We start from the raw sequence: 57,197 nt of genomic DNA, 5'->3' as shown, positions 1-57,197 counted from the left end.
TTGGCGCCGGCCTGCTGCTTGATCTTCGCCAGCTCGGCCTGCGTGACCGTGCTGTCCACGGTCAGCAGCACGCGGTTGGTCTTGCTGTCGACGGCCCAGGCGGTGCCCGGGATGTCGGCCTTCAGCAGCGAGCCGCTGGCGCTCTTGAGCTCGGCGGCGCTGAAGGTGGTGGGGGTGTCGGAGGCGTTCGCGCTGGGGATCGCGATCGCTGCGGCGGCAACGAGGCCGGTGGAAACGGCGATCAGCCGGGTCCGTCTCGAAATGCCACTGCGGGGGGTGGTGCGCTTGATCCTCACTTTTCGTTCCTCCACAAAGGAAGTCGGGGGCCCTCGTGGGGTTTCGGGCCCGTGAGGCGCAGCCTGGGACCAGCCGTCCGGATTCCGAACACGCCGTGCCCCTGACAAGCGCTGAGGGGGAGTATTCGGCCGAACGGCCGGTCGGCGCAAGAGTGCCTTTCGGACTTCAACCTTTGATGGATCTTTACGAAGTCGCCCCACGGGCGCTTTTCGGCCCCAGGCGGCGCGAAGGGACCACGGAACGCCCGGCGCATGGTGGACGCCGGGGCGGAGGCCCGCACGCCCCACGCCCCTTCACGCACCAGCACGACCAGCCACGCTCGCGCGACCCGGGTCGGCCATGTCCGGAAGTCGACCGTCCGGATGAGTCGGGCCGGTCCTCACGCGAGCGGGTCAGCCGTCGCAGGGGCAGCAGCAGTCGCACCCGTCGCAGTCGCAGTCCCGGCAGACGCCCTCGCGCTTCTTGCGGGACCACGGCCCCTCGTACTCCTTGGCGCAGCACAACTGGCAGGTGCAGCACAGGAGCCAGAACATCCCGCAGCCGGCCCAGAACCCACGCCTGCGCGGCGGCTGGGGCACCGGCGCGCCGAACCCGCCCCCGTCGAAGCCTCCACCGCCGTACGCGCCACCCCCACCGCCGTACGCGCCTCCTCCACCGGCGTACGCGCCTCCCCCACCGGCGTACGGATTTCCGCCACCGCCCGCGTACGGGTGCTGCGGGGAACCGTAGGGCCCTTGCGGCTGCTGCCCCTGCGGACCCGGCCCCTGTCCCGGCACCTGGCCCTGAGGGCCGCCGCCCAGATGGGAAGCGCACACCGGCACCGTGCCGAACGCCCGGTCCACCGAGCGCCGCAGTTCGTGCACGAGCAGCAGATGCACGAGCTGCTCGTCGGCGAACTCCGCGTCGCGCAGCGCGAGGCGCACCCCGTGCACCGCATCGTCGGCGAGCCGCCGGGCTTCCGCGAGGGAGGTGCCGGTCGCGGTGATCGGGTTCCAGGCACCTGACGTGACGTCAGCGTGCCGGTCCTCCACGGCGTCCAGCAGGTGGGCGAGGCGCCCGAAGAGCCGGCCGGCCTCGGCGAGCGGCCCGGCGTTGCCCGGCCGGCCCGCGAGCACGGCCGTGTGCGCGAAGGCCGCGGCGGTCGCGGTCTCGGTCGGTTCGGTGACCGCCAGGATCGGTGTCCCGGGCCCGGCGAGTGCCTCGATCCCGGCCTGCCGGTCCACCGCGTCGACCAGCAGGGAGGTGTCGAATCCCACAGCGGTGCCGCTCCGGGCACCTGCCGTGTCCCAGCTCGCGGCGACCCGGCGCGCGGCCCGGGCCACCGGCTTGCGGGCCAACAGCCCGTCACCGTCGGTGAGGTGGTCGCGCACCTTCGCGGAGGCCAGAACCAGGGAAACGGCCGCCGCGAGCCGGGCTCCCTCGCCGTGTGCGACGGAGGCGGTGCGCATGCCGCGCAGCGGGCAGGGTCCGGCCGTACGCCGGCCGGTCGCGTCGCGCCCGGCCTGAGCCTCCGTCAGAACCGAGATGAGCAGCCCGTCGTAATTCGTGACGACACGGGCGAACTGCCCGTGATCGCCGCGCAGCGCGAGGCAGAGCCCGCACAAATGCGCCATCCACTGGCTCGCGAGCTTCTCCCCGAGCCGGTGCCTGCAGGGCCTGACGATTCCGAACACAACGCTCCCCCGAACCTCGTAACGACGTTGAGCTGCGGCATCGTATCGGCCCGCATTCACCCGTACGCTCCGCCCGTCACCCGTACGCCGAGAAGAATCATATTTCACTCACAGTCAGCAGCCGTTTGGGAAACGACCCTTGGGACACACGGACTCTCGACGGATTCGCTGTGCACCAGTACCGTCACAAACCCCCCGTGCGGCGTCTATCCACTTGGCGCGCCATCCGCATCATGGACGACCATAGGGATGCGGAAAGCAGAAAGACCGCTGTGAGAGGAGGCGTCCATGGGATCGGTACGCAAGGCAAGTGCCTGGCTTGGCCTCGTCGACGACAACGAAGACGAGCGTTACTACGACGACGACGACTACTCCGACGGGAACGAGCCCGGAGAGGCCTGGGTCACCGATCCGCGCGTCAAGGTGGCCTCGGACGTCGCCGAGGAGAAGGGCCGCCGGATCGGCACGGTGACACCGGACAGCTTCCGGGACGCGCGCGCCATCGGCGAGCTGTTCCGCGAGGGCGTGCCGGTCATCATGAACCTCACGGCCATGGAGGCCTCCGACGCCAAGCGCGTGGTCGACTTCGCGGCCGGGCTGATCTTCGGCCTGCGCGGCTCGATCGAGAGAGTGTCGACCCGGGTGTTCCTGCTGACCCCGGCCCACACGGAGATCGTCAACGGCGACCCGGCCGGGCACCGTACGGACGGTTTCTTCAACCAGAGCTGAGGCAGGGCCGCTCACCGGCCCTGCCTCCGCGCGGGGTCACCGGACCGGTCTACCGGAAGGCGTCGAGTCCGGTGAGCGCCTTGCCCAGCACGAGCTGGTGCATCTCGACGGTGCCCTCGTAGGTGAGCACCGACTCGAGATTGGTCGCGTGCCGCATCACGGGATATTCGAGCGAGATCCCGTTGGCGCCGAGAATGGTCCGGGCCGTACGGCAGATCTCGATCGCCTCCCGTACGTTGTTGAGCTTGCCGAAGCTGACCTGCTCGGGACGCAGGCGGCCGGCATCCATACGCCGCCCCAGATGATGGGCGAGCAGAATCCCCTTGTGCAGTTCGACCGCCATGTCGGCGAGTTTGGCCTGGGTGAGCTGGAAGCCGCCGATGGGCCGGCCGAACTGCTCCCGTGACTTCGCGTAGTCGACCGCGGCCTCGAAACTGCTGCGGGCCGCACCCATGGCGCCCCAGACGATCCCGTACCGGGCGTGGGACAGACAGCTGAGGGGTCCGCGCAGACCGGTGACGTCCGGCAGGACGGCGTCAGCGGGCAGCCGCACGTCGTCGAGCACGAGCTCGCTGGTGACGGAGGCCCGCAGGGACCACTTGTGCTTGATCTCGGGAGCGGAGAACCCGCCGCTGCCGGTGGGCACCGCGAACCCGCGGATCCCTTCGTCGGTCTGCGCCCAGACGACGGCGACACCGGCGACCGACCCGTTGGTGATCCACATCTTGCGGCCGTTGAGGATCCAGTCGGAGCCGTCGCGCTTGGCGTACGTCCGCATGGAGGCGGGGTCGGATCCGTGGTCGGGCTCGGTGAGCCCGAAGCAGCCGATGACCTCGCCGGAGGCCATGCGGGGCAGCCAATGCTGCTTCTGCTCCTCGCTGCCGAAGCGGTGGATGGCGTACATGGCGAGGGAGCCCTGCACGGAGACGAGGGAACGGATACCGGAGTCGGCGGCCTCCAGCTCCAGGCAGGCCAGCCCGTACTGCACGGCGGACGCGCCGGCGCATCCGTAGCCCTCCAGGGACATGCCGAGGGCTCCGATGCCGCCCAGCTCCCTGGCCAGCTCGCGGATCCCGGGCAGCTCACCCTTCTCGTACCAGTCGGCGACGTAGGGCAGCACCCGGTCCGCGGCCCAGGCCCGCACGGTGTCCCTGATGCCCAGGTCCTCCGGCTCCAGCAGGTCGTCGAGGCCGAGGGGATCGGTGGGGTCGAAAGCGGGCAGCTTGGATGAACCGGACATGATCGACACCCTCCGAAGCTCTTTAACTAGCAGTGCTAATCAAGACGCTACGACGTCAGCCCGCCCGCGCACCACCCATCACCGCCCACAATGGGGGAACACGAAGGGTCCTCACACCGAAACGCGTGAGTCCGCCGCGTCCCTGGGAGCGGGCAGCTCCACCTGCTCCGGCTCACACTGCATCACCCGCGGCAGCCGCAGCGCCATCGCCGCCCCCAGGAGCAGCAACCCCGCACTCACCAGCAGCGTCACATGCAGGCCGTGCACGAACGAGTCCCGGGCGGCATGCCGGAGAGCCGCACCGGCCGACCCGCCGAGCTGCGCGGCGACCTCGTACGCCTCCCCCAGCGAATGCCCCGCGGACGCGGATGCCGACGCCGGGACCCCGGGCACGCCCGACAGCCCGGGCGCGTACGCCGCGTTCATCACCGTGCCGAGCAGCGCGATCCCGATCCCCGCCCCGAGCTGGTACGACGTCTCCCCGATCGCCGCCGCCCCACCGGCCTGCTCCTGCGGCGCCTCGCTCAGCATCGACTCGTACGCCCCGAACAGCGTCGTCTCCAGCCCGAAGCCGAGCAGCACGAACCCGCTCAGCATCAGCGCGCAGTCGTCCGTCCGTCCCAGCGCGGTCAGCAGCACCACCGCGAACGCCGTGAGGCAGAACCCGGCGCACACCATCCGCCGCGGCCCGAACCGCCGCAGCATCCGCGCCCCGGCCAGCCCGGCCGCCATCGCCGCGAACGTCAGCGGCAGCAGCCGCAGCCCGGTCTCCAGCGGCGACAGCCCCAGCACCAGCTGCAGGTACTGCGCCGCGATCAGTTCCAGACCGACCAGCGCGAGCATCGCCAGCACGATGCACCCGACGGACGTGCTGAACGCCGGCCGCGCGAACATCTTGAGGTCCACCAGCGGATGCGTCCGCCGCCGCTGCCGCCGTACGAACCCGGCCAGCAGCGCGGCGCCGACCACCAAGGACGGCACCGTGAGCAGGCTGCCCAGGGACTCACCGCTGCCGAGCCGCTTCACTCCGAGCACGACACCGAACAGCCCGGCCGCAGCCATCAGCGCGCCGACCACGTCCCATGGGCCCTTGCCGTCGCCCTTCGACTCGGGCAGCAGCACGCGTCCCACGGGGAGGCTGACCAGCATCAGCGGGATGTTGACGAGGAACACCGAGCCCCACCAGAAGTGCTCCAGCAGGAAGCCGCCGAGCAGCGGGCCCACCGCCGCGCCCACCGCGGCCACGGCGCTCCAGATGCCGATCGCGAGCGCCCGCTCGCGCCGGTCCGGGAAGACCTGCCGCAGGATCGACAGGGTCGCGGGCATGATCATCGCGCCGCCCACCCCGAGCAGCGCCCGCGCCACGATCAGCAGCTGGGCGCTGTCGGCCAGGGCCGCGAGTCCGGAGGCGACGCCGAACAGCGCGTACCCGAGGAGCAGGACTCTGCGGCGGCCGATGCGGTCACCCAGCGTGCCGAAAAGGATCAGCAGCGAGGCGCAGACCAGCGGGTAGACGTCGACGATCCAGAGCAGCTCTATCCCGCCGGGCTTGAGGTCCTCGGTGACGGCGGGGACCGCCACGTGCAGCACGGTGGCGTCGACGGCGACCAGCAGCAGGCTGACGCAGAGGACGACGAGGACCACCCAGCGGTTGGCACCGGCCCCGGCCGTCCGACGGCGCAGCGCAGCGGCGGCCGTGGTCGTCCCGGACATGTACGTACCTCCCAGATGTTCCCTCGCGATCGGCGGGCTCACGGGGTGGGGGACGCCCCCGCGACTCGGCCGGAGAGGAGCGGAAGGCCTCCGGCCCGCGCAAACGAAAAGCGAGTGACACGTCAGCGTACGCGAGTCCCGGGCCAAGGCCAGTGGCGGACCTCTCAGACCTCCGGCGGAAGGATGTGGCGTACGCCACTCTCTCCGTTGTCGTCCACGCCCCGGCCGGCCGGGCGGTTCCGGCCCCGGTCGATAATCGGGCGCGTGACCGATCTCGAGACGCGCGCGGCCCCGTCCCGCGCCGGGGCGCTGCGCCGGGCGGCCCCGGCGCTCGCCGGGTACGCGGCCGTCCGCGCCCTGGGCCTGCTGGCGCTGTTCCTCTGGAGCGCGGCGCGGGACAAGAGCGCGTACACGCTGCTGACCGCCCGCTGGGACGCGCTCTGGTACGTCAGGGTCGCCGAGCTCGGTTACGGCTACGAGGTGCGGCTGGCGAACGGGGACGTGCACTCGAACCTGGCGTTCTTCCCGCTGCTGCCCTGGCTGGAGCGGCTCGTGGCGGCGGTGTCGCCGCTGTCGTACGCGGACGGGGGGTTCCTCGTCAGTCTGGTGGCCTCGTTCGCGGCGGCGTGGGGGATCTTCGCGGTGGCGGACCATGTGTACGGCAGCCGGGCGGGCGTGTGCGCGGTGCTGCTGTGGGCCGTCCTGCCGGTCGGGATCGTGCAGTCGATGGCGTACAGCGAGTCCCTGTTCACTGCGCTGGCGGCCTGGTCGCTGTACGCGGTACTGACCGGCCGGTGGGTGACGGCGGGCGCGCTGGCCCTGCTCGCGGGACTGACCCGTCCGGTGGGGCTCGCCGTGGTGGCGGCGGTGTGGACGGCGGCGGCGGTCTCCTTCGTACGGGACCGACGCGCGGCCGATGCCGACTCCCCGGGCACCCCGGCCGGCCGCACGACCCAGGCCCGGCGCGTTCTGGGCGTGGTCCTGGCCCCCCTCGGCGCCGCCGGGTACGTGCTGTGGGTCGGTCACCGCACCGGCAAGGGCCCGCTGGGCTATCTGGACGTCCAGGCCGGATGGCGCAACGGCTTCGACGGCGGCTACGCGTTCGGCCGGTTCGTCGCCGAGAAGTTCATGTCGTTCCCCGCGGCACTGGCCGGTGTGGGGCTGATCCTCGGGGTCGCGTCAGTCGTCTGGCTGTACGTGACCGGACTACGTCGGCGCCAGCCGCTTCCGTTGCTCGTCTACACCGGCGTCGTGACCGCGCTCGCGCTGTGCGCGTCGAGCTACTTCGGCTCGAAACCGCGTCTGCTGCTGCCCGCCTTCCCGCTGCTGCTGCCCCTCGCCGTGGCCCTGGCCGAGGCGCGTCCGCGCAGGTCAGCGGCGGTGCTGGGGTCCGTCGCGGTGGCCTCGGCGGTGTACGGGGCGTTCTGGCTGAACGGTTCCGGTCCGCCCTGACCCGCTGTGAGCACCGGGGGAATTCCGCACCATCCCCCGGTGAACGAATTCAAAAGCGCAATAAAACCCCCATCCGGAATGATCAAAGGAATTGAAGGCCACAGCGGCCGACGATTGCAGATTCGCTGGAAATAAACGCCCTCCTGAGAGGAATCCCACATCACATCGTCATCACAAAGCCGTTGATTCGCCCGGGATCCGAGCTCACTCGCTGTAACGTCGATTGGGTGCGTACCGAACCGAAGCTCACCCGTCTGGACCGGGTGTTCGCCCGGCTGGACCGTGAGCCGGAACGACCGGCCCACATCGATGTGCCGAAGATGAGCAGGCACCGCATCGTGCTCTTCGCGGCGACCCTGGCCTTCTACGGCGCGATCGTGTGGGCCGTGGTGATCACGTCCTGGCTGGTGCGGCTCGACTGGCAGGTCATGTTCTTCCGCCCGTACCAGCAGTGGTCGGAGATCCACTGGTTCGTCGACTACTACGTGGTCCTCGGCCAGCGCGGCCCCACCGCGGTCATGGTCGCGGCCTGGCTGGGCTGGCGCTCCTGGCGGCAGCACACCCTGCGCCCGCTGCTCGCGCTCGGCGTCTCGCTGCTGCTGCTGAACATCACGGTCGGCGCCGCCAAGTACGGCATGGGCCGCCTGGGGCCGCACTACGCGACCTTCATCGGCTCCAACGAGATGTGGCTCGGCGGCGATATATTTCCGAGCGGTCACACCGCCAATGCCGTGGTGACCTGGGGAATCCTGGCTTACCTGGCCTCCGGGGCGAGAGCCCAGCGCTGGCTGTCCGCCGTGTCCGCTGTGACCTCGCTCGGCGTCGGCATGGCCACCGTCTACCTCGGCACGCACTGGCTGAGCGATGTGCTCCTCGGCTGGACCGCGGGCCTGCTGATCCTGCTCGGCCTGCCGTGGTTCGAGCCCCTCATCGCCCGCTGTGAGGACGCCCTCTTCGATCTGCGCGACCGTGTCCGGGCCCGCAGGCGCCGCACCTCGGCCGTGCCGGCCGGCGCGCCGCCCGTGGTGGTCACGCCCTTGCCGGCCGACCGCGAGGACGTCGCGGCCCGCGCGTCGCGGGCGCCGGTCCATCTGGCTCCCGGCCCGCACACCGCCCGCTCGGAGCGCTCGCCGGTCACCCCGGCCGGCAGCCGCCGGCCGCCGCACCCCGAGCGCCACCCGCGCGGTTCGACGCCATCGGCCCGGCCCGTGACGGGCGGCTGACCAGGGCGGTGCCCCTCACCCGGCACGCCGAAGGCCCCGGTCCCGAAGCGGAACCGGGGCCTTCGGCGGGTCTCAGCCCTTCCAGGCCCGCGCCACCCGGCCGCCCTTGACCTCGAAGTTCAGCCGGCCCACGCGGTACTCCATCGTGATGATCGCCCCCGGTGGCAGTGCGCGCACCGTCGGCCAGCCGCGCTCACGCGCGAGGCGTTCGGCCTGGCCGGCCTCCAGGCCGACATAGGTGTCCGGGCTGTCGTCGGGTTCCGCGGAAGGTGTCGGAGTCGGTGCCATGCCGCCACGCTATGTCCTGCCCGGCGACCGCGGAAGCCCGGGCCGACGACCGGCCACGGCGACCCCGCAAGCCCGGACGCGGGACCGCTGAAGCCCGGATGGCGACCGGTCACCGTCCGCCTCCCGTCACGCTTCTGTCACAGGATCACGACAGGAGTTTCGGGGGCTGTCCGTCACACGAACGAGCGGTTCCGTACGCCTTCCGCGGGCATTCGGCCGTAATTCCCGCGTGTCACATGAGCTGATGGAAAAGCCCGGCGGAAAGTTCCGGCAGAAGTGCCTTCTGAGCTCAGTTCCTTTCCCCTGCCGGGCCCGCCCGGTGAAGTCGGCGCGGTACGGGAAATGCATGGCTTCTGCACCCGGAGGCCGGTTCGCCCCCTGTCGGAGCCTGTGGTGACGCGAGCATCATGGTGTGAGCTCGCGGGTACGTGAGGCGCGGGCTGCGGCGGGCCCGGTACGCGATGAGCGAAGGGGCGAGCGAGCGATGGGGACGCAGACCGTACAGGCGGCGGCGCCGCACGAGCCGCGCACACGGCACGGGCGCGTGGTGGTCGACTGGCTCACGACGACGGACCACAAGAAGATCGGCCACCTCTACCTGGTCACCTCGTTCGTGTTCTTCCTGATCGCCGGGGTGATGGCGCTGCTGATGCGCGCCGAGCTCGCCCGTCCGGGCCTGCAGATCATCGACAACGAGCAGTTCAACCAGGCGTTCACGATGCACGGCACGATCATGCTGCTGCTGTTCGCGACGCCGAGCTTCGCGGGCTTCGCCAACGAGCTGATGCCGCTGCAGATCGGCGCGCCCGACGTCGCCTTCCCGCGGCTGAACATGTTCTCGTACTGGCTGTTCCTGTTCGGCGGGCTGATCGTGCTCGGCTCGCTGCTCGTGCCCTCAGGGCCGGCCGACTTCGGCTGGTTCGCCTACGCCCCGCTCAACAGCGCGGAGCGGTCGCCGGGCCTCGGACCCGACCTGTGGATCATGGGGCTCGCCCTCGCGGGCTTCGGCACGATCCTCGGCGCGGTCAACTTCATCACCACGATCATCGGGATGCGCGCCCCGGGCATGACGATGTTCCGGATGCCGATCTTCGTGTGGAACACCCTGTTCACGTCGATCCTGATCCTGATGGCGTTCCCGGTGCTGGCGGCGGCGCTGCTGGTGCTGGAGGCGGACCGGCGCTTCGGCGCGCAGGTCTTCGACGCGGCCAACGGCGGCGCGATCCTGTGGCAGCACCTGTTCTGGTTCTTCGGCCATCCCGAGGTGTACATCATCGCGCTGCCGTTCTTCGGCATCATCACGGAGATCATCCCGGTCTTCAGCCGCAAACCGCTGTTCGGCTATCTGACGCTGGTCGGCGCGACGATGGCGATCACCGGCCTGTCGATGATCGTGTGGGCGCACCACATGTTCGCCACGGGTGCGGTGCTGCTGCCGTTCTTCTCCTTCATGAGCTTCCTGATCGCGGTGCCGACGGGGGTGAAGTTCTTCAACTGGGCCGGCACCATGCTCAAGGGCTCGCTGTCGTTCGAGACGCCGATGCTGTGGGCGACGGGCTTCCTGGTGACGTTCTTGTTCGGCGGCCTGACCGGGGTGATCCTGGCGTCGCCGCCGATGGACTTCCACGTGACGGACTCGTACTTCGTGGTCGCGCACTTCCATTACGTCGTCTTCGGCACCGTCGTCTTCGCGATCTTCGCCGGCTTCTACTTCTGGTGGCCGAAGTTCACCGGGAAGATGCTCGACGAACGGCTCGGCAAGATCCAGTTCTGGACGCTGTTCGTCGGCTTCCACACCACGTTCCTGGTGCAGCACTGGCTGGGCGCCGAGGGCATGCCCCGCCGCTACGCGGACTACCTCGCGGCGGACGGGTTCACGGCGCTCAACACCGTGTCGAGCATCGGCGCGTTCCTGCTCGGCATGTCGACGCTGCCGTTCCTCTACAACGTGTGGAAGACCGCGAAGTACGGCGAGAAGGTCGAGGTCGACGACCCCTGGGGCTACGGCCGCTCCCTGGAGTGGGCGACCTCGTGTCCGCCCCCGCGGCACAACTTCACGACGTTGCCGCGGATCCGCTCCGAGTCCCCGGCGTTCGACCTGCACCATCCGGAGTACGCGGCGGTGACGTCGCAGCCCGAGCCAGAGCGCCATCAAGCCGATCCCGGGTCCGCCTGATCGCCTCGACCAGCCCGACCGGTTCCAGCACCTCGAACTCGAAGCCCAGCATGACGACGTGGATGACCATCACGTCGAGGCTGCCGGCGCCGCAGCGCAGCAGGCAGGTGTCCGGGCCCTCGGCCTCCAGCACCCCGGCCGAGGGCGAGATGTGCTCGGCGGCCTCCTCCAGGGGGACCAGGAGCCGTACGACGGCGTGAGTGGCGTACGCGCGCGTGGAGACGCCCTGCGCGACGTAGGCGGCGAGGTCCTCGGCGGGCGGCTCGCGGGGAGTGAAGCGCGGGCCGTGCGGCGGCCTGGGAGTGACGCGGTCCACGCGGAAGGTGCGCCAGTCGTCCCGGTCGAGGTCCCAGGCGACCAGGTACCAGCGGCGTTCGGTGCACACCAGCCGGTGCGGTTCGACGGTGCGGCGGGACAGCGCGCCGTCGTGGCCGCGGTACTCGAAGCGCAGCCGCTCGGCGTCCCGGCACAGATGGGCGAGTTCGGTGAGGACGGCCGGGTCGACCGAGGAGGGCAGTGTGCTGCGCAGCATCGGCACGGTGAAGGCGTTCAGGGCGCCCACACGGCGGCGCAGCCGGTTCGGGAGCACCTGTTCCAGTTTGGCGAGGGCCCGCACGGAGGTCTCCCCGATGCCGTCGATGCCCTGCCCGGCGGCGGTGCGCAGTCCGACCGCCACGGCGACGGCCTCGTCGTCGTCCAGGAGGAGCGGCGGCAGTTCGGCGCCGGCGCCCAGCTGGTAACCGCCGCCGGTGCCGGGGCTGGCGTTGACCGGGTAGCCGAGCTCACGCAGCCGGTCGACGTCCCGGCGCAGGGTGCGGGCGCTGATGCCGAGCCGGCCGGCCAGGTCGGCGCCGGACCACTCGCGGTGGGCCTGGAGCAGGGACAGCAGACGCAGCAGACGGGCCGAGGTCTCCAACATGGGGGCGAGTCTGCCAGGCCTTGCGGACAGCGACTGTCCTCAAGGCGTGTAGGCCAGTTGCGGGACGGTGAAGCAGGTGCGGTTCATGTCGCCCTGGCTCACCCAGCCCCTGCCGTCCTGCCAGCGGGCCACCGACAGGCAGGTCCTGTTCGTTCTCGGCGGCTCGGGCAGACGCTCGAACCGGACGGGGAGCAGGAGTCCTCCGGCGGTGTAGCCCTGGCTGTGGTCCATGTACGAGTCGACGCACGCGCGCGTGACGCCGGTCGCCGCGCAGGATTTCGCCGCGTCCGTGAACCACCGCGCGGCCGCCCACCCTTCCAGCTGCCACTGCGAGTGCGTCTTCAGGTCCTTCGTCGCATCGCGGAACTCCCGTACGGCCGCGTTGCCGGTGTCCTCGAAGTTGCGGCTGGCGCCGGTCGCCCAGAGGGCGTTGCGGCAGCGCGGGGCGTCCTCGTAGTCGTCGGTGACGGTGGACGTCCAGTTCTGCACGTTGGTCACCTTGGCGGTGACGTCGGCGCCGACCTCGTCCATCGCCTGGCACAGCTGGGCGTTGCCGTGGCCGTCGATGGCGTCGAAGACCAGGTCCGCGCCCTGCTCCTTGAGGTCGGCGGCGACGGCGCGGAAGTTGGGCAGGGCGAAGTCGACCTGCTCGGTGACGACCCGGTAGCCCTCGGCGCGCAGTCCCCGTTCGACGAGCCGGGCGTAGGCGGCCGAGGCGGACTGGTTGTAGGAGACGACGGCGGCGGTGCGGGCGCCGTGCTCGCGTTCGAAGTAGCGGTAGACCTCGGTGCCGCCGTACAGCCGGCCGTCCCAGCCGGGGGTGCCGTCGCGGGGGGCGAGGCTGCCGTAGATGCCGTAGAGGTGCGGGTAGGTGTCGTAGGCGGCGCCGATGGGCTGGCCGCCGATGTCGGGCACGCGCGCGCGTGCGACACGGGGGGCGCCCGCGTAGTCGAGGACGGTGGTGGCGACCAGGGCGACGACCTCGTCCTCCTCGACGAGTTTGTGCACGCACTCGTTGTTGCCGACGCCGCTGCCACCGTCGTCGCAACGGCGTACCTCGACCCGGCGCCCGTCGATGCCGCCGCGCGCGTTGAGCCGGCCGAAGAAGGCCAGTGCGCCGTCACGGGGGCCGGTGAAGGCGCTGCCGCCGACGGGACTGGTGGCGCTGGTGATGATGCCGACCCGCAGGGGCGCGGAGCCGCGGGGCGGCGGGGTGCCGCGGTCGTCGTGCCGGAAGTCGCTCTCCGGGAGCCGGCTGCCGCAGGCCGCACTCAGGGAGAGCAGCAGGATCGCGGCGAGGATCTCAGCAACCCGGGACCGGCGACCCATTGCCGCTCATCTGCACCAGCGAGCACAGCGCCTTGACGGACACCTTCCAGGTGCCCTCCTCCTCGACGGCTGTCCCGGAGGCGTTCGGCAGAGCGGTGGCGCCCTTCAGGGTGAGCGTGTAGGTCACGTCCGCCTCGGTCGCCGAGGTGAACTCGACCTTGGTGACCTTCGCCTGGACCTGTCCGCCGCGCTCGTCACCGCTGAAGGCCTGAAGGACCGGCCCCATCCGGTCGCCGTTCTCCAGGACGGCCTGCTTCTCCTCGGTCGATGTCTTCGGATCGAAGAATTTCTCCCAGTTCTGCTTGATCTCCGCCTCCGCCGCGGCCCGGTCCGCCGGCGCGCTGGCCGGCGCGCTCGTGGTCTGCTCCGCGGTCGGTGTGGGGGGCGTGCTCTCGCTGCCGCCGCCACTGTCGTCACTGCATGCCGCGAGGGCCGGGGCGAGGGCCAGGACCAGGGCGGCCGCGATCGCCGTGCCCCGTCCCGCGGTGCGTGGACCCCCCGTCCCGTTCCCCCGCCTGAGGTCGCTGCCGAGAACCATCTGGCTCACCACCGGGTGTCGGTCCGGGCCATGCGCGCCCGGTGCTTTCAGGGTCAGCTTCCACAGGGCATAGTGCAAGCGATCGGCGGACTTGAACAGGCAGCCCGACGCACGCACAGCCGAATCCGACGTGTGGGAGCCAGCGATGCGGACCAGCCGACTGCGGACCGTGCATCCCGTCCTGTGGGCGGGCTGGGCCGCCCTGGCCGCCGGCGCGGTGCTGTGCGTCGTGGGCTGGTACGGGATCTCTGGTGAGCGTTACGCCGAACGGCAGCTGCCCTACCTCGCCTCCTGCACGGTCCCCGGGGCCGCCCTGATCATCGCCGGGGCGGTGCTGCTGGCCCAGGGCAGGGGCGCGATCGCCGCGGCGCGCGTGGAGGAGCTGTACGGCCTGCTGGTGGAGGACGGGCCGGCCGAGCCGGAGGCGACCGGGCGGGCCGCGCTCGCGCCGCTCGCGGTCAGCGGCGACCTGCTGATGGTGCCGGGCGGCACGCTGTGGCACCGCGCGGACTGCCCACTGGTCGCGGGCAAGGCGGAGGCGGTTCCGGTGGACTCCGGGCTGGTGGCCAGCGGCGAGCTGGATCCCTGCCCGATCTGCGAGCCGGCCGAAGAAGCCGACTGATGTCGTCACTGACGTACGACCTCGCGCTCGCCGGGCTCTCGGTCGGCAGCGCGGCGGCGCTGACCGGGATCGGCCTGATCGTCACGTACCGCGCGACCGGGGTGCTGAACTTCGCGCACGGTGCGATCGCGATGGTGTGCGCGTACGTGCTGCGGCAGTGCGTGGTCGAGTGGGGCTGGCCGCTGTGGCTCGGGGCGGCGGTGACGCTGCTGGTGCTGGCTCCGGGGCTGGGGGTGGTGCTGGAGCGGTTCGTCTTCCGGCCGCTGGCGGTTCTCGGCGGCGATCCGGCGCAGACGCTGGTGGCGTCCATCGGGGTGTTCGTGCTGCTGGTGGGCGGGGCGGCGCTGCTGTGGGGGCAGGGGGCGCGGGACGACGCGCCGGTGCTGGTGCCCGACGAGCCGTGGGGTCAGCTGGCGGTGGTGCTGGTGCTGGCCACCGGGGTCGCGGTGGTGGTCCGGTGGACGCGCTTCGGGCGGGAGCTGCGGGCCGTGGTCGACGACCGGCGGCTCGCCGTGCTGGGCGGTATCGACGCGGACCGGGTCGCGGCCACCGGCTGGGCGTTCGGTTCGTTCACGGCCGGGCTGACGGGTGTGCTGCTGGCGCCGTACGTACGGCTCGACCCGTACGGTCTCTCCCTGCTCGTGATGGAGGTCGTGGCGGTCGCGGTGGCGGCGCGGATGCGGAGCCTGCCGGTCGCGGTGGTGGTGGCGCTGGGCATCGGGGTGGCGCAGAGCCAGCTGACGCGGCTGCACCCGTCGGGCTGGGCGGAACCGCTGCTCCAGGCGGTCGGCACGAACCTGTTCGTCGTCGCGCTGCTGGTCGCGGCGCTGGTCCTGCCGGGCGTCGGGGAGCGGGACGCCCTGCCCCGCACGGCCACGGCGCGCGTGCCGACGCCGCCGGCTGCCTGGATCGCGGTGCTCGTGCTGTTCCTGCTGCCGCTGGGGCTCGCAGGCCGGGACCTGCACACCTCGGTCCAGGTCCCGGCGCTGGGCGTGATCCTGCTGTCCCTGGTGGTGGTCACCGGCCGCGGCGGCCAGATCTCGCTGGGGCAGGCGGCGTACGCGGGTCTGGGTGCCCTGTTCACGGCACTGCTGGCGGCGGGCCGTCTCCCGGGGCTGCCCGCCCTGCCGGAGCTGGCGGCCCTCGCGGTGTCGGTGGTCCTGGTGGCGCCGCTCGGCCTGCTGACGGGCTGGCCCGCGATCGGCCGCCGGGGTCTGGCCCTGGCGCTGGCGACGTTCGCGGTCGGCGTGGGGGTGAGCCGCTTCGTCTTCACCCAGCCGTACGCCACCTCGGGGCTGTCATTGGGCCGCCCCGCGGGTTTCGACGGGGACCGGGCGTACTACGTCCTGGAACTGCTGCTGCTGGCGGTCGCGCTGCTGGCGACGCACGCGCTGCGCCGGGGGCGGACGGGCCGGGCCCTCGCCGCCATGCGGGATCACGAGCGGGGCGCGCAGGCGGCGGGCGTCGGTGTGCCCGCCCTCAAGCTGCAGGCCTTCGTCGCGGGTGCCGCGCTGGCCGCGCTGGGCGGCGGCATGCTCGGGATGGGCCTGCGTGCCTTCGACGCCGCCGCCTACGATCCCGTGCGCGGACTGCTGTGGTTCGCGGCGGTGGTGGTGATGGGCGCCGACAGCACGCTCGGGGCCCTCGCGGCCGCGGCCCTCCTGGTCGGGCTGGACGCGGGCGCCCGCGGCGGCGTTGCGGCGGCCCTCATCGGCGTCCTGGCGATCCTGGTGGGCCGCTTCCCGGGCGGCCCGTACGAGGCGCTGCGCACGGCGGCGGAACGCCTGCGGCCGCGCGGCACGCGGGCGCTGACGCGGGCCGGCGTGCGGGCCCGCGACCGGCTGCGTCCGGCGGAGCCGCGAGGGGCGCGGAGAGCACCGGTACCGACCGGGGCGACGCGGGTGGCGCACAGGGCGGAGGGGCCGGGTGCCACGGGAGCGGCCGATCGGCGCGAGCGGGGGGACGGCGGGAGCCGTCCGGAACGCCACCCGCCGGGCCGGGCCGCCGTCGGTCTGCCGGGCGGAGACAGCCGGCCGTCGGCCGCCGGCCCCGAGACGCCCACCGGCCCCTCCCCGGGCCCCCGGCCGGGCAGGGCTGCACCCGTCGGGGCCGCCCCACCGCCCACGGGCCCGGTCGCCGCCGCACCCGCCCCCTCCGCCGTCCTCACCGCCCGTCACCTCCACGTCCGCTACGGCGGCTTCACCGCTCTCGACGGAGTGGATCTGGATCTCTCCCCCGGTCGGGTCACGGCGGTCGTGGGGCCCAACGGGGCCGGGAAGAGCACTTTGTTCCACTGCCTGGCCGGAACGCTGCGGCCCGCGGACGGGACCGTGCGGCTCGCCGGACGGGACATCACCGCGCTGCCCGCGCACGCCCGCACCCGGCTCGGCGTGGCACGGACCTTCCAGGAACTGGCCGTCTTCCCCTCGCTGACCGTGGCCGAGAACGTCCGGGTGGGCGCCGAGCAGGGCCGGGTGACCGATCCGGGCGCCGTGGAGCGCACGCTCAGGCTGCTCGGGCTCGACGGACCCGTGCGCGGCCGGCCCGCCGCCGGGCTGCCCACCGGGACGCTGCGCCGCGTCGAACTGGCCCGGGTCCTCGCGGGCAGTCCTCGCGTCCTCCTCCTGGACGAGCCGGCCGCCGGGCTCGACACCGCCGAAGTGACCGCCCTGGCCCGGGTCCTGAAGGCCCTGGCCGCCGACGGCACGGCCCTCCTCGTCGTCGAGCACGACCTGGACCTGGTGGCCGGTCTCGCCGACGTCGTGCAGGTGATGGCCGCGGGCCGGATCGTCGCCACCGGTCCTCCCGGGCGCGTCCTGGAAGCCCTGGAACGGGAGGCCGGCCGATGACGACGCTGTCCCTGCGCCACGCGCGCGTGCGCTACGGACCCGTGGAGGCCCTGCACGGCATCACCCTCGCCGCCCCCGGGCCGGGCCTCACCGTGCTGCTGGGCCGCAACGGCTCGGGCCGCACCACCGCCCTGCGCGCCCTGGCCGGCACGGTCCCCCTGGCGGGCGGCGCGGTCGTGTGGGACGGCCGGGACGTGACGCGTGTCCCGGCGTACGCACGCGCCCGGCGCGGGATGTGCCTGGTGCCGGAACGGCAGGCCGTGTTCGCCTCGCTGACCGTGCGCGAGAACCTCCGGCTCGCCGCGCAGGAGCACACCGTGGCCCTGGACGCCTACCCGCAGCTGCGGCCCCTGCTGGAGCGGCGCGCCGGCACCCTCTCCGGCGGGGAGCAGCGCATGCTGGCCCTCTCCCGGGCGTTGCTCGCACGCGCGCGCGTGGTGCTCGTCGACGAGCCCGCGCAGGGCATGTCGCCCTCGGTCGCGGCGCGGACGTACGAGCTGCTGGGCGCGCTCGACGCGTGCGTGGTGCTCGCCGAGCAGCGGCTGCCGCCCGCCCTGCGGGAGCGGCCCGCGCTCGTCTACGAACTGCGCCGTGGGGCCGTCGTGTTCGCCGGGGAGGCGGGTGAGCTCAGGCGGTGACCGGGCGCGCCGAGGCCCCGTCCGGTCGGCCGACCGGACGGGGCCCGTGTCCCGGCGAGGGGGAGCAGCGGCTCAGAACTCGAGGCGCAGGCCGGGCACGATCACATCGGGATCAGCCCCGATGGCGGCCTTGTTGGCGGCGTAGAGGTGCTGCCAGGTGGTTCCGTGGCGGGCGGCGACGCCGCTCAGGGTGTCGCCCCGGCGGACGGTGTAGTCGCCGCGGGAGGAGCCGCGGTCCGCGTGATCCGCGGCCCGCGCCGGCGCCTTCGACGGCTTCGCCGGGGCCTGCTTGATGGAGGTGACCGGGTCGGCGGCGGGTGCGCCGCCGCTCGCTCCGGCGCGTGCCGAACAGACGGGCCAGGCGCCCCACCCCTGGGCGCGCTGGACCTTGGTGGCGACGGCGATCTGCTGGGACCTGCTCGCCCGGTCGGCGGTGGGCGCGTAGGCCGTGCCGCCGTAGGCGTTCCAGGTGGAGGCGGCGAACTGGAGTCCGCCGTAGTAGCCGTTGCCGGTGTTGATGTGCCAGTCGCCGCCGCTCTCGCACTGGGCGATGCGGTCCCACACTCCGCTGTCAGCCGCCGCGGCGTTTCCGGTCGCGGTCAGCAGTCCGAGGGGCGCGAGCAGTGCCGCCCCGGCGAGGACCGCCGTCGTACGAACCTGGTGCTTGCGGGCGCCTGAGCGAGTGGTATCGGCACATTCGGACATGTAGGTCCCTCTCGAAACACCCGGGGATCCCCCAAGGCGGAACACCACTCCCGCGTCATGGGACGCGGGGGTCGCGCTCGCCCCGCCCACCGGAGCGGTGCTGTGCCGGGGTCCTGGGAACCCGGCGGCCGGTGGACGTACCCGAGCGGTGCTCGTTGCACACGGCCGAGGAATCTAAGGAGGTCGGGGGCTCGGCAGCAAGGAAACGCCCGTTCGGGCAGGCCAGTTCACCGATACCTCGGGTAACGGCGGTTTCCGGACACCCACTTCATTCGTGGATTTCCGGATTTATCGACCAACAGCCTCGATGACCTGTGACCCACCTCACTCCATCAACACCCTTGCCGCGTCGGCCAGTTGACAGTGAGTGTGCGGTTCCGCGCCCTGCGTGACCGTGTGCGCTGGTTGGTTCGATTACGTTCGGCCTGGGGCGTGACTCCCGCCACAGATCGTCCGTTGTCTTCTGCATGAGCCGGGACCTACCCGGACCACGGGCCGGGAGCCACCCGGCTTTTGCCACGCACCGCATCCCCGAGGGAGCCACCCGTGCCGCGCATGCTCGACGTCAGCGACGAGGTACGCGCCGAGATCGGCGACGAAGAAGCCGACCGCCTGCTCGCCGGAGAGACCGCCGCGGGCAGTTACGACTGCACGTCGTGCCGCACTCCGGGCGACTCCGAGCAGGAGCTCACCAGCACCGTCCTGTTCATCGGTGACGAGACCGCCGTCCTCGCCTTCGCCCACGCCGGCTGCCTGCCCTCGCAGGTCGTGCAGGTCACCGAGGAGCAGCTGCGGGGCGCCGTGAAGTCCATCACCGGCGACACCGTCGACCTGGAGCCCGACAAGGTGGTGCCCCAGCAGGCGGTGCTCGGCGTGACCAGCGGACTCGTCCTGATCGGCGGTGAACTGCACCCGGCCCTGGTGGTCGAGCCGACCGGGCCCATCGCCCGGCCCGGCACGACCGGCGGCGGCGACGACTTCCTGCCGCTGCTCATCGAGCAGGGCTTCATGCCGCTGACGGAGCTGTCCGCCGTACCGCCGGTGCTGCACGGCTGGTCGGTGCTGCTCGCCATGGGCCAGCTGCACGCGGTGCTCCAGCCGGGGGCGGGCGGCGGCCAGCCGGTGGCCTGGTGGCAGGCGCACCAGCCGCTCCAGGTGACCGAGGGCTGGCGCGCGGCCGCCAACAAGCACCAGCAGGTTCTGATGTTCGCCGCGCCGGCCGGCTCCATCGGCCGCCAGCCGCGCGAGGACCTGCTGCGGGACGCACTGGACAAGGCAGCGGCGAACGGAAAGCTGGTCGCCTCGGCACTGCCGCTGGCCGGCACCTGAGCGGCGCGTCACCCGTCCACGCCGTACACCTGCGAAAGCCGTAGCCGGGCCGCATCCCTTGCCCCGCGGGGTCGTTTGGACATACGTGCACGCATACGACGTTCCCCGCCGCCAGTCCTTCTCACCGATCCCGTCCGCGCGGTCGGCTCAGGACTCCCAGGGCGGCCCATCGGCCACGCCGATCTACGACGCGCTCTACGCCGAGTACGTCAAGTCCTTCCGGGCACTGCCCGGGGACCGCAGCGGCGAGGAGAAGCTGGGCTTCACCGCCTTCGGGAACACCCCGCACGGTTCGGGCTCCTACGGAGGGACGTACGGCAGCTCGTACAGTGCCTACAGCGCGGGCGCCCAGAGCGCTCGCCACGCCGCCGGGCAGCAGCCGCAGTGGCAGCGCGTCGGTGCCGTCGGCTCGCACATCGCGGAACCGCACACCACGAGCGGGCACGGCACGGGCATGCACCATGTACCGGCCGCGCTGCCGCCGGGACGGCGGGGCGGTATCTGAGCGAGCACCGGACACCGGAAAGGGCGGCCCCGAACGGGGCCGCCCTTTCCGGTACTTCGCGCTACTTCTTCTTGCCGCGCTTCTCGCGCACCCGCACGGAGATGTGGATCGGCGTTCCCTCGAAGCCGAACTCCTCGCGCAGGCGGCGCTCGATGAAGCGCCGGTAGCCCGCCTCGATGAAGCCGGAGGCGAACAGGACGAATCGCGGCGGCTTGGTGCCCGCCTGCGTGCCGAACAGGATGCGCGGCTGCTTGCCGCCCCGGACGGGGTGCGGGTGGGCGGCGACGAGCTCACCGAGGAAGGCGTTCAGCCGGCCCGTCGGGACCCGGGTCTCCCAGCCCGCCAGGGCCGTCTCGATCGCCGGGACCAGCTTCTCCATGTGCCGGCCGGTGCGCGCCGAGACGTTGACCCGCGGCGCCCACGCCACCTGGCCGAGCTCGGTCTCGATCTCCCGCTCCAGGTAGTAGCGGCGCTCCTCGTCGAGGGTGTCCCACTTGTTGTACGCGACCACGATCGCGCGGCCCGCCTCGACGGCCATGGTGACGATCCGCTGGTCCTGCACCGAGATGGACTCGGAGCCGTCGATCAGGATGACCGCGACCTCCGCCTTCTCGACGGCGGCCGCCGTACGCAGCGAGGCGTAGTAGTCGGCGCCCTGCTGGAGGTGGACGCGCTTGCGGATGCCCGCCGTGTCGACGAACTTCCAGGTGACGCCGCCGAGTTCGATCAGCTCGTCGACCGGGTCACGGGTGGTGCCCGCCAGCTCGTTGACGACGACGCGCTCCTCGCCCGCCACCTTGTTCAGCAGGGAGGACTTGCCGACGTTCGGGCGGCCGATCAGGGCGACGCGCCGCGGGCCTCCGATGCCGCCCCCGCCGAACGACTCACGCGGTGCCTCGGGCAGCACTTCCAGGACCTGGTCGAGCATGTCTCCGGTGCCGCGGCCGTGCAAGGCGGAGACCGGGTGCGGCTCCCCGAGGCCCAGCGACCACAGGTAGGCGGCGTCGGCCTCGCCGCTGGGGCCGTCCACCTTGTTGGCGCACAGCACGACCGGCTTGCCGGCCTTGCGCAGCAGCCGGACGACGGCCTCGTCGGTGTCGGTGGCGCCGACCTTGGCGTCGACGACGAAGACGACCGCGTCGGCGGCCTCGATCGCGTACTCGGCCTGGGCGGCCACGGATGCGTCGATGCCGAGGACGTCCTGCTCCCAGCCGCCGGTGTCGACGACCTTGAAGCGGCGGCCCGCCCACTCGGCCTCGTAGGTCACCCGGTCGCGGGTGACGCCGGGCTTGTCCTCGACGACGGCCTCGCGGCGCCCGATGATGCGGTTCACCAGGGTCGACTTGCCGACATTGGGGCGGCCGACGACGGCGAGCACGGGAAGCGGCCCGTGACCGGCCTCCTCGATGGCGCCCTCGACGTCCTCGAGGTCGAAGCCCTCCTCCGCGGCGAGCTCCATGAACTCCGCGAACTCGGCGTCGCCGAGCGCCCCGTGGTCGTGCTCGTGGGCGCCCTCGGACGCGTCCGAGCCGTCGGGCTGGATGTGGTCGTTCATGAAGTCCGTACCTCGTCGTTCATCGTGGTGGTCGGTGGAGTGCCCGCCGTGTGCGGGGCTGATCCACTACTCAGTGTCGCCTAGCGTCCGGTGAGACGCCTGGCGTTTTCCAGGTGGGCCGCGAGCTGCTTCTGGATGCGCCCGGTCGCCTCGTCCAGCGCCTTGCGTGTCCGGCGACCGCTGCCGTCGCCCGCCTCGAAGGGCTCCCCGAAGACGACGTCGACGCGGGAGCGCAGGGGAGGCAGCCCCTTTATCAACCGTCCCCGCCGCTCGGAACTTCCCAGCACGGCCACCGGGACGATCGGGGCACCGCTGCGCACCGCGAAGTAGGAGAGGCCGGCCCGCAGCGAGGCGAAGTCCCCCTCGCCCCGGGTGCCCTCCGGGAAGATGCCGAGCACGCCGCCGCTGTCCAGGACGCCGAGCGCCCGGGTGATCGCGGAGCGGTCGGTGGTGTCGCGGTCGACCTTCACCTGCCCGATGCCGAGCAGGAAGGGGTCCAGCGGGCCGACGAAGGCTTCCTTCTTGATCAGGAAGTGCGTCGGCCGGGGAGCCACGCCCATGACCATCGGGCCGTCGATGTTGTGGGAGTGGTTGACCGCGAGGATCACCGGACCGCTCGCGGGCACCCGCCAGGCGCCGAGCACGCGCGGCTTCCACAGCCCGTACATCAGGCCGACGCCGATGCGCCGCCCGACCTCGGCACCCCGGGCCGAAGGCAGCTCGGTCACTTCCCGGCCCGCTTCTCCTCGACGAGGGTGACGACGCACTCGATGACCTGGGCCAGCGTGAGCTCGGTGGTGTCCACCTCGACGGCGTCGTCCGCCTTGGCGAGCGGGGAGGTCTTGCGGCTGGAGTCGGCCGCGTCCCGCTTGATCAGGGCCTCGCGGGTGGAGTGGACGTCGGAGCCCTTCAGCTCACCGCTGCGGCGGGCGGCCCGCGCCTCCGGGGAGGCGGTGAGGAAGATCTTGAGGTCGGCGTCGGGCAGCACGGTCGTGCCGATGTCGCGGCCCTCGACGACGATGCCCTGCTCCGCGGAGGCGGCGATCGAGCGCTGCAGCTCGGTGATCCGGGCACGCACCTCGGGCACCGCGCTGACCGCGCTGACCTTGGAGGAGACCTCCTGGGTGCGGATCGGGGCCGCCACGTCCACGCCGTCGACCGTGATGGTCGGGCCGTCCGGGTCGGTGCCCGAGATGATCTCGGGCTTGCCCGCGGCGGCGGCGACGGCCGACGGGTCGTCTATGTCGATGCCGTTGCTCACCATCCACCACGTGATCGCCCGGTACTGGGCGCCGGTGTCCAGGTAGCTCAGCCCGAGCTGGGCCGCCACGGCCTTCGAGGTGCTCGACTTGCCGGTGCCGGCGGGGCCGTCGATGGCGACAATCACTGGCGTGGCGCTTTCCACAGTGGGGACCTTCCTGAACCGGGCTCTGCGGGGGTGAGGGCGCGAGTGCCCCGCACCAGGTTACTGGGTGCGCGTCACTCGTCCGGCCGCGCGTCCGGGGCGGCCCACGAGTGCCGACGGCACTCGGCCACCACCAGCCCGTCCGCGCTCGAGGACGGGGCCGTTCAGGCCGAAGCGGGGCCCGGGGTCGGCAGCCCGCGGAATGCGGCCCCCGAGAGCACCCCCCCTACTGACTACTGCCGGAGCGCCCAGCCCCGTTCCCGCAGCGCGGCACTCAGCACCGGAGCCGCCTTCGGCTCCACCATCAACTGCACCAGACCGGCCTGCTGCCCCGTCGCGTGCTCGATGCGTACGTCCTCGATGTTGACGCCGGCCAGGCCCGCGTCGGCGAAGATCCGGGCCAGCTGCCCCGGCTGGTCGTCGATGAGCACGGCCACGACCTCGTAGGCCCGCGGCGCGGACCCGTGCTTGCCGGGGACGCGGACCTGGCCGGCGTTGCCGCGCCGCAGCAGGTCCTCGACCCCGCCGGCGCCCTCGCGGCGCTTGTGGTCGTCGGAGGACTGCAGGGCGCGCAGGGCCCGCACGGTCTCCTCCAGGTCCGCGGCGACGTCCGTGAGCAGGTCGGCGACCGGCGCGGGGTTCGCGGAGAGGATGTCGATCCACATCCGGGGGTCGGAGGCCGCGATCCGCGTCACGTCCCGGATGCCCTGCCCGCACAGCCGTACGGCGGCCTCCTCGGCGTGCTCCAGGCGCGCGGCGACCAGGCTGGAGACCAGGTGGGGCATGTGGGAGACGAGAGCGACGGCCCGGTCGTGGGCGTCGGCGTCCATCACCACCGGCACGGCCCGGCAGTGCGAGACCAGCTCCAGGGCGAGGTTCAGCACCTCGGTGTCGGTGTCCCGGGTCGGGGTGAGCACCCAGGGACGGCCCTCGAAGAGGTCCCCGGTCGCGGCCAGCGGGCCGGACTTCTCCCGGCCCGACATGGGGTGGGAGCCGATGTAGGAGGACAGGTCGAGACCGCGTGCCTCCAGCTCGCGGCGCGGTCCGCCCTTGACGCTGGCGACGTCGAGGTAGCCGCGTCCCGCCCCGCGGCGCATGGCGTCGGCGAGGACGTCGGCCACGTGCGCGGGCGGCGCGGCGACGATCACCAGGTCGACGGGGCCGTCCGGCGCCTCGTCCGTGCCGGCGCCGAGCGCGGCCGCCGTACGGGCCTGTTCGGGGTCCGGGTCGGCGAGGTGCACGGTGACGCCCCGCTGGGACAGGGCCAGAGCGGCGGACGTGCCGATGAGGCCGGTGCCGATGACGAGTGCGGTCCTCACTGGGCGATGTCCTTGCGCAGGGCGGCGGCGGCGCCGAGGTAGACGTGGGCGATGTCGGCCCGGGGCCGGTCGGACTCGATGTGCGCGAGGACGCGGACCACCCGGGGCATGGCGCCCTCGATGTCCAGTTCCTGGGCGCAGATCAGCGGCACGTCGACGATGCCCAGCTTGCGGGCGGCGGCGGCCGGGAAGTCGCTGTGCAGGTCGGGCGTGGCCGTGAACCAGATGCTGATCAGGTCGTCGGCGGCGAGGCCGTTGCGCTCGAGGATCTCCGTGAGCAGGGCTCCGACCCGCTCGTCCATGTGTCCGGCCTCGTCCCGTTCGAGTTGGACGGCGCCCCGGACCGCTCGTACCGCCACGGCGATGCTCCTTGCTGACGTGCGTGTCGCTCTATGTCCGACCAGCCTAGTCAGCCCGCGCGGTCCGGGTACGCGACGCCCGCCCGGCGAGACGCCGGAAACACCGCCTTTGGGTAAGTTCGGTGCCAAGATAACGTACATTCCGATTTACCCCCTTCGGCACCTTCGGAGCGACGACATGACCCACGAGACCACGCGCCGCACGGTTCTCCTCGCGACGGGTGCGACGGGCGCGGCGGCGCTCGTCGCGGCCTGCGGCGGGGGCGGCGACGACAGCGGCTCCGAGTCGACGGGCTCCCCCACCGGCCAGGAGACGACGGCCGGCCCCGACGGGCAGGTCCTGGCCGGCATCGACGAGGTCCCGGTCGGCGGCGGCAAGATCTTCAAGGACGAGAAGGTCGTGGTGACCCAGCCGGAGCAGGGCCGGTTCAAGGCCTTCTCGGCGATCTGCACCCACCAGCACTGCCTGGTGGGGTCCGTCTCCGACGGCACGATCAACTGCCCCTGCCACGGCAGCAAGTTCAAGATCGCCGACGGTGCGGTGGCCCACGGCCCGGCGACCCGGCCCCTGCCCGCCGAGCAGATCACCGTGGACGGGAACTCGATTCGCATGGCCTGACGGCCCGCGCCCGGCGCCGGGCCGTCACGCGTCCCACAGAGCCCCGAGGGTGAGCAGATCGCCCCGGTACTCGACGCGGTCGGCCCACTCGGTGGGCCAGGCCTCCGCGCCCAGATACGCGCCCGCGAAGGCGCCCGTCAGGCAGGCGATCGAGTCCGAATCGCCCGCGGTGCAGGCGGCGCGGCGCAGGGCGGTCACCGGCTCGTCGACGAACAGCAGGAAGCACAGCAGCCCGGTCACCAGGGCCTCCTCGGCGATCCAGCCCTCGCCGGTGGCCAGACAGGGGTCGGTCTCCGGCGAGACGGTGCGCACGGCGTGCCTGAGCCGTTCGAGGGCCTCCAGGCACTCGTCCCAGCCGCGCGCGATGAACCGCTCGGGGCTCGGGTCCCCGGCCCGCCGCCACAGGTCGCCGAGCCAGCGCTCGTGGTAGTGGCTGCGGTTCTCCAGGGCGTAGGAGCGGAGCAGGCCGATCAGGCCGGTCGGCTCGGCACCCTGGGCGAGCAGGCGTACGGCGTGTGCGGTGAGGTCGGACGCGGCGAGCGCGGTCGGGTGCCCGTGAGTGAGGGCGGACTGCAACTGGGCGGCGCCCGCGCGCTGTTCGTCGCTCAGGCCGGACACCAGACCCAGCGGCGCGACGCGCATGTTGGCACCGCAGCCCTTGGATTCGGTCCGGCTGGCGTCCTGCCAGGGGCGGTCCGAGTGCTCCAGCAGGGCGCAGGCCCGCAGACAGGTGTTGCCGGGGGCGCGGTTGTTCTCCGGAGAGCGGTTCCAGGCGATGAACTCCCGCCGCACAGCCTCGGCCATCCCCTCCGGCCCCAGCACGCCCCGGTCCATCGCCGCCCGTATGCCCCTTCCGAGCGCCAGCGTCATCTGCGTGTCGTCGGTGACGATCGCCGGGGACGGCAGCTCCATCTGCCGCCAGGGCCCGCACATGGCGAGGATCGAGGGGACGTCGTCGAACTCGGTCGGGTAGCCCAGCGCGTCGCCGAGGGCCAGGCCCGTGAGCGCTCCGGTGGCGGCCTGCTTGTGGACGAGTGTGGTCATGCGGGGCGTCCTTCCCGGACGGGCCGGAGGAGAGGCGGGTGGAGGGCGGTGGCGGTTCCGGCGCGGTACAGCGCGGCGGGCTTGCCGCGGCCGCCGGTCAGCCGGGCGGCGCCCGGGACGGCTTCGACGAAGCCGGGTGTGGCGAGCACCTTGCGCCGGAAGTTGGGCCGGTCGAGTGCGGTCCCCCACACGGTCTCGTAGACCTGTTGCAACTCGCCGAGGGTGAACTCGGGCGGGCAGAAGGCGGTGGCGAGGCAGGTGTACTCGAACTTGGCGCCGACGCGGTCGTGGGCGTCGGCCAGGATGCGGTCGTGGTCGAAGGCGAGCGGCCCTGCCGTGCCGTACGGCACCCAGCGGGCCTGCGCCGCGTCGCTGCCGCCGTGCGCCTCGGGTGCGTCGGGCAGCAGTGCTGTGAAGGCGACCGACACGACCCGCATCCGGGGGTCGCGGCCGGGTTCGCTGTAGGTCCTCAGCTGCTCCAGATGCAGCCCGGTCACGTCGGACAGGCCGGTCTCCTCGGCGAGTTCACGCCGGGCGGCCGTCTCCGCCGACTCGTCCGGCTGCACGAACCCGCCGGGCAGGGCCCACCGCCCGGCGTACGGCTCCTGCCCGCGCTCGACGAGCAGCACGTGCAGCGCGCCTCCCCGGAGGGTGAACACCGCGAGGTCGACGGTCACCGCGAAGGGTTCATGGGCGTACTTGTCGTAGCCGTCCATGACGAACACCCCCTTTAATAGTCAGCACGACTATAAAAGGGGGTGCGGGTCGCTCACAAGGTCTAGAGGTCGACCTCCTGCATCAGCATCCCGACCTCCGTGTTGGACAGCCGACGCAGCCAGCCCGACTTCTGGTCGCCCAGGGTGATCGGCCCGAAGGCGACCCGGACCAGCTTGTCGACCGGGAAGCCGGCCTCCGCGAGCATCCGGCGCACGATGTGCTTGCGGCCCTCGTGGAGGGTGACCTCGACGAGGTAGTTCTTGCCGGTCTGCTGGACGACCCGGAAGTGGTCCGCGCGCGCGTAGCCGTCCTCCAGCTGGATGCCGTCCTTGAGCTGCTTGCCCAGGTCACGCGGGATCGGCCCGACGATGTGCGCGAGGTAGGTCTTCTTCACGCCGTACTTCGGGTGCGTCAGCCTGTGCGCCAGCTCGCCGTGGTTGGTGAGCAGGATGACGCCCTCGGTTTCCGTGTCGAGCCGGCCGACATGGAAGAGCCGGGTCTCACGGTTGGTGACGTAGTCACCGAGGCACTGCCGGCCCTCGGGGTCCTCCATCGTCGACACGACACCGGCGGGCTTGTTCAGCGAGAAGAACTGGAAGCGCTGGGTTGCGACGGTCAGCCCGTCGACCTTGATCTCGTCCTTCTCCGGGTCGACGCGCCGCCCCTGCTCCAGGACGATCTCGCCGTTGATCTCGACCCGGGCCTGTTCGATCAGCTCCTCGCAGGCACGCCGGGAGCCGAAGCCCGCGCGGGCGAGGACCTTCTGCAGCCGCTCGCCCTCCTGCTCGGCGCCGGGGAAGGTCTTCGGGAGCTTGACCTCCTTCTTCCCGGCGTACCGGTCGCGGTTGCGCTCCTCGACCTGCGCCTCGTACTCGCGCGGGCGGGCCGGGGTCGTACGTCCCTGCTTCTGGGGCTGCTTGGGACCGCCCTTGGCGCCGCCGCGCGCGGCACCGCCACGCCCGGCCTTGGGGCCGTCCTTCGTCGCCCCGGGGCCCACGTCGTAGCGGCGCTCCTCCGGGCGCGGCTTCTTCGGACGGCCGCTGCCCTGCTTGTCGTCGCGGTTGTTGCCGGCGCCGCGGAAGTTGCCGCGACCACCACCACTCCCGCCGCGGCCGCCGCTGTTGCCACCACGGCTCCCGCCGTTGTTTCCGCTGCTGTTCCTGCCGCTGCTGCTTCGCATCAAAGTTCCGTCTGGTCGTCTTCGTCGTCGGTACCCGGGGTGGCCGGGCGGCTGCCCGGCACGTCGTCGTCAGGCGCGTCCGGGTCGAACGACGGTACGCCCTCCTGGGTCTCGGCCTCGATCGCCTCCGCCTCCGGGAGGAAGGGCGCGAGCTCCGGGAGCTCGTCCAGACCGCGCAGGCCCATCCGCTCCAGGAAGTAGTTCGTCGTCCTGTACAGGATCGCACCTGTTTCGGGTTCCGTGCCCGCCTCCTCTATCAGTCCGCGCTGGAGGAGGGTGCGCATCACGCCGTCGCAGTTGACTCCGCGCACGGCCGAGACCCGGCTGCGGCTGACCGGCTGGCGGTAGGCGACGACGGCCAGGGTCTCCAGGGCGGCCTGGGTGAGGCGGGCCTGCTGGCCGTCCAGGACGAAGCGCTCGACGGCCGGCGCGAAGGCGGCACGCGTGTAGAAACGCCAGCCGTTCGCGACGTACCGCAGCTCGAAGCCGCGCCCCTGGACGGTGTACTCGTCGGCCAGCTCGCGCAGGGCGTCCGCGATCTGCCGCTTCGGCCGCTCCAGTATCTTCGCGAGATGTTCCTCGGTCGCGGGCTCGTCCACGACCATGAGGACGGCCTCCAGGGCGGGCTTGAGGTCGAGGCCGGCGACGACAGGCGTCCCGGCCGGCAGGTCGGTCGTTGGCTCGCTCACGCCTTCTTCTCCTCCTTCGGTGGCTCGGGCGGCCGGTCGAACTCGTCGGTGACGGTCGGTGTCTCGTCCCCGTCGCCGCCGGTCCACCGCACGAGCAGTTCCCCGAGCGCTGTCTCCTGCTCCAGCGCGACGGCCTTCTCGCGGTACAGCTCCAGCAGGGCGAGGAACCTCGCGACGATGGTCAGGGTGTCGTCGGTGTCCGCCACGAGCACCCGGAAGCCGGCCTCCCCGAGCTCCCTGAGCCGGGCCACGACGATCTGCGCCTGCTCCTGCACGCTGACCAGGGGGGCGTGGATGTGGTCGACGTAGACCTGCGGCTTGGGCTTGGGCTGCATCGCCTTCACGGCGAGCTTGGCGAAGCCCTCCGCGCCGATGCTGATGACCACGTCGGGCAGCAGCTCGGCGTGGTGCGCCTCGAGTCCGACGGTCCGGGGGTAGCGCCGGGCCTCGTCGTCGAGCCGCCCGCTGAAGATGTCGGCGATCTGCTTGTACGCGCGGTACTGCAGCAGCCGGGCGAACAGCAGGTCCCGCGCTTCGAGCAACGCGAGATCGCCCTCGTCCTCCACCTCGGCGGCGGGCAGCAGACGCGCGGCCTTCAGGTCGAGCAGGGTGGCGGCGACGACCAGGAACTCGGTCGTCTCGTCCAGGTCCCAGTCCGGCCCCATCGCCCTGATGTGGGCCATGAACTCGTCGGTCACCTTCGACAGCGCGACCTCGGTGACGTCCAGCTTGTGCCGCGAGATCAACTGCAGCAGCAGATCGAAGGGCCCCTCGAAATTGGCGAGCCGGACCTTGAAGACCCCGTCGCCGGCGGACTCGGCATCGCCGCCCGGCGCCTGGGGGCCCGGGACGGCCCCGGAGACCTCCTCGGACGCGGCCGGGTCACCCGCCGCCCGCGCCTCGTACGCGGCCCGGTCACCCGCGGACCGTGCCTCGGGAGCAGCCGCGCCCGAACCGGCCAAGACCAGCGGCCCGGACCGGTCCGCAGACGGTGCGGCCGCCTCAGACCCGGGCCGCGGGACAGGCGGAGCGGCCGCTGGACCGGCCTCCTTGGGTGAAGGGGACGGCACGATCTCCCGCGCCTCGGTCTCCCACGGCTCGGCCTCCTGCGGCACGACCTCCTGCCGTGCAGCCGGCGGAGCCGTTCGCGGAGCCCCCGGCCCCCTCCCCAGGGCACGCCGGCGGCCGGCCGGGCCGCCGGGGGGAGATGGGGAAGCGTTCGAGGTCATGGCCCCCGCAGGCTACCGCTACCGCCCGCGCAGTCGTCGTACGAGGATGCTGGCGTCCCCGCGGGTCTCCAGGTCGGCGAGAACCACCGCGACCGCCTCACGGACGATGCGGCCGCGGTCCACGGCCAGACCGTGCTCGCCACGGAGCACGAGACGGGCGTGCTCGAGGTCCATGAGCTCCTCGGCCGACACGTACACCGTGATCTTCTCGTCGTGCCGCTCCCGGCCGCTGGGCCGGCGCGAGGGGTTGCGCCCGCGCTTGCGGGGCGCGGCGCCGGCGGCAGAACCTTCCTGCGCCGCCTGCCGACGGGCCGAACCGGAGCGCTCGGCGGCGGAGCGGCTGTGGGCCTCCCCGGCCTCGCCCGGCTCCGCGTCCGCCGCGACGTGCTCCGGGCCCTCGCCGTCACCGCCCTGGGCGGGCACCGCCTGCGGCGCGTCCTCCGCGGCGGCCGCCGCGTCGCCCTCCCCCGCCGGAGCGGGCACCCTGGCGTCGCCGTTGGCCTGGCGCCTGGGCTGGGACGACTGAAGCGCCATCCCCCCTGTCGTACGGAAGAGTTCGTCGGCCCCCGGCAGACTCACTCGGCGTGACACCGGGCGAGCACCTCCCTGGCGAGCTGGCGATAGGCGGCGGCACCCACGGAGTTGGAGGCATACGTGGTGATCGGCTCACCGGCGACGGTGGTCTCCGGGAAGCGGACCGTGCGCCCGATGACCGTGTGGTAGACGTGGTCGTCGAACGCCTCGACCACGCGCGCGAGCACCTCACGGCTGTGCACCGTGCGCGAGTCGTACATGGTGGCGAGGATGCCGTCGAGCTCCAGCTCGGGGTTGAGCCGCTCCTGGACCTTCTCGATGGTCTCCGTCAGCAGGGCCACACCACGCAGCGCGAAGAACTCGCACTCCAGAGGAACTATCACCTTGTGCGCGGCCGTCAGGGCGTTCACCGTGAGCAGGCCGAGCGAGGGCTGGCAGTCGATGACGATGAAGTCGTAGTCGGGCAGCAGCGGCTTCAGGGCGCGCTGCAGCGTCGACTCGCGGGCGACCTCGGAGACGAGCTGGACCTCGGCCGCCGACAGGTCGATGTTGCTGGGCAGCAGGTCCATGTTGGGGACCGCGGTCTTCAGCAGCACCTCGTCGGCCGCCATCCCCCGCTCCATGAGCAGGTTGTAGACGGTGAGGTCGAGTTCCATCGGGTTGACACCGAGTCCGACCGACAGCGCGCCCTGCGGGTCGAAGTCCACGAGCAGGACACGGCGTCCGTACTCCGCGAGCGCGGCACCCAGGTTGATGGTCGACGTGGTCTTGCCGACGCCGCCCTTCTGGTTGCACATCGCGATGATCTTCGCGGGTCCGTGCTCGGGCAGCGGGCCCGGGATCGGGAAGTACGGCAGCGGGCGCCCGGTCGGACCGACGCGCTCGCGGCGCTGTCTGGCCGCGTCGGGCGCGAGGGTGGCCGCGTACTCGGGGTCGGGCTCGTACTCCGCGTCGGGGTCGTAGAAGTGCCCCTCGGGCAGTTCGTCGTAGTCGGCGAAGTGGTTGTGGGGCGCGCCACTTCCGTCGCCGGCCATGGCGTTCACGTGATGGCCATCCATCTTCTGGTGTGCTGTGTGAGTCGCCTGCGGACTCTGGTGGGCTGCGAAGGTGCGCACAGCGACGGAGCCGACAGCCTCGAACCCCGCGGGCACCTGGCCCGGTGCAGGCATTCCTGGTTGACCACCCCCGGGAGTAAATGTCGACTCATTCACAAGTCGTCTTACCTCCTTGGTGACCAGGAAACTTCTAGACAGGTCAGCGTGGCACCATGCCGACGATTGGCGACTCTATGGCGTGTCGGGCGTCCGCAGCAACACAATCCGCCGGACCCGGCCCGATGTGTCGGCAATGAAACATCCCGCTGTCAAGGGCGTACGGCCGTCGCACGGCAGGTTTCACCGGTGTGCGAATCGGTTGAAGGGTTACGTTCGAGGCGAGTTGCTCGAGAATCGCGAAGTGACCATACACACATCCGGCCGGACCTTGTCGGGCAAGGTCCGGCCGGGTGCGCGGCGTTGACGACCGGTGACAGGGGTCCCCCAGATCGAGCGAAGCCGGTATGGAGGGTTATCGCCTTTGCCGGTTGGTCACTTAGCCGACTTGGCGGCCATGTGTGCTCAGCCGAGCAGCGAGGACAGCTCCACGTGCTCCACGCCGTGCGCCTCGGCGACCTCGCGGTAAACGACCTTGCCGTCATGCGTGTTGAGGCCCTTGGCCAGTGCGGGGTCGCGGCGCAGCGCGTCCGCCCAGCCATGGTTGGCCAGCTCGACGATGTACGGCAGCGTGGCGTTGGTCAGCGCGTAGGTGGAGGTGTTCGGCACCGCGCCGGGCATGTTGGCGACGCAGTAGAAGACCGAGTTGTGGACCTGGAAGGCCGGCTCGGCGTGGGTGGTCGGGCGGGAGTCCTCGAAGCAGCCGCCCTGGTCGATCGCGATGTCGACAAGGACACTTCCGGGCTTCATCCGCGAGACGAGCTCGTTGGTGACCAGCTTCGGCGCCTTGGCACCGGGGATGAGCACCGCGCCGATGACGAGGTCGGCCTCCAGGCAGGCCTTCTCCAGTTCGAAGGTGTTGGAGACGACCGTCTGGATCTTCGTGCCGAAGATCTTGTCGGCCTCGCGGAGCTTGTTGATGTCCTTGTCGAGCAGGGTCACGTGGAAGCCCATGCCGATGGCGATCTGCGCGGCGTTCCAGCCGGAGACACCGCCGCCGATCACGACGGCGCGGCCGGCCAGCACGCCGGGGACGCCGCCGGGCAGGACGCCGCGGCCGCCGTTGGCGCGCATCAGGTGGTAGGCGCCGACCTGCGGGGCCAGCCGGCCCGCGACCTCGGACATCGGGGCGAGCAGCGGCAGCGCGCGGCTCGGCAGCTCGACGGTCTCGTAGGCGATGGCCGTGGTGCCGGACTCCAGCAGGGCGTCCGTGCACTCCTTGGAGGCGGCCAGGTGCAGGTAGGTGAAGAGCGTCTGGTCCTTGCGGAGGCGGTGGTACTCCTCGGCGATGGGCTCCTTGACCTTCAGCAGCAGGTCGGCGGCGGCCCACACCTCGTCGGCGGTGTCCAGGATCTGCGCACCGGCGGCGACGTACTCGGTGTCGGGGATCGAGGAGCCGACGCCGGCGCCACGCTCGATGACGACCTGGTGGCCGTGGCGCACCAGCTCGTGCACGCCGGCGGGGGTGATGGCCACCCGGAACTCGTTGTTCTTGACCTCGCGGGGGATGCCGACCTTCACGTCGATCACGGTCCTTGGCTCAGAGGGTATGGGGGGGGTATTTCCTTAGACATACCCGGGCACACGCGGGCACACCGGGAGAGACCGCAGGAGAACGTGCGGCAGAGCCAGTCTAATGAAGGTGTTCGCGCTGTCTAGCCTTTCATTGCATCAATCTTCAGCTGATGCGGTACGGATTTCGCAGGCGTCAGGGTCATTTTGAAGGTTTGAGTCGCCGAGAATCCGCCCGGCGGCGCCCCGGTGCAGCCCGGCGGACGCGGGATCCCCCAGGTGATCGAGGGTGTCGGCGGCCCGCAGATGAAGGGCGGCCTGCAGCCGGGGGTCCTCGGCGCGCCGCGCCCATTCCACGGCCTCCCGGCAGGTGCGCAGCGACTCCTCGGGGCGGCCCGCGTACTCCTGGACCCGTGCCAGCTCGCTCAGGGCACGGGCCTGGGCGGCCACGTCGCCGTTCTTGCGGTGACCGGCGATCGCCGCGCGCCAGTTCCGCAGGGCCTCGCCGTAGCGCCCCGCGAAGGTGTGGGCGGCGGCGATCCGCCCGTAGAGCCGGGCGGCCTCGGCGCGCTCGCCCCGGGCGAGCCGCTCGACCAGGGCGCGCCCGAACCAGTCGGCGGCCCGGTCGAAGTCGTCGAGGTCCAGGTACGCGCCGCCTACGGATTCCATCGCGCGGCCGGTCGCATACGGATCGTTCACCTCGCGCCCGGCGTCCAGCGCGGCCCGGTAGCGCGCCAGGGCGTCGGCCGTGCGGCCGGTGCGGGCGTCGAGGTCGCCGAGGTTGAGCAGGGCGGCGGCACGCTCCCGGGGCAGGCCGCGGCGTTCGGCGACGTCGAGGACCATGCCGTGGATCTCGTAGAGGTCGGGCGCGGCGGCCTTGGTGCCGATGTGCGCCGCCATCGCGCGGACCAGCTGCGACATCAGCCGTCGGGCCAGGGTGTCCAGCTCCCCGTCGGCGACCGCGAGCCGGGCCGAGGCCAGCAGCGCGGGCCGGGTCAGGCGCAGCCAGTCGGCGGCCGCCCGCGGAGTGGGGAAACGCAGCGCGCGGGGCATGTCGAGCAGCTTCTGGCGGGCCGCCGGACTGTCGGTCTCGGTGATCGCCCGGCAGGCCTGGAGCAGCCGGACGGTGCGCTCCAGCATGCGGGCGCGGGCCAGCTGGAGATCGGCCGGGCGCTCGTGGTGCTCGGCGAGAATCCGCAGCTGCGGGTGCAGGCAGCCGGGCACCTCGTACTGCGGCAGCGGGGAGTCCACCGCGCGCAGGAAGCCCAGGGTGACGAACTCGCCGAGGGTGGTGCGGGCGCTGTCGACCGAGCAGCCGACGAGCGCGGAGGCGGTCTGGGGGTCGACGAGGCCGGCCGGGGCGAGGGCGAGCAGGCGCAGCATCCGGGCCGCGCCGGCGGGCAGGGCGGCGTGGGCGAGCCGGAAGACCCGGGTCAGGGCGATGCCCTCGCTGTCGTCGGCGCGCAGCTGCTTGGCCAGGTCGGAGACGGCGGCCTTGGGACGTGCCGCGAGCCAGCCGCCCGCCAGGATCAGCGCGGCGGGCTGCCCCTGGCACTCCTCGGCGAGGCCCTCGGCGGCCCGGGGGTCGACGGTGATACGGACCGAGCCGGTGTGCCGGGTCAGCAGTTCCACCCCGGACTTGGTGTCCAGGCCGCCCAGGGTGCAGGGGCGGACGTCGGAGATGCCGGTCAGCGGGCCTTCGGAGACCGCGACGACGAGGCAGTCCGGGCTGTCGGGCAACAGGGCGTCGACCTGCTCGGCGTCGGCCGCGTCGTCCAGCAGGAGCAGGGCCCTGCGGTCGGCCAGGGCGCTGCGCAGGGCGTCGGTGAGGTCGTCCTCGCAGGCCCCGGCCGGTGCCTGCTCGTCCAGGGCGGCAAGGAGGTCCCGGGCGGCGCGGCCGACAGGGACGGGGGTGCCGTCGGGGTCGGTCAGGCCGACGCGCAGGACCCCGTCGGGGTAACGGTCCGCGACCTGTCGTACGAGTTCCTCGGCAAGCGCGGTGCGGCCCGAACCGGGCCGGCCGGCGATGAGCAGCACGCGTGCGCGGGGTGCTTTGCGGCCGGCCAGAGTGTCCAGTCCGGCGCGCTCGATGTCGGCGCGCAGTTCCTTCAACTCCCGTGTGCGGCCCAGGAACTCGCTCACCCCGGCGACGCGCCCGGCCGACCGCACATCGCCTGTCTTCACGACCTGATCCGTCACGGGCCACACTCCCGTCCCAACCGCACGCGCAAGCCCGCCGGGACTCCGGCTCGGGCGTGCCACAGAGCCTAGTTCACGCTCTGCAACGTTCCGGGTGGTGCACGACGGGCGGGACGACCACTTCCCCCGATCGGATCAGCAGATCGTAGGACTGACGGCAGGAGGTCGCGCCCGAAAGGGGCGCGGGCGGGCCACCGCGCGACCCGCCACGGCGACGCCGCACCCGGCCCAGGACCTTCGCGGCACCTCCTGTCGCGGCCCTCCCGGCGGAGCGCTACGCCTCGAACGGACGCGCCGGCCACGGCGCCTGGGCCGGGCGCAGGGCGTCCAGCCCGTCACCGGCCCGCGCGGCGACCAGCGAGAGGACGCCCACGACGAGGCAGTTGTTGTGGAGCTCGCCGGCCAGGACGCCCCGCACGAGCTCCTGGAGCGGCACCCGGTCGAGTTCCATGTCGGCCTCTTCCTCCGCGACCGCGAAGCGCTCCCCCTCGGCCTCGGACAGGTCCCGCGCGAGGAAGATCCGGACGGCCTCGTCGCAACCGCCGGGCGTGGTGTAGACGTCGGTCAGCACCCGCCAGTCCTCGGCCTTGACGTGCGCCTCCTCGTACAGCTCGCGCTGCGCGGCGTGCAGCGGGTTCTCGCCGGGGACGTCGAGCAGGCCGGCCGGGATCTCCCACAGCTTGTGGCGCACGGGGTGGCGGTACTGGCGCAGCACCAGCACGCGGTCGGACTCGTCGAGGGCGAGGACGGCCACGGAGCCGGGGTGGACCTGGTAATCACGGCCGACCACGGTGCCGTCGGGCATGACCACCTCGTCGGTGCGCACGGAGGTCTTGTTGCCCGTGAAGGGGATCTCCGTCGCCCGGATCTCCCACTCCGCCGGGGTGTCCTTGATCGTCATGCCTGTCCTTCCACGTGCCGCGCGACCTGCTGAAACGAAACCGGGGTGCACACCCTTTGAAGGGATGCACCCCGGCCACCGTACAACTGGTGTGTTACTTCGAAATCTTCCGCTCGACCGAGGCCTTGACGAGTCCGGCGAACAGCGGGTGCGGACGCGTCGGGCGCGAGCGCAGCTCCGGGTGGGCCTGCGTGGCGACCAGGTACGGGTGGACGTCGCGCGGGTACTCGACGTACTCGACGAGCTTGCCGTCCGGCGAGGTGCCGGAGAACAGGATGCCCGCCTTCTTCTCCAGCTCGGCACGGTAGGCGTTGTTCACCTCGTAGCGGTGCCGGTGCCGCTCCTCGACGTACTCCTTGCCGTCGTACACCTCGCGCACGATCGAGCCCTCGGCCAGCTTCGCCGGGTACATGCCGAGCCGCATGGTGCCGCCCATGTCACCCTCACCGGCGACGATGTCGAGCTGCTCGGCCATGGTGGAGATGACCGGGTGGCCGGTGGCCGGGTCGAACTCGGTGGAGTTGGCGTCGGTGATGTCGGCCAGGTTGCGCGCGGCCTCGATCACGATGCACTGCAGGCCGAGGCAGAGGCCGAGCAGCGGGATCTTGTTCTCGCGGGCGTACTTGATCGCGCCGACCTTGCCGAGCACACCGCGGTCGCCGAAGCCGCCGGGGATGCAGATGCCGTCGACGTCGCCGAGCTGCTGGGCCGCGCCCGCCGGGGTCTTGCAGTCGTCGGAGGTGACCCACTTGATCTTGACGCGGGCCCGGTTGGCGAAGCCGCCCGCGCGCAGCGCCTCGGTGACCGACAGGTAGGCGTCGGGCAGGTCGATGTACTTGCCGACCAGCGCGAGGGTGATCTCGTGGTCGGGGTTGTGGACGCGGTCGAGCAGGTCGTCCCAGGTCGTCCAGTCCACGTCACGGAACGGCAGGTCCAGCTTGCGGACGACGTAGGCGTCCAGGCCCTCGCCGTGCACGGTCTTCGGGATGTCGTAGATCGAACGGGCGTCGGGGCAGGCGACCACGGCGGCCTCGTCGACGTCGCACATCAGCGAGATCTTCCGCTTGATCGCGGTGGGCACCTCGCGGTCGCAGCGCAGCACGATGGCGTCCGGCTGGATACCGATGTTGCGCAGGGCCGCAACCGAGTGCTGGGTGGGCTTCGTCTTCAGCTCACCCGAGGGGCCGATGTACGGCAGGAGCGAGATGTGGACGACGAAGACGTTGTCACGACCGACCTCGTGACGGACCTGGCGGACGGTCTCCAGGAACGGCAGCGACTCGATGTCGCCGACGGTGCCGCCGACCTCGGTGATCACGACATCGACCTCGTCCGTCGCCATGCGGCGGATGCGGTGCTTGATCTCGTTGGTGATGTGCGGGATGACCTGCACGGTGTCGCCCAGGTACTCGCCGCGGCGCTCCTTGGCGATCACGGTGTTGTACACCTGACCCGTGGTGACGTTGGCGGAGCCGTCGAGGTCACGGTCGAGGAAGCGCTCGTAGTGGCCGATGTCCAGGTCGGTCTCGGCGCCGTCGTTGGTGACGAACACCTCACCGTGCTGGAAGGGGTTCATCGTGCCCGGGTCGACGTTGAGGTACGGGTCGAGCTTCTGCATCACGACGCGCAGACCGCGGGCCTTGAGCAGCATGCCGAGGCTGGAGGCCGTCAGGCCCTTGCCGAGCGAGGAGGCGACACCCCCGGTGACGAAGATGTGCTTGGTCGTCGAATTACGAAAAGCGGCGGGCGGCATGGCCAAGACGGGGCTCCCGTGGTCGCGGTCTGGGGGTGCGGTGCGGCTGCCCGCCGGAATGCTCCGGGGTGCCGTCGCTGCGGTTCGGGGGTTCCCTGTCGGGAAGGGGCCCACCGGTCCACGGGCTACCAGCGTATCAGCGCTGCGAGGCGACGGCTTCCGGCCACGCTCCGCACACATCCCGACACGGAGGCGATCACGGTCACCGGTCCCTCACCCGTTGCTCACTCGTTCGGCGTACCCACCTTGCCGGGACGGGCACCCGGATCATCTGCGTGCGTCGTATCCTGCTCGGACACTCGCTGCCGAGCCCGTCCGGCCCAACGGCACCACCCCCCGCCCGTAACCACCGGAACAACGTGAGCTCGTCAGTTCGTTGAGCAAGAATTGGCGCTTTGCATCACGGCTGAGCGACCTGTTTTGCTTCATCGCTCAATGACGCATTGCAAGACCTGCTGAAACCCCCTTGACCGCACTAGCGACAGCCCCCTCGTGGGGTGACGTGGCCGTTCGACTGGAGTTGCACGTGGCCGGGCGCATCGAAGACTACGCACTCATCGGAGACATGCAGACCGCTGCCCTGGTCTGCCGGGACGGGACAGTCGACTGGCTGTGCCTGCCCCGCTTCGACTCGCACGCCATCTTCGCCGGCCTGCTGGGCAACGAGGAGCACGGCTTCTGGCGGCTCGGGCCCGCGTACGCGTCCGACCAGCAGCCCCCCACTGCGGCGCGGCGCAGCTACCGGGGCGACTCGCTCATCCTGGAGTCCGAGTGGGACACCCAGCGGGGCACGGTCCGGGTGACCGACTTCATGCCGCCGCGTGACGGCGCCCCGCAGCTGATCCGGATCGTGGAGGGCGTCTCGGGCCGGGTGCCGATGCGCTCGGCGCTCAGGATGCGGTTCTCCTACGGACGGGTGGTGCCGTGGGTGCACAAGCACGAGGGGCGCACGGTGGCCGTCGCGGGTCCCGACTCCGTGTGGTTCGACACATCCGCGGAAACCTACGGCAAGTCCCTGACGACCTACGCGGACTTCACGGTCGCGCCGGGTGACCGGATCGCGTTCACGATCTCCTGGCAGCCCTCGCACAAGGAGCCGCCGCCGCTGCCCGAGCCGGAGCAGTCCCTGGAGGCGACGGAGGACTTCTGGCGCGAGTGGGTCGACCACTGTACGTACCACGGCCCCTACCGGGAGGCCGTGGTCCGCTCGCTGATCACGCTGAAGGCCCTGACGTACGCCCCGACCGGCGGCATCGTCGCCGCGCCGACCACCTCCCTGCCGGAGGACGTCGGCGGCGTCCGCAACTGGGACTACCGCTACACCTGGCTGCGCGACGCGGCCATCACCCTGTCCTCGCTGCTGCGCACCGGCTACCGCGAGGAGGCCCGCGCCTGGCGCGAGTGGCTGCTGCGCGCGGTGGCCGGCGACCCGGAGAACCTGCAGATCATGTACGGCATCGCCGGCGAGCGCGAGCTCGGCGAGGCGGAGCTGGACTGGCTGCCGGGCTACGAGAACTCCACCCCGGTCCGGGTCGGCAACGGCGCGGCCCACCAGCTCCAGCTGGACGTGTACGGCGAGGTCACCGAGGCCCTGCACCTGGCCCACATGACGGGCCTCGCCCGCAACGACTACGCCTCCCTCCTCCAGCTGAAGCTGATCCGCTACCTGGAGGACCACTGGCAGGAGCCGGACGAGGGCATCTGGGAGGTGCGCGGCCCGCGCCGCCACTTCGTGCACTCCAAGGTGATGGCCTGGGTCGCGGTCGACCGCACCATCAAGCTGATCGAGTCCGGTGACGCGGACGGCCCGCTGGAGCGCTGGCGCGAGCTGCGCGACGACATCCACCGGGACGTGTGCGAGCGGGGCTACGACAAGGAGCGCAACACCTTCACGCAGTCGTACGGCTCGAAGGAGCTGGACGCCTCCCTGCTGCTGATCCCGCAGATGGGCTTCCTGCCGCCGGACGACAAGCGGGTCATCGGCACGATCGAGGCGATCCAGCGTGAGCTGTCCACGTCGGACGGCTTCATCCTGCGCTACCCGACCACCAGCGGCGACGAGAACGTCGACGGTCTGCCCGGCGACGAGGGCGCGTTCCTGGCCTGCTCGTTCTGGATGGCCGACGACCTGGCGATGATCGGCCGCGTGGACGAGGCCCGCAAGCTGTTCGAGAAGCTGCTGTCCCTGCGCAACGACCTCGGTCTGCTGGCCGAGGAGTGGGACCCGCGCCTGCAGCGCCAGGTGGGCAACTTCCCGCAGGCCTTCAGCCACGTGCCGCTCATCGACACGGCGCTGCGCCTGACCGCTTCGGGCGCGTACGGCGGCTGACCGGAGCGACTCCCGGGGGCCTCACCACGGCCCTCAGTTGTGCCGTCCCGCAAGGGCCTCAGCGCGGTCTTCGCGGTGCTCCACTCCGGCCTTCGCTGGGGGGTGTCGGCCCGGCCCTCGCGAGGCCTCACCACGGTCTCCGCGTGGCCTCACCCGGCCCTCGCGGGGGCCTCGCGGTGGTGTCGGCCCGGCCCCCGCTGGGCCTCACTCCGGCCTGAGGGCCGTGAGCGTGCGCTCGCCCGCGGGGTCGCCTGCCGTGGCCGGGACGAGGGCTATCTCGTCGAGTCCGGCCTCGGCGTAGGCGGCCATGCGGGCGCGGACGGTGCCGGCGTCGCCCACGAGGGCGACGGTGCCCGCGGCCTCGGGCGGCAGGGCGCGCAGCAGGGTGTCCGGGTCGGCGCCCTTGGCGGCCAGCTCGACGACCTCGGCGAACCCCGCGTCGACGAACATGTCGCTGTAGCCCGGCACGGCGAGGTAGCCGACGACGCTGCGCAGGACCTGGGTGAGCGACTCCGGCTCGGGGTCCACGGCGGCGGGCAGCCAGGCGGCCAGCCGGGGCGGCGTACGGCCCGCCTTCTCGGCCGCGGCGAGCATCCGGGCCCGCAGCATGCGGACCTGCTCGGGCGAGACGATGTCGAGCAGCATCCGGTCGGCGTGCGCGACGGCCGCGGCGACCGCACGCTCCCCGAACGCCGCGACCGTGACCGTGCCGCCGGGCGGCGGGAGCCGGCGCGTGAAGCCGCTGCCGGGGACGACCGGCTCGCCGGGCACGCTGTGCATCAGCGCCCGCACGGCCGCCGCCGACTCCTCGAGGGCGGCGGCGGGCCGGGTGCGCGGCCGGCCGTGCACGCCCTCGGCGACGCGTTTGCTGGAGGTGCCCAGGGCCACGCCGACGGGCCGGCCGGTCACGGCCGCCGTGGAGGCGGCGCCCCGGACGATGGTCAGCGGGTCGCGCACCGACACCGGTACCGGCCCGGCGGTCAGCGCGGCCTGCCCGGTGGCCGCACCGATCGCCGTCGCCAGGACGAACGAGTCCCACGTGGGTCCCTCGCCCGCCCACACCTCCCGGTACCCGAGCCGGTCGGCGAGCACCGCGACGCGCAACGGCTCCTCGACCGGACTGTCGTCCTCCCGCCCCACCGCAACCACGCTCATGTCCATGACGGCGCCCGTACCCGGCCGATCACGCCGTAATCCGGGAGATCCACGGCGGGATCCGGGCGGTGATCGTCCCGGTGCCGCTCCGGAGATGTCCGGGAGGCACCCGCACGGGTAGCGTCCGGCACATGGACAGCGGGACGGACAGCGCACACGACAGCCAGGGCGCCGGGATCACCGTGCGGCGGGCGCTGGAACTGCCGGGGCTGCGCAGCGGGCTCCCCGAGGTGCTGGCGGGCGGCGAGCGGCTGGGGCGGACCGTGCGCTGGGTGCACGCCGGAGAGGTGCCGCACATCGCCTCGCTGCTCAAGGGCGGTGAACTGCTGCTGACCACGGGCTACGGCCTGGGCACCCGCCCCGCCGAACAGCGGGCGTTCGTACGCACCCTGGCCGAGCGCGGCATCGCGGCCCTGGTCGTGGAGCTCGGCCCGCGCTTCACCCGGCTGCCCGCGGCCCTCGTCGACACGGCGCGCGCGGCCGGGCTGCCACTGGTCCAGCTGCACCGCGAGGTGGCGTTCGTCACGGTCACGGAGGAGGTGCACACCGAGATCGTCAACGGCCACTACGCCCTGTTGCAGCGGGCCGAGGAGGTGCACCGGCGGTGCACGCAGGCCGTGCTGGGCGGCGGCGGGGTGCCCCAGGTGCTCGGCATCCTGGCCGACTTCGCCGCCAATCCCGTGTTCCTGGAGACGGCGGACGGTCAGTTGCTGTATGCCGCCGGGGCCGGTCCCGAGGGCGCGGACCCGCTCCAGGTGTGGGAGGGGCTGCGCGGCCAGCACAAGGACGAGCCGCCGCTCGCGGGGTCGGTCCTGGTGGACGTGCCGGGCGGCGGGCCCGGCAGCGGGGGCGTCCGGGCGCGTCTGGTCCTGCTGCCGGTGCGCACGTCCATGGCGCCGGTGCACCGGATGGCGGCCGAGCGGGCCGCGGGCATCCTGGCCGTGGTGCTGATGCAGGCCCGCCAGGAGGAGGAGCTGGCGGCGCGCGGGCGGGGCGACTTCCTCACCGATCTGGCCGAGGGCCGCATCACGCCCGAGGACGCCCCGGCGCAGGCCCGGGTGCTGGGTTTCCGGCCGGGCGAGGGGCCGCTGCTGCCGGTGGTCATGCGGCTCGGGGAAGCACTGGCCCCGGGTGGGGGAGGCTGGGGCGTGCCGGCCCGGGCCATCTCGGAGGAGCTGTCGGCGGTCGGCGTGCCGGTCCTGCTCGGCGTACGGCCGGTGGAGGGCCGGGTGCTGGTGCTGCTCGGGCTGCGTGCGGAGTCGGAGCGGGCGGCGGTCGCGGACCGGGTCGCGGCGGCCTTGCGCGCCGGTGTGGAACGGGCCGGGATGCCGCGGCCGGGCGGGCAGGCGCCCGTGGTGGTCGTGGGGATGGCCGGTGGCTGGCAGGCGGCCGCCTCGGGCCTGCGGCACGCGGCCGAGACGGCCACGGCGGCCCAGGGCCTCGAGGACCGGCCCTGGTACGACGCCCGTCGTCTCGACATCGACCTGCTGCTGTGGCGGCTGCGCGACCACCCCGACCTGGCGGCCTTCGTGGAGCGGGCCGTCGGCCCGCTGCTCGAGCACGACCGGCGTTCCCGGCCGCCGCTGCTGCCCACGTTGACGACCTACCTCGCCCATGCGGGGCGCAAGGCGGAGACGGCCCGGGAGCTGCACCTGAACCGGCAGACCCTGTACAACCGCCTGGCGCGCATCGGGGAGTTGCTGGGCACGGACCTCGACGACCCGCAGACGGTCCTGGCCCTGAGCCTGGCCCTGCGGGCCCGCAGGCACGTCCCGTAGTGCCCTAGGAGAGGGGGCGGGGCTGGGTCAACTCGTCGTACACGCTGAGCACTTGGGCGACCGTCTCGTCCTCGGTCGGCCAGGTGGCGGCCTGCCTGGTGCCCCTGGCCGTCAGCAGGTCCCGGCGCGCCCGGTCGCCGAGCAGCCGTACGACGGCGTCGGCGAGGGCCTTCGCGTCGCCGTACGGGACGAGTTCGGCCGCGTCGCCGACGAGTTCGGGGATGCCGCCGACGTCGGTCGCGACGAGCGGCACACGCGCGTGGAGGGCCTCCTGGGCTAGGACGGAGCGGGCCTCCCAACGGCTCGGCAACAGGGCCAGGTCGGCGGCGGCGAGCAGGTCGGTGACGTCGTCGCGTCGCCCGATGAGCCGGACCGGCAGGCCCTCCTCCTCGATGCGGCCCTGGAGTTCACCGCGCAGCCGCCCCTCCCCGGCGATCACGACCAGGGGCACGGGATCGAGCCGGCGCCAGGCGCGCGCGGCGTCCAGCAGGACGTCGTACCCACGGTGCCGTTCCAGGGAGCCGACGGCCATCAGCAACGGCCTTCCGATGGCGCCGAGTTCGGCGCGCACCTTGGGCCGGAGCCGGTCGGGGTCGTCGGGTTCGAGGGGCCTCTTGGGACCGGGCAGCGCGACGGCGGCGAGCCGGGCGTCCCGCGCGCCGGTGAGCCGGGCGCGGTCCACGAGTGGCGAGGACGTCCCGAGCACCACGGTGGCCGCCTTCACGACCCGGCGCTCCAGCGCCCGCAGCATGTGGGCACGGGCCCCGTCGGCGTGTGCCCGGTCGTGCCAGGTCACGACCAGCGGAGTGCCCACGCGCCGGCCGCTGAGGGCGAGCACGGTGCGGAAGGAGGCGTGCAGTCCGTGCGCGTGCACCAGATCGGCGTGGGCGCAGGCCGCGCGCAGCGCCGCCACCGACACCGGGTCGCTGCTGCGCGGCACGTGCACGTGGTCGGCGCCGACGCCGCTGAAGTCATAGGCGCGGTCGGCCTCGTAGGGGGCGCACACCGTGACTTTCACGCCCCGCGCGACGAGCCCCGCGGCCAGCGAGCGCACATGCGCGCTGCTGGCGGCATTGCCTCCGCCGAGCACCTGCACGGTGCGCAGCGGCGGCTGGCCATGCGGTGAGTGGCTGCTCACGGGGGTCACCTGGCCGGGCTCCTGGTTCGGGTCGGGCGGTCACGACGCGGTTTTCGCACGCGTACTCCGCCAAGGATGCCAGGACGCAGGGGGGTTCCGGGAACACCGGGAGGGCGGCAGCGCCGGGCGCACGGGGGGCCGACAGAAGCAGGTCACCCACACGAGTGACAAAGACATCGCGGCGGAGTAATCGCACATCCGATGCCCGCTTCACCCGAACCGTCGTTTCCGGCCACCGGCCCCGCCGCTGTCAGTGGCCTCCGCCATAATGCGCGGCCCTGCCCGCCGGGCGAGTGCCCCGAGGACACCCGCCCTTCCGGACGCGCTAGCCGTCCGCCCGGGCCGCCGCCAGCAGTTCCTCCGCGTGTGCGCGGGCCGTCTCGGAGTCCTCCTGGCCAGCGAGCATGCGCGACAGCTCCCGGACCCGGTCCTCGCCCTCGAGGACCTTGACTCCGGAGCGGGTCACGGACCCGTCGTTGGTCTTCTCGACCAGCAGCTGGCGGTCGGCGAAGGCGGCGACCTGCGGCAGGTGGGTCACGACCACGACCTGCGCGGTCTTCGCCAGGCGGGCCAGCCGACGGCCGATCTCGACCGCCGCCTTGCCGCCCACACCCGCGTCGACCTCGTCGAACAGGTACGTCGGCACGGGGTCCGTCCCCGCGAACACGACCTCCACGGCCAGCATCACCCGCGACAGCTCACCGCCGGACGCGCCCTTCGCGATCGGCCGGGGCGGTGCGCCCGGGTGCGGGGCCAGCAGCAGCTCGACCTCGTCGGCGCCCGCGGGACCGTAGGCGACCGTACGGCCGCCCACCTCGACGCCGTCGGGGTCCTCGGTCTGCCGGATGTCGAAGGACACGCGCGCGTGCGGCATGGCGAGCGAGGCCAGCTCGGCGGTCACGGCGGCGGCGAACCGCTCGGCGGCCTCCGTGCGGGCGTCCGTCAAGGCCTGCGCCAGCCCGCCCAGTTCGGACCGCAGGGCGTCCCGCTCGGCCGTCAGCTCCCCGATCCGCTCGTCGTCGCCCTCGAGTTCGGTGAGCCGCGCGGCGCTCTGCTCGGCCCAGGCCAGCACGGAGGCGATGTCCTCGCCGTACTTGCGCGTCAGCCCGGTGAGCGCGGCCCGCCGCTCCTCGACGGCCGCGAGCCGCAGCGGATCGGCGTCCAGATCGTCGGCGTACCCGGCCAGGTCGCCCGCCGCGTCCCGCAGCAGGATCCCGATCTCCCCGACGCGGTCGGCGAGCGCGGCCAGCGCCGAATCGTGCGACCGTACGGCGTCCAGAGCCCGCTGGGCGCCCGCGACGAGCGTCCCGGCGTCGACGCCCTCCGGGTCCTCGGGATTGCCCGCGAGCGCGGCGTGAGCGGCCGCCGCGGCCGATGCCAGCGCCTCGGCGTGCCCGAGCCGCTCGGCCTCCTCCGCCAGCTCCACGTCCTCGCCGGCGCGGGGTTCGACGGCGGCGATCTCGTCGAGCCCGAAGCGCAGCAGGTCGGCCTCCTGGGCCCGTTCCCGCGCCCGGGTGGTGATCTCGTCGAGTTCGGCGGCCACGGCCCGCAGCCTCTTGTACGCCTCGCCGTACTTGGCCAGCGGCCCGGCGACCGCGTCGCCCGCGTACCGGTCGAGCGCCTGCCGCTGCCGGGACAGTTTGAGCAGCCCCTGCTGGTCGGTCTGACCGTGCACGGCCACCAGTTCGTCTGCGAGCTCGGCCAGGACGCCCACGGGCACGCTGCGTCCGCCCAGGTGCGCCCGCGAGCGCCCCTCGGCGGAGACGGTACGGCTGATCAGCAGGGCCCCGTCGTCGAGCTCGGCCCCGGCCTCCTCGGCGCGTACGGCGACCGAGGCGTCCCGGGGGACGGTGATGCGCCCCTCCACGACGGCCTTGCCGGCGCCGATCCGCACGAGCGCCGGGTCGGCCCGCCCGCCCAGCAGCAACCCCAGGCTGGTGACCACCATGGTCTTGCCCGCACCCGTCTCACCGGTGACCGCGGTGAACCCGGGCGACAGCTCGACGACAGCGTCGTCGATCACGCCCAGCGACCGTATCCGCATCTCCTCCAACACGGACACGACCTTACGAGGTCCGGGCCTGCTAGTGCGACTGGCCCGCCCCTGTCACCCACGAGAGTGGTGATCGGCCCCCTTGGGAGCGCGGCGAACCGCGCGACAAGCCACAGAGCGCCCGCATCCGCCGACGACGAGCACCCACCCTTAATGAGGGGCGCCCCGCCACCCGGAGACGGGCAGCGCGAACTTGGCCACCAGCCGGTCCGTGAAGGACGCGTGATGCAGCCGCGCCAGCCGCACCGGCACGGCCCCCCGCCGCACCTCCACCCGCGCCCCCGCCGGCAACTCCACCGTCCGCCGCCCGTCACACCACAGCACCCCGGGCGGAATGTGGGGCAGAACCTCCACAGCCAACACGGAATCCGGCGATGTCACGAGCGGCTTGGCGAACAACGCGTGCGCGGAGATCGGCACCATCAGCAGCGCCTCGACCTCCGGCCACACCACCGGCCCGCCCGCCGAGAAGGCGTACGCCGTCGACCCCGTGGGCGTGGCGCACACGATCCCGTCGCAGCCGAAGCCCGTGACCGGCCGGCCGTCGATCTCCAGGACGATCTCCAGCATCCGCTCGGCGGACACCTTCTGCACGGCCGCCTCGTTCAGCGCCCAGTCCGTGTGCACGATGTCGCCGTTCTGGTGCACCACGACGTCGACGGTCATCCGCTCCTCGACCTCGTACGCCTTGGTCACCACCCGGTCGACGACCTTGTCGAGGTCGTCCCGCTCGGCCTCCGCGAGGAACCCGACGCGCCCGAGATTGACGCCGAGCATCGGCACGCCCGAGGCCCGCGCGAACTCGGCGCCGCGCAGCAGCGTGCCGTCGCCGCCCAGCACGATCAGCAGCTCGCACCCGTCGAGGCACTGCGGAGTGGCCTCCTTGACCAGCTCCACCTCCGTCGGCAGCGGCAGGTCGCGCGCCTCGGCCTCCAGGACGCGCACGCCGAGGCCAGAGCGCAGCAGCCCCTTCACGACGAGCTCGGCACTGCGCACGGCCGCGGGCCGGCCCGTGTGGGCGAGCAGGAAAACAGTACGAGCTCGGTTCTCGGTCAACGCGGCCCCTCCGCCACTGCACGGTCTGCCTCGGCCGGGTCCAGTTCCGGTGCCCCGGACCGCAGCCACAGAAAGTATTCGACATTCCCCGACGGCCCGGGCAGCGGACTGGCCGTCACGCCCTTCACCCCGAGCCCCAGCCCCCAGGCTTTCGCGGCCACCCCCCGGACCGCTTCGGCGCGCAGCTGGGTGCTGCGTACCACTCCCCCGCTGCCGAGGCGCTCCTTACCCACCTCGAACTGCGGCTTGACCATCATCACCAGATCGGCGTCCGGCTTCACGCACCGCACCAGGGCGGGCAGGACCAGCCCGAGCGGGATGAAGGACAGATCCCCCACGACAAGATCCACTGGCTCCCCATCGATCGCTTCAAGCGTCAACTCGCGTACGTTCGTACGGTCCTTGACGGTGACGCGTTCATCCTTCTGGAGGGACCACGCGAGTTGTCCGTATCCGACGTCCACGGCGACGACGTGGGCCGCGCCCGCGCGCAGCAGGACGTCGGTGAAACCGCCGGTGGAAGCGCCCGCGTCGAGCGCCCTGCGCCCTTCGACGGCCAGCCCCTGAGGGCCGAAGACCGCGAGCGCGCCGGCCAGCTTGTGACCGCCGCGCGAGACGTAGTCGGGATCGCTGTCGTCCTGGGCCACGACGATCGCGGCCGCGGTCTCGACCTGCGTGGCGGGTTTGGTCGCGACGGTCTTGCCGACGGAGACCCGCCCCGCGGCGATCAGCTGCGCGGCGTGCTCACGCGAACGCGCGAGCTTCCGGCGGACCAGCTCCGCGTCCAGACGGCGACGTGCGACTCCTGCCACGTTCGGTTCAGCTCCTAGGTCCAGGCGGCGTCGGGGGCGCCGGAGGTCCCGGGCGGGCGTCGAGCGCGGTGAGCGCGTCGCGCAGCCCCCGGTGTACATCCTCGTACACCTCGACATGCCCGTCCGTGGCGAGGTGGTCGGCGTCGCCGAGCCGGTCCAGGGCGGCGTCCACACCGGCGTCACCGGTGGGCGTGCGGGGCACGTTCAGGGGCGCGGGGGCGGCGGGGTCGTACGCCGGCTTCTCCTCCGCCGCCGGAGGGGCCTCGGGAACTGCGTCGTCCATGCCCCGACGCTACCGCGAACCGCTGCGGTACCGTCGACCGCGATGGCCACGATCGAGGAGTGCCGCAGCGCACTCGACAAGCTTTCGGACAACATGCAGCGCGCCGAAGGGGACGTCCGCGACGCCGCGGCCCTGGACCGCTCGGTGAGCTGCCACATCACGGACCTCGACGTCACCTTCGTCGGCCGCATGCAGGGCGGGCGGATCGAGGTGCACGACACCGTGCCGGGACCGCCTCCCGGCAGGGCCGAGATCAGACTCGCCATGACCGGCGACGACCTCGTGGTCCTGGTGGGCGGCGAGCTGAGCTTCGCCAAGGCCTGGGGCTCCGGCCGGGTGAGGCTGCACGCGGGCGTGCGGGACCTGCTCCAGCTCAGGAAGCTTCTGTAGCCGCGACCTTCCCGCCCGCGGTCCCGGCCCGGGCCTTGCGGGCCGCCGGCACGACCAGCGGGGTGCCCGTCTCCGGGTCGTCGATGACCTGGCAGCGCAGCCCGAAGACCTCCTCGACCAGCTCGGCCGTGACGATGTCCTTCGGCGCGCCCTCGGCGATGACCCGGCCCTCGCGCAGGGCGATGAGGTGGGTGGCGTAGCGGGCGGCGTGGTTGAGGTCGTGCAGCACGGCGACGAGCGTGCGGCCCTGCTCCTCGTGCAGCTCCGCGCACAGGTCCAGCACGTCGATCTGGTGCTGGATGTCCAGGTACGTCGTCGGCTCGTCGAGCAGCAGCAGGGGCGTCTGCTGGGCGAGGGCCATGGCGATCCACACGCGTTGGCGCTGGCCGCCGGAGAGCTCGTCGACGTAGCGGTCGCCGAGCTCGGCGACGCCGGTCTGCCGCATGGATTCCTGGACGACCCGCTCGTCGTCGGCCGACCACTGGCGCAGGATGCCCTGGTGCGGGTAGCGGCCGCGGCCGACCAGGTCGGCGACGGTGATGCCGTCGGGCGCGATGGACGACTGGGGCAGCAGGCCGAGGGTCCGCGCGACCTTCTTCGCGGGCATCGACTGGATGACGTTCCCGTCGAGCAGCACCCGGCCCTCGCTCGGCTTGAGCATCCGCGACAGTGCCCGCAGCAGCGTCGACTTGCCGCAGGCGTTCGGGCCGACGATCACCGTGAACGACCGGTCGGGTATCTCCACCGACAGCCGCTCGGCGATGACCCGCTGGTCGTAGGCGAGGGTGACGTTCTCGGCGGACAGGCGGTTCACGGGGCTCCCTTGGTAGTTCAGTCCGCTGCTGGTGCTGCTCTCGGCGCTCTGGCCCGCCCTCATATGCGGCCCGCCCTGCGCTCGCTGACCAGCAGCCACAGCAGGTAGACCCCGCCGAGCACACCGGTCACCACGCCCACGGGCAACTGCTCCGCGCCGAACGCCCGCTGCGAGACCCAGTCGGCGACGACCAGCAGGGCGGCGCCCATGCACAGCGAGGCCAGCAGGTTGGGCCCGGGCGAGCGGGTCAGGCGCCGGGCCAGCTGCGGCGCGGTGAGCGCGACGAAGCTGACCGGCCCGGCCGCGGCGGTGGCGGACGCGGTGAGCAGCACGGCCGCGACCATGAGCAGCAGCCGTACCCGCTCGACCCGCACCCCGAGGGCGTACGACACGTCGTCGCCCATCTCCATCATCCGCAGCCCGCGCGCGTTGACGAGGACGAGCGGCACCAGCACGGCGGTCAGCGCGAGCAGCGGCCACACATGGTCCCAGTCCCGGCCGTCGAGGGACCCGGTCATCCACACCACCGCACGGGCCGCGTCCACGATGTCGGACTTGGTCAGCAGATAGCCGTTGACCGCCGTGACGATCGCGGACACGCCGATGCCGACCAGGACCAGCCGGTAGCCGTGCACGCCCCGCTTCCAGGCGAGCACGTAGATGGCGAGCCCGGTCACCAGTCCCCCGGCCAGCGCCCCGGCGGCGACCTGGTTCGCACTGCCGGAGGTCAGCACGATCACCGCGAGCGCGCCGGCCGTCGCCCCCTGCCCGAGGCCGAGCACGTCCGGACTGCCCAGCGGATTACGGGAGATGGCCTGGAACAGCGCGCCGCCGAGTCCGAGCGAGGCGCCGACCAGCAGCCCGACCAGGACCCGCGGCAGCCGCAACTCGTTGACGATGAACTCCTGGCCCGGGTTGCCCTCGCCGACCAGCGTCCGCAGCACGTCGGCGGCCGGGATCGGGAAGTCGCCGGTGCCGATCAGCACGACACTCGCCACGAGCGCCGCGACGAGCAGCAGGAGCACGACGGTGACGGCCCGCACGTCCAGGCGTATCGAGAGCCCGCCGGTCCGCACGGCACGGTTGGTGGTCTTCACAGCTGGGCCGTCCTCCGCCGTCGTACGAGGAAGATGAACACCGGCCCGCCGAGGATCGCGGTGACGATGCCCACCTGGAGCTCCGAGGGCCGGGCCACGATCCGGCCGAGGACGTCGGCGCCGAGCAGCAGCACGGGCGACAGGATCGCCGCGTACGGCAGGATCCAGCGCAGGTCGGGCCCGGTGAACGAGCGCACCGCATGCGGCACCATCAGCCCGACGAACACGATCGGCCCGCAGGCGGCGGTCGCGGCCCCGCACAGCACGGTCGCGGCCAGCATGGACAGCGCCCGCGTGCGGTTGAGGTCGGCGCCGAGCGCCTTGGCGGTGTCGTCGCCCATGGCCATCGCGTTCAGCGGCCGGGCCAGGACCAGCGCCAGGACCGTACCGGTCAGCAGGAACGGCAGGACCTGCGTGATGGTCGAGTTGGTCGCCGAGGCCAGCGAACCGACCGTCCAGAAGCGCATCTTGCCGAGCGCCGCCTCGTCCATGATCATCACGGCCTGGAGGTAGCCGTACAGGGCGGCGCTGATCGCCGTGCCGGCGAGCGCGAGCCGCACCGGCGTGGCGCCCCGGCTGCCGCCGAGGAACCAGACCAGCGCCCCGACCGCGGCCGCGCCGAAGAACGCGAACCAGACGTAGCCGGTGAGCGAGGTGACCCCGAAGTACGTGATGGCCGTGACGACCGCGGCGGAGGCGCCCGCGTTGATGCCGAGCAGTCCCGGGTCGGCCAGCGGGTTGCGGGTGAGGGCCTGGAGCACCGCTCCGGCCAGACCGAGAGCCGCGCCCGCGAGCAGCCCGAGCAGCGTCCGCGACAGCCGCTCCGCCACGACCACATCGCCGTAGGTCCCCGAGTCCTCGAACAGGCCGTGCCAAACCTGCCCGAGAGACAGCTCCTTCGCCCCGATCGTGATACTCGCCAGCGCGACGAGCACCAGGATCGCCACGGACAGGAGCAGCCCGAAGGCTCGCACCGCCCGTCGGGTGGGGGGCGCGGGGGCGGTATCCGCGCTCGGTTCGGGGGGACTCTCGACCAACACGCAGTTAGGTTAGCCTACCCTCGCATTCGAGCACGATGCGGATGGCCGCCCCGGTCCCGGGCCCCGCCCGGGCAGTGACAGGCGCTCAGATACCCAGCCGCGCCAGCGCCTTCCCCCCGTCCAGCTCGCACACACCTTCACCGGCCGCCGTCCAGGCCACGGCACACAGCGCACGCAGCCCGTCCAGGGCCGCCCCCTCCCCGTCGAGCTCAAGCCGGTCCGAGCCGGCCGCCGCCGTCCAGCCACCGCACCGGAACGCACCCTCACCCGCGTCGACGACCTCCGGCTGGCTCCCGAGCATCCCCCGCAGATCGGCGTCCACATACGTCGGCCGGTGCTGCGGCGGCGCGGCCAGCAGCTGCGCGCCGTCGGTCACGCCGGTCAGGACGAGCAGCGAGTCGACCTCCCCGTTGAACGCGCCCTCGATGTCCGTGTCCAGCCGGTCCCCGACCACCAGTGGCCGCTGCGCCCCGGTCCGCAGGATGGTCTCGCGGTGCATCGGCGGCAGCGGCTTGCCCGCGACCTGCGGCTCCGCACCCGTGGCGATCCGGACGACCTCCACCGCCGCCCCATTGCCCGGAGCGATGCCCCGCCCGCTCGGAATCGTCAGGTCGGTGTTGGAAGCGAACCACGGCACACCCCGCGCCACCGCGTAGGAGGCCTCGGCGAAGCGCCCCCACGGCAGGTCGGCGCCACCGAACCCCTGCACCACCGCCGCCGGGTCGTCGTCCGCCGACTCCACGGGCACCAGCCCCCGTTCACGCAGCGCGACCCGCAGCCCCTCACCGCCGATCACCAGCACCCTGGCGCCCTGCGGCACCTGCTCGCTGATCAGCCGCGCGACGGCCTGCGCCGAGGTGATGACGTCCTGCGCGCCCGTCGGTATCCCCAGCTCGGTCAGATGCGCTGCCACGGCGTCGGGCGTCCGCAGCGCGTTGTTCGTCACGTACGCCAGGCGCATCCCGCCCTCCCGGGCCGTGGCCAGCGACTCGACCGCGTGCGCGATCGCGCTCCCGCCCGCGTACACGACACCGTCGAGATCGAGCAGCGCCGTGTCGTACGCCTCGCTCAGGGCCTGCCCACTGCCCTCGGGTCTCGTCCTGACGCTTCGGCTCATCCCGCATCGCTCCTCGTTCGACGGCTTTCCCCCGATCATCCCCCATGCCACCGACAGCCGTACGATGCCGGGATGAACTCAGCAGGTCACTCGGAGGCAACGACGCACCGAGGCCTGGAACTCACCCCGTTCCGAGGCCTTCGTTACGACCCCCACCGGGTCGGCAGCCTTGCCGCCGTCACATCTCCCCCGTACGACGTCGTGGTGCGCCCCGACGGCCTGCACCACCTCGAGTCGGCCGATCCGTACAACATCGTCCGTCTGATCCTCCCCCAGGCCGCCACGCCCAGCGCACGCAACGAGCGGGCCGCCGACACCCTGCGCCGCTGGCTGTCCGAGGGCATCCTGACCACCGATCCGGAACCGGGCCTCTACGTCTACGAGCAGCAGGACGGCAACGGCATGCTGCAACGCGGCATCATCGGTGCCCTGCGCGTGTCGGATCCGGACGAGCAGCTGGTGCTGCCGCACGAGGACGTCATGCCGCACGTCGTCGCCGACCGCGCGGCCCTCATGCGGGCCACCTCGGCCAACCTCGAACCCCTCCTGCTCACCTACCGGGGCGACGGGGCGACGACCGCCACAGCCGATCTGATCGAGCGCACCGCGACCCTGCCGCCGCTCCTGGCCACCACCACGGAGGACGGTTTCCGCCACCGCCTGTGGTCGGTCACCGCCTCCGAGGACCTGGCGACGATCCAGAGGGATCTCGGCCGGCACCAGGCCCTGATCGCCGACGGCCATCACCGCTGGGCGACCTACCGCCGCCTCCGCGCGGAGCACCCCTCCCCCAGCCCGTGGGACCACGGCCTGGTCCTCCTCGTCGACACGGCCCGCTACCCCTTGCGGGTCCGTGCCATCCACCGCCTCCTGCACGACCTCCCGGTCGCCGACGCCGTGGCCGCGCTGGAGGGGCACTTCCGCGTGCGCCGCCTCGACGTCCCGCTGTCCGAGGCCTTGCAGACACTGGCCGACGCGGCCTGCGCCGGCAACGCCTTCCTGCTGGCGGGCGACGGCGCGTTCCACCTCGTCGACCGCCCGGACCCGGATCTGCTGGCCCGTACGGTGCCCGCCGACCGCCCCACGGCCTGGCGCACCCTGGACGCGACGGTCCTGCACGCCACGCTCCTCGACCACGTCTGGCGCATCCCCGAGGACTCCCCGGCCCACATCGCCTACATCCACGACACGGCTGCGACGGTCGAGAAGGCGGAACGGGACGGCGGAACGGCCGTCCTGATGCACCCGGTCCGCGAGGAGGTCGTGCGCGAGCTGGCCCGCCAGGGCGTGACGATGCCCCGCAAGTCGACGTCGTTCGGCCCGAAACCGGCGACGGGCCTGGTCCTGCGGGCGCTGGACCTCTGACGGGAGCTCCGGGCCGGCCCGGACACGCGGAAGGGGCGGGACCCCGAGTGCCTCACGGCCCGGGATCCCGCCCCTTCTTCTGTTCCGCGGTCCTGCTGTCCTGCTGTTCTTCTGTTGCTCTGTGCGGACGTCAGTCCTTGTGGTTCTGGCCCTCGTCCTCGTCCGCCTTGGGCGAGGACGGAGCCTCGTCGTTCTCGTCCTCGTCGTCCTCGACCATTGCGTCCATGAACTCCACACCGTCCAGCTCGGCGAGCCGGTCCGAGGCGTCGGTGCTGCCGTCGCGGTCGGCCTCGACGGCCTTCGCGAACCACTCCCGCGCCTCGCTCTCACGCCCTGCCGCGAGCAGCGCGTCGGCGTAGGCGTACCTCAGGCGCGCCGTCCACGGCTGCACGGAGTTCGCAGCCAGCTCCGGGCTCTGCAGCGTCACGATGGCCGCGTCCAGCTGCCCCATGTCCCGCCGCGCACCGGCGGCGACGAGCCGCATCTCGACCTGACCGGCCTTGTCGAGCTTGTGCACCTCGGGCGCGCCGGCCATGTCCAGGGCCTTCTCCGGCCGGCCGAGGCCGCGCTCGCAGTCGGCCATGACAGGCCACAGGTCGATGTTCCCGGTCATCCGCTTGGCGGCCCGGAACTCGGCCAGCGCCTCGCCGTACTTCTGACTGGCGTAGGCGGCGAACCCGGCGGCTTCCCGTACGGCGGCGACACGCGACGCCAGCCGCAGCGCCACCCTGGAGTAGCCGTACGCGCCCTCGGGGTCCTCATCGAGAAGCCGCGCCACCATCACCAGGTTCCTGGCGACGTCGTCCGCGAGCGTCTTGGGCAGGCTCTGCAGCTCCTGCCGTACGTCCTTGTCGATCTCGTCGCCCGTGACGTCCTCGGGGATCGGCAGCCGCTTGATCGGCTCCCTGTCGCGGTCACGCTCCTCACGGAACCGGCCAGGGCCGCGCCGGTCGTCCCGGCCGCGGAAACCACCCCGGTCGCCGTCACGACGATCGCCGTCACGACGGAAGCCGCGGTCGCCACGGTCGTCACGCCGAGGCCCGCGCCCACCGCGGTCGTCGCGCCCGCGGAAGCCACCGCGCTCGCCGCGGTCGCCCCGGCTGTCGCGGTTGTCGCGGTTGTCGCGGTTGTCCTCCCGGCGGAAGTCACTGCGGGGGCCGTCCTCGCGCCGGAAGCCGGGGCGCCCGCCTCGGCCGCCCTCGTCCCGACGGAAGCCGCCGCGCTCCCCGCGGTCGTCCCCACGGCGCTCATCACGACGGTCGTCGCGCCGGTCGTCGCGGCCCCGGAAGCCACCGCGGTCGTCCCGGCCGCGGAAGCCGCCACGCTCGCCGCGGTCGCGGTCATCGCTGCGGAAGCCACGGTCGCGGTTGTCGTCGCGGCGGAAGCCGCCACGGTCCCGGTCGTCGCGACGGGGGAATCCCCCACGGTCGCCCTCGCGCCGCTCGCCACGCCGATCATCGTTCCGCTCGCCACGCCGATCATCGTTCCGCTCGCCACGCCGATCATCGCGTCGGTCGTCACGACGGTCGTCGCGGCGGAAGGCGGGACGGTCACCACGGTCGTCTCGGCGGAAGGGGGGACGGTCGCCGCGGTCGTCACGGCGGAAACCGCCCCGGTCACCACGGTCGTCCCTACGGGGACCGCGGTCACGGTCGTCACGCCGGCCGTACCCGCCGCCACGGTTGTCGTCGCGGCGGTCGTCACGACGGAAGGCCGGGCGCTCGCCACGGTCGTCCCGGTCGTCACGACGGAAGGGGGGACGGTCGCCGCGGTCGTCACGGCGGAAGGCGGGACGGTCACCACGGTCGTCCCTGCGGGGACCGCGGTCACGGTCGTCACGCCGGCCGTACCCGCCGCCACGGTTGTCGTCACGGCGGAAACCGCCACGGTCACCGCGGTCGGGACGGTCACCGCGGTCGCCGCGGTCGCCCTCACGACGCCCGTAAGCACCACGGTCGTTGCCGCCACGGTCGTTGTCGCGGCGGAAGCCTCCACGGTCGCCGCGGCCCCCGCGCTGACCGCCGCGGTCGTGCCGGTCGCTCCGGTCCCCCTCCCGTCGCCGCTGGTCGCGCTCCGGTCGGTCGTCGGGAGAGTTGGTGGACATGGTGACTCCTGTCTTCGGTACCGCAAGTCATTCTCGCGCAGCCGGGTGCCCAGCGCGCAGTGCAAAAACAAAAAGGACCCTTGGTCCCAGCTGAACGCTGGGACCAAGGGTCCTTCCAAAGATTGTTCGGCGGCGTCCTACTCTCCCACAGGGTCCCCCCTGCAGTACCATCGGCGCTGTAAGGCTTAGCTTCCGGGTTCGGAATGTAACCGGGC

General features: G+C 72.5%; 49 protein-coding genes, 1 rRNA gene and 1 pseudogene (1 of these 51 running past the window's edge). 14 read left to right on the top strand and 37 right to left on the bottom strand.

All coding sequences use genetic code 11. From position 1 onward, the window contains the following. Positions 1-296: the 5' end (the start) of a S1 family peptidase gene (locus AB0937_RS28100; RefSeq protein WP_366715318.1), read on the bottom strand. The gene continues 610 nt to the left of window position 1, outside the view; only the first 296 of its 906 coding nucleotides appear in the window; the start codon lies at positions 294-296; the stop codon falls past the left edge of the window. A gap of 393 nt (positions 297-689) precedes the next feature. Then, complete coding sequence (locus AB0937_RS28095; protein WP_366715316.1) at positions 690-1,970, bottom strand: DUF5685 family protein; 1,281 nt, start codon at positions 1,968-1,970, stop codon at positions 690-692. A gap of 288 nt (positions 1,971-2,258) precedes the next feature. Here AB0937_RS28095 and AB0937_RS28090 point away from each other — a divergent pair, with 288 nt between their 5' ends. After that, positions 2,259-2,699 carry a cell division protein SepF gene (locus tag AB0937_RS28090; protein WP_053672325.1) on the top strand — a complete coding sequence of 147 codons (441 nt, stop codon included), beginning with the start codon at positions 2,259-2,261 and terminating at the stop codon, positions 2,697-2,699. 49 nt (positions 2,700-2,748) lie between these two features. On the opposite strand, the gene AB0937_RS28085 is transcribed toward AB0937_RS28090, so the two are convergent. Both AB0937_RS28085 and AB0937_RS28080 read right to left on the bottom strand, forming a co-directional pair. Further along, positions 2,749-3,939 (bottom strand): acyl-CoA dehydrogenase family protein, encoded by a 1,191-nt coding sequence (locus tag AB0937_RS28085; protein ID WP_366715313.1) that lies wholly within the window; start codon positions 3,937-3,939, stop codon positions 2,749-2,751. 111 nt (positions 3,940-4,050) lie between these two features. Further along, positions 4,051-5,652, bottom strand: a complete 1,602-nt coding sequence (locus AB0937_RS28080; protein ID WP_366715311.1) for an MFS transporter — start codon at positions 5,650-5,652, stop codon at positions 4,051-4,053. A gap of 264 nt (positions 5,653-5,916) precedes the next feature. Here AB0937_RS28080 and AB0937_RS28075 point away from each other — a divergent pair, with 264 nt between their 5' ends. Both AB0937_RS28075 and AB0937_RS28070 read left to right on the top strand, forming a co-directional pair. Then, on the top strand, positions 5,917-7,104 hold the full coding sequence (locus tag AB0937_RS28075; protein WP_366715309.1) for a hypothetical protein: 1,188 nt from the start codon (positions 5,917-5,919) through the stop codon (positions 7,102-7,104). A gap of 227 nt (positions 7,105-7,331) precedes the next feature. Next, positions 7,332-8,327 carry a phosphatase PAP2 family protein gene (locus AB0937_RS28070; protein WP_366715307.1) on the top strand — a complete coding sequence of 332 codons (996 nt, stop codon included), beginning with the start codon at positions 7,332-7,334 and terminating at the stop codon, positions 8,325-8,327. A 72-nt stretch (positions 8,328-8,399) separates the two neighbouring features. Here AB0937_RS28070 and AB0937_RS28065 read toward each other — a convergent pair whose 3' ends face one another. Then, entirely contained in the window at positions 8,400-8,615 is a 216-nt protein-coding gene (locus AB0937_RS28065; RefSeq protein WP_351642292.1) for an I78 family peptidase inhibitor, read from the bottom strand. Between the two features lie 484 nt (positions 8,616-9,099). On the opposite strand from AB0937_RS28065, the pseudogene ctaD reads away from it, so the two are divergent. Continuing rightward, a pseudogene (gene ctaD / locus AB0937_RS28060) lies at positions 9,100-10,761 on the top strand (cytochrome c oxidase subunit I); the annotation flags it as partial. On the opposite strand, the gene AB0937_RS28055 reads toward ctaD, so the two are convergent. Genes AB0937_RS28055 through AB0937_RS28045 form a run of 3 tightly spaced genes read right to left on the bottom strand, consistent with a single transcriptional unit; the run spans position 10,670 to position 13,577 of the window. Continuing rightward, positions 10,670-11,710 (bottom strand): YafY family protein, encoded by a 1,041-nt coding sequence (locus tag AB0937_RS28055; RefSeq protein ID WP_366715305.1) that lies wholly within the window; start codon positions 11,708-11,710, stop codon positions 10,670-10,672. The pseudogene ctaD and the gene AB0937_RS28055 sit on opposite strands and share 92 nt — an antisense overlap. A gap of 39 nt (positions 11,711-11,749) precedes the next feature. Then, positions 11,750-13,039, bottom strand: a complete 1,290-nt coding sequence (locus AB0937_RS28050; protein ID WP_366715303.1) for an ABC transporter substrate-binding protein — start codon at positions 13,037-13,039, stop codon at positions 11,750-11,752. Next, positions 13,014-13,577 (bottom strand): hypothetical protein, encoded by a 564-nt coding sequence (locus tag AB0937_RS28045; protein WP_366715301.1) that lies wholly within the window; start codon positions 13,575-13,577, stop codon positions 13,014-13,016. Before AB0937_RS28045 ends, AB0937_RS28050 begins: the two co-directional genes overlap by 26 nt. A 145-nt stretch (positions 13,578-13,722) precedes the next feature. Between AB0937_RS28045 and AB0937_RS28040 the strand changes: the two genes are divergently transcribed. The 3 genes from AB0937_RS28040 to AB0937_RS28030 are packed head-to-tail and all read left to right on the top strand — an operon-like array spanning position 13,723 to position 17,686. Then, positions 13,723-14,199: a hypothetical protein gene (locus tag AB0937_RS28040; RefSeq protein ID WP_366715299.1), complete on the top strand. Its 477-nt coding sequence runs from the start codon at positions 13,723-13,725 to the stop codon at positions 14,197-14,199. After that, positions 14,199-17,048 carry an ATP-binding cassette domain-containing protein gene (locus AB0937_RS28035; RefSeq protein ID WP_366715297.1) on the top strand — a complete coding sequence of 950 codons (2,850 nt, stop codon included), beginning with the start codon at positions 14,199-14,201 and terminating at the stop codon, positions 17,046-17,048. The genes AB0937_RS28040 and AB0937_RS28035 overlap by 1 nt, the downstream gene beginning before the upstream one ends. Next, positions 17,045-17,686, top strand: a complete 642-nt coding sequence (locus AB0937_RS28030; protein ID WP_366715295.1) for an ATP-binding cassette domain-containing protein — start codon at positions 17,045-17,047, stop codon at positions 17,684-17,686. The genes AB0937_RS28035 and AB0937_RS28030 overlap by 4 nt, the downstream gene beginning before the upstream one ends. A gap of 72 nt (positions 17,687-17,758) precedes the next feature. On the opposite strand, the gene AB0937_RS28025 is transcribed toward AB0937_RS28030, so the two are convergent. Beyond that, on the bottom strand, positions 17,759-18,391 hold the full coding sequence (locus AB0937_RS28025) for a transglycosylase family protein (RefSeq protein WP_366715293.1): 633 nt from the start codon (positions 18,389-18,391) through the stop codon (positions 17,759-17,761). Between the two features lie 546 nt (positions 18,392-18,937). Between AB0937_RS28025 and AB0937_RS28020 the strand changes: the two genes are divergently transcribed. Then, entirely contained in the window at positions 18,938-19,720 is a 783-nt protein-coding gene (locus AB0937_RS28020) for a hypothetical protein (protein WP_366715291.1), read from the top strand. Positions 19,721-19,805: 85 nt separating this feature from the next. Beyond that, positions 19,806-20,225: a hypothetical protein gene (locus AB0937_RS28015; protein WP_366715289.1), complete on the top strand. Its 420-nt coding sequence runs from the start codon at positions 19,806-19,808 to the stop codon at positions 20,223-20,225. Positions 20,226-20,286: 61 nt separating this feature from the next. On the opposite strand, the gene der is transcribed toward AB0937_RS28015, so the two are convergent. The 5 genes from der to aroH form a co-directional block, all read right to left on the bottom strand. Continuing rightward, positions 20,287-21,780, bottom strand: a complete 1,494-nt coding sequence (gene der, locus AB0937_RS28010; protein WP_366715287.1) for a ribosome biogenesis GTPase Der — start codon at positions 21,778-21,780, stop codon at positions 20,287-20,289. Positions 21,781-21,860: 80 nt separating this feature from the next. Continuing rightward, positions 21,861-22,508 (bottom strand): lysophospholipid acyltransferase family protein, encoded by a 648-nt coding sequence (locus AB0937_RS28005; RefSeq protein WP_366715285.1) that lies wholly within the window; start codon positions 22,506-22,508, stop codon positions 21,861-21,863. After that, positions 22,505-23,185, bottom strand: a complete 681-nt coding sequence (gene cmk / locus AB0937_RS28000) for a (d)CMP kinase (RefSeq protein ID WP_366715283.1) — start codon at positions 23,183-23,185, stop codon at positions 22,505-22,507. Before cmk ends, AB0937_RS28005 begins: the two co-directional genes overlap by 4 nt. A gap of 233 nt (positions 23,186-23,418) precedes the next feature. Further along, entirely contained in the window at positions 23,419-24,504 is a 1,086-nt protein-coding gene (locus AB0937_RS27995) for a prephenate dehydrogenase (RefSeq protein WP_366715281.1), read from the bottom strand. After that, positions 24,501-24,863 carry a chorismate mutase gene (gene aroH / locus AB0937_RS27990; protein WP_366715279.1) on the bottom strand — a complete coding sequence of 121 codons (363 nt, stop codon included), beginning with the start codon at positions 24,861-24,863 and terminating at the stop codon, positions 24,501-24,503. The genes AB0937_RS27995 and aroH overlap by 4 nt, the downstream gene beginning before the upstream one ends. Before the next feature lie 178 nt (positions 24,864-25,041). Here aroH and AB0937_RS27985 point away from each other — a divergent pair, with 178 nt between their 5' ends. Further along, the gene (locus tag AB0937_RS27985; RefSeq protein ID WP_366715277.1) at positions 25,042-25,482 is read left to right on the top strand and encodes a Rieske (2Fe-2S) protein; all 441 of its coding nucleotides are present in this window, start codon (positions 25,042-25,044) and stop codon (positions 25,480-25,482) included. A gap of 24 nt (positions 25,483-25,506) precedes the next feature. On the opposite strand, the gene AB0937_RS27980 is transcribed toward AB0937_RS27985, so the two are convergent. The 11 genes from AB0937_RS27980 to AB0937_RS27930 all read right to left on the bottom strand — a co-directional run bounded on the left by AB0937_RS27980 (position 25,507) and on the right by AB0937_RS27930 (position 38,451). After that, positions 25,507-26,526: an ADP-ribosylglycohydrolase family protein gene (locus AB0937_RS27980; RefSeq protein ID WP_366715275.1), complete on the bottom strand. Its 1,020-nt coding sequence runs from the start codon at positions 26,524-26,526 to the stop codon at positions 25,507-25,509. After that, positions 26,523-27,242: an NUDIX domain-containing protein gene (locus AB0937_RS27975; RefSeq protein WP_366715273.1), complete on the bottom strand. Its 720-nt coding sequence runs from the start codon at positions 27,240-27,242 to the stop codon at positions 26,523-26,525. The genes AB0937_RS27980 and AB0937_RS27975 overlap by 4 nt, the downstream gene beginning before the upstream one ends. A gap of 62 nt (positions 27,243-27,304) precedes the next feature. Continuing rightward, positions 27,305-28,423 carry a pseudouridine synthase gene (locus AB0937_RS27970; RefSeq protein WP_366715271.1) on the bottom strand — a complete coding sequence of 373 codons (1,119 nt, stop codon included), beginning with the start codon at positions 28,421-28,423 and terminating at the stop codon, positions 27,305-27,307. Further along, complete coding sequence (gene scpB, locus AB0937_RS27965) at positions 28,423-29,112, bottom strand: SMC-Scp complex subunit ScpB (protein ID WP_366715269.1); 690 nt, start codon at positions 29,110-29,112, stop codon at positions 28,423-28,425. The genes AB0937_RS27970 and scpB overlap by 1 nt, the downstream gene beginning before the upstream one ends. Further along, the gene (locus tag AB0937_RS27960; RefSeq protein ID WP_366715267.1) at positions 29,109-30,341 is read right to left on the bottom strand and encodes a segregation/condensation protein A; all 1,233 of its coding nucleotides are present in this window, start codon (positions 30,339-30,341) and stop codon (positions 29,109-29,111) included. The genes scpB and AB0937_RS27960 overlap by 4 nt, the downstream gene beginning before the upstream one ends. 18 nt (positions 30,342-30,359) lie before the next feature. Further along, on the bottom strand, positions 30,360-30,932 hold the full coding sequence (locus AB0937_RS27955; protein ID WP_366715265.1) for a hypothetical protein: 573 nt from the start codon (positions 30,930-30,932) through the stop codon (positions 30,360-30,362). Beyond that, positions 30,917-32,044 carry a ParA family protein gene (locus tag AB0937_RS27950; RefSeq protein ID WP_366715263.1) on the bottom strand — a complete coding sequence of 376 codons (1,128 nt, stop codon included), beginning with the start codon at positions 32,042-32,044 and terminating at the stop codon, positions 30,917-30,919. The genes AB0937_RS27955 and AB0937_RS27950 overlap by 16 nt, the downstream gene beginning before the upstream one ends. Positions 32,045-32,491: 447 nt before the next feature. Beyond that, a complete protein-coding gene (ald, locus tag AB0937_RS27945; RefSeq protein ID WP_366715261.1) occupies positions 32,492-33,616 on the bottom strand; it encodes an alanine dehydrogenase in 1,125 nt (374 codons plus the stop codon). A gap of 141 nt (positions 33,617-33,757) precedes the next feature. Beyond that, positions 33,758-35,782, bottom strand: coding sequence for a tetratricopeptide repeat protein (locus tag AB0937_RS27940; RefSeq protein ID WP_366715476.1), 2,025 nt, complete (start codon positions 35,780-35,782; stop codon positions 33,758-33,760). A 289-nt stretch (positions 35,783-36,071) separates the two neighbouring features. Next, a complete protein-coding gene (locus tag AB0937_RS27935) occupies positions 36,072-36,698 on the bottom strand; it encodes an NUDIX hydrolase (RefSeq protein WP_366715259.1) in 627 nt (208 codons plus the stop codon). Positions 36,699-36,792: 94 nt separating this feature from the next. Continuing rightward, positions 36,793-38,451: a CTP synthase gene (locus AB0937_RS27930; RefSeq protein ID WP_030850972.1), complete on the bottom strand. Its 1,659-nt coding sequence runs from the start codon at positions 38,449-38,451 to the stop codon at positions 36,793-36,795. Between the two features lie 526 nt (positions 38,452-38,977). Here AB0937_RS27930 and AB0937_RS27925 point away from each other — a divergent pair. Next, entirely contained in the window at positions 38,978-40,780 is a 1,803-nt protein-coding gene (locus AB0937_RS27925) for a glycoside hydrolase family 15 protein (RefSeq protein WP_366715474.1), read from the top strand. Between the two features lie 204 nt (positions 40,781-40,984). Here the strand turns inward: AB0937_RS27925 and AB0937_RS27920 are convergent, their stop codons facing one another. Further along, positions 40,985-41,941 carry an LLM class F420-dependent oxidoreductase gene (locus AB0937_RS27920; RefSeq protein ID WP_366715257.1) on the bottom strand — a complete coding sequence of 319 codons (957 nt, stop codon included), beginning with the start codon at positions 41,939-41,941 and terminating at the stop codon, positions 40,985-40,987. A gap of 125 nt (positions 41,942-42,066) precedes the next feature. Between AB0937_RS27920 and AB0937_RS27915 the strand changes: the two genes are divergently transcribed. After that, positions 42,067-43,713, top strand: a complete 1,647-nt coding sequence (locus AB0937_RS27915; RefSeq protein WP_366715255.1) for a PucR family transcriptional regulator — start codon at positions 42,067-42,069, stop codon at positions 43,711-43,713. A gap of 4 nt (positions 43,714-43,717) precedes the next feature. Here the strand turns inward: AB0937_RS27915 and AB0937_RS27910 are convergent, their stop codons facing one another. From AB0937_RS27910 to AB0937_RS27890, 5 genes are all read right to left on the bottom strand, one after another. Further along, a complete protein-coding gene (locus tag AB0937_RS27910; RefSeq protein ID WP_366715253.1) occupies positions 43,718-44,860 on the bottom strand; it encodes a glycosyltransferase family 4 protein in 1,143 nt (380 codons plus the stop codon). Positions 44,861-45,176: 316 nt separating this feature from the next. Then, the gene (recN, locus tag AB0937_RS27905) at positions 45,177-46,895 is read right to left on the bottom strand and encodes a DNA repair protein RecN (protein WP_366715472.1); all 1,719 of its coding nucleotides are present in this window, start codon (positions 46,893-46,895) and stop codon (positions 45,177-45,179) included. Positions 46,896-47,054: 159 nt separating this feature from the next. Next, a complete protein-coding gene (locus AB0937_RS27900; RefSeq protein WP_366715251.1) occupies positions 47,055-47,960 on the bottom strand; it encodes an NAD kinase in 906 nt (301 codons plus the stop codon). Then, on the bottom strand, positions 47,957-48,772 hold the full coding sequence (locus AB0937_RS27895) for a TlyA family RNA methyltransferase (RefSeq protein WP_366715249.1): 816 nt from the start codon (positions 48,770-48,772) through the stop codon (positions 47,957-47,959). Before AB0937_RS27895 ends, AB0937_RS27900 begins: the two co-directional genes overlap by 4 nt. 7 nt (positions 48,773-48,779) lie before the next feature. Continuing rightward, on the bottom strand, positions 48,780-49,055 hold the full coding sequence (locus tag AB0937_RS27890; RefSeq protein WP_366715247.1) for a hypothetical protein: 276 nt from the start codon (positions 49,053-49,055) through the stop codon (positions 48,780-48,782). A gap of 42 nt (positions 49,056-49,097) precedes the next feature. Here AB0937_RS27890 and AB0937_RS27885 point away from each other — a divergent pair, with 42 nt between their 5' ends. After that, positions 49,098-49,445, top strand: a complete 348-nt coding sequence (locus AB0937_RS27885; protein ID WP_366715245.1) for a sterol-binding protein — start codon at positions 49,098-49,100, stop codon at positions 49,443-49,445. Here AB0937_RS27885 and AB0937_RS27880 read toward each other — a convergent pair. From AB0937_RS27880 to AB0937_RS27865, 4 genes are all read right to left on the bottom strand, one after another. Beyond that, positions 49,429-50,259, bottom strand: a complete 831-nt coding sequence (locus tag AB0937_RS27880) for an ABC transporter ATP-binding protein (protein ID WP_366715243.1) — start codon at positions 50,257-50,259, stop codon at positions 49,429-49,431. The genes AB0937_RS27885 and AB0937_RS27880 overlap by 17 nt on opposite strands. Positions 50,260-50,318: 59 nt before the next feature. Continuing rightward, positions 50,319-51,356 carry an iron chelate uptake ABC transporter family permease subunit gene (locus AB0937_RS27875; protein ID WP_366715241.1) on the bottom strand — a complete coding sequence of 346 codons (1,038 nt, stop codon included), beginning with the start codon at positions 51,354-51,356 and terminating at the stop codon, positions 50,319-50,321. Then, the gene (locus AB0937_RS27870; protein WP_366715239.1) at positions 51,353-52,396 is read right to left on the bottom strand and encodes an iron chelate uptake ABC transporter family permease subunit; all 1,044 of its coding nucleotides are present in this window, start codon (positions 52,394-52,396) and stop codon (positions 51,353-51,355) included. Before AB0937_RS27870 ends, AB0937_RS27875 begins: the two co-directional genes overlap by 4 nt. An 85-nt stretch (positions 52,397-52,481) precedes the next feature. After that, positions 52,482-53,513 carry an HAD hydrolase-like protein gene (locus AB0937_RS27865; RefSeq protein ID WP_366715237.1) on the bottom strand — a complete coding sequence of 344 codons (1,032 nt, stop codon included), beginning with the start codon at positions 53,511-53,513 and terminating at the stop codon, positions 52,482-52,484. A 72-nt stretch (positions 53,514-53,585) separates the two neighbouring features. On the opposite strand from AB0937_RS27865, the gene AB0937_RS27860 reads away from it, so the two are divergent. After that, positions 53,586-54,878 carry a DUF1015 domain-containing protein gene (locus AB0937_RS27860; RefSeq protein WP_366715236.1) on the top strand — a complete coding sequence of 431 codons (1,293 nt, stop codon included), beginning with the start codon at positions 53,586-53,588 and terminating at the stop codon, positions 54,876-54,878. A gap of 130 nt (positions 54,879-55,008) precedes the next feature. On the opposite strand, the gene AB0937_RS27855 is transcribed toward AB0937_RS27860, so the two are convergent. Next, entirely contained in the window at positions 55,009-56,982 is a 1,974-nt protein-coding gene (locus tag AB0937_RS27855) for a tetratricopeptide repeat protein (RefSeq protein ID WP_366715234.1), read from the bottom strand. A gap of 124 nt (positions 56,983-57,106) precedes the next feature. Next, positions 57,107-57,197: ribosomal RNA gene (rrf, locus tag AB0937_RS27850) — 5S ribosomal RNA — on the bottom strand; the annotation flags it as partial.

Origin of the sequence: Streptomyces sp. NPDC047880 (assembly GCF_040706515.1) — a bacterium.
GTDB lineage: Bacteria > Actinomycetota > Actinomycetes > Streptomycetales > Streptomycetaceae > Streptomyces.
Note: the sequence above shows the minus strand (reverse complement) of the source record. Positions and strands in the feature narration are given on the sequence as shown.

Coding starts and splice junctions, on each gene's coding strand:
- AB0937_RS28040 (WP_366715299.1), top strand. CDS start 13,723: ATGCGGACCAGCCGACTGCGGACCGTGCATCCCGTCCTGTGGGCGGGC.
- AB0937_RS28050 (WP_366715303.1), bottom strand. CDS start 13,039: ATGGGTCGCCGGTCCCGGGTTGCTGAGATCCTCGCCGCGATCCTGCTG.
- AB0937_RS27930 (WP_030850972.1), bottom strand. CDS start 38,451: ATGCCGCCCGCCGCTTTTCGTAATTCGACGACCAAGCACATCTTCGTC.
- AB0937_RS28080 (WP_366715311.1), bottom strand. CDS start 5,652: ATGTCCGGGACGACCACGGCCGCCGCTGCGCTGCGCCGTCGGACGGCC.
- recN (WP_366715472.1), bottom strand. CDS start 46,895: ATGCGGATACGGTCGCTGGGCGTGATCGACGACGCTGTCGTCGAGCTG.
- AB0937_RS28025 (WP_366715293.1), bottom strand. CDS start 18,391: ATGTCCGAATGTGCCGATACCACTCGCTCAGGCGCCCGCAAGCACCAG.
- AB0937_RS27960 (WP_366715267.1), bottom strand. CDS start 30,341: ATGACCTCGAACGCTTCCCCATCTCCCCCCGGCGGCCCGGCCGGCCGC.
- AB0937_RS27885 (WP_366715245.1), top strand. CDS start 49,098: ATGGCCACGATCGAGGAGTGCCGCAGCGCACTCGACAAGCTTTCGGAC.
- AB0937_RS27855 (WP_366715234.1), bottom strand. CDS start 56,982: ATGTCCACCAACTCTCCCGACGACCGACCGGAGCGCGACCAGCGGCGA.
- AB0937_RS27980 (WP_366715275.1), bottom strand. CDS start 26,526: ATGACCACACTCGTCCACAAGCAGGCCGCCACCGGAGCGCTCACGGGC.
- AB0937_RS27890 (WP_366715247.1), bottom strand. CDS start 49,055: ATGGACGACGCAGTTCCCGAGGCCCCTCCGGCGGCGGAGGAGAAGCCG.
- AB0937_RS27950 (WP_366715263.1), bottom strand. CDS start 32,044: ATGCCTGCACCGGGCCAGGTGCCCGCGGGGTTCGAGGCTGTCGGCTCC.
- AB0937_RS27935 (WP_366715259.1), bottom strand. CDS start 36,698: ATGACGATCAAGGACACCCCGGCGGAGTGGGAGATCCGGGCGACGGAG.
- AB0937_RS28065 (WP_351642292.1), bottom strand. CDS start 8,615: ATGGCACCGACTCCGACACCTTCCGCGGAACCCGACGACAGCCCGGAC.
- der (WP_366715287.1), bottom strand. CDS start 21,780: ATGAACGACCACATCCAGCCCGACGGCTCGGACGCGTCCGAGGGCGCC.
- AB0937_RS28045 (WP_366715301.1), bottom strand. CDS start 13,577: ATGGTTCTCGGCAGCGACCTCAGGCGGGGGAACGGGACGGGGGGTCCA.
- AB0937_RS28030 (WP_366715295.1), top strand. CDS start 17,045: ATGACGACGCTGTCCCTGCGCCACGCGCGCGTGCGCTACGGACCCGTG.
- AB0937_RS27985 (WP_366715277.1), top strand. CDS start 25,042: ATGACCCACGAGACCACGCGCCGCACGGTTCTCCTCGCGACGGGTGCG.
- AB0937_RS27860 (WP_366715236.1), top strand. CDS start 53,586: ATGAACTCAGCAGGTCACTCGGAGGCAACGACGCACCGAGGCCTGGAA.
- AB0937_RS28090 (WP_053672325.1), top strand. CDS start 2,259: ATGGGATCGGTACGCAAGGCAAGTGCCTGGCTTGGCCTCGTCGACGAC.
- AB0937_RS28035 (WP_366715297.1), top strand. CDS start 14,199: ATGTCGTCACTGACGTACGACCTCGCGCTCGCCGGGCTCTCGGTCGGC.
- AB0937_RS27970 (WP_366715271.1), bottom strand. CDS start 28,423: ATGCGAAGCAGCAGCGGCAGGAACAGCAGCGGAAACAACGGCGGGAGC.
- AB0937_RS27915 (WP_366715255.1), top strand. CDS start 42,067: ATGGACAGCGGGACGGACAGCGCACACGACAGCCAGGGCGCCGGGATC.
- AB0937_RS27975 (WP_366715273.1), bottom strand. CDS start 27,242: ATGGACGGCTACGACAAGTACGCCCATGAACCCTTCGCGGTGACCGTC.
- AB0937_RS28085 (WP_366715313.1), bottom strand. CDS start 3,939: ATGTCCGGTTCATCCAAGCTGCCCGCTTTCGACCCCACCGATCCCCTC.
- AB0937_RS27865 (WP_366715237.1), bottom strand. CDS start 53,513: ATGAGCCGAAGCGTCAGGACGAGACCCGAGGGCAGTGGGCAGGCCCTG.
- AB0937_RS27920 (WP_366715257.1), bottom strand. CDS start 41,941: ATGGACATGAGCGTGGTTGCGGTGGGGCGGGAGGACGACAGTCCGGTC.
- AB0937_RS28055 (WP_366715305.1), bottom strand. CDS start 11,710: ATGTTGGAGACCTCGGCCCGTCTGCTGCGTCTGCTGTCCCTGCTCCAG.